Source organism: Paenibacillus sp. TSM33, assembly GCF_056099025.1.
On record NZ_JBLZXB010000010.1, the window covers coordinates 230,686 to 288,356 of the forward strand.

Here is a 57,671-nt window from a genome sequence, read left to right on the forward strand (position 1 = left end):
ATGGAAATGAAACATCGGGATAGAGAATGGTCTCGTGCAGTTGTTTTTCCATTGAAGAAAGATTCCTTTCTTATGACGATATTCCTATATAAATAAAAGATATACTTACACAAAATAAATAAAAGCGGTGATATTATTATACTCAGTTCAGTTTATTATTCAATTGTTCTGTGCACAGAGAATTGGTCAAACACATCTGAGAGGATCATTATGAAAATAAATAAAATGTCTCTACCCTTACATCCGTATTTATTGCTGTTCATCAGTATTTTGTCGGTTTCCATTTCTTCCATCATGATAAAATCCTCAGATACTCCAACCTCCGTGGCTGGGATGTATAGATTGTATATTTCGGTCATAATAATGCTTCCTTTTGTACCCTGGAAAATGCTCCGTACCTCAGATATGACCAAAAAAGATTGGGGTACCGTTTTCATGGCTGGTCTTTTTCTCGGGTTACATTTATTATTCTGGATGGAATCTTTGGTATATACCTCAGTTGCGAGCTCCATGGTCATCTTATCATTACAGCCTTTATTTGTAATGATTGGTTCATACTTTATGTTCAGAGAACGAGTAAACCTATTCACTATTTTTTGCTTGATTGCTGCTCTTATCGGTTCAATCATCATAGCTTGGGGAGACATAGGGACTTCGAAAGGGGCACTAATCGGGGATGGATTATCTCTATTAGGAACAATCTTGGTTTCGGCTTATATGATAGCAGGACAGAAGTTAAGCCACAAAATAAGTGCAAATTTTTATAGTGTGATTGTCTTTTTTCTTGGCGGCAGTGTCCTGCTAGTCTACAATTTGGTGAATCATTATTCCTTGATCGAATATGACTCTTCCGATTGGATGTATTTCGTATTACTTGCAGTAATCCCAACTATTTTCGGGCAATATATTTTTAATCTGCTGTTGAAATCAATGGGAGCAACTACGGTGTCAGTGGGCATTATTGGAGAGCCTGCTCTCGCCATCCTTCTTGCCTATGTATTTTTGGGAGAAATCATGTCTGCATTTCAATTCATAGGTGGAATCATGACTTTGTTCGGTATGGGGATGTATTTTTGGGCAAAATCGCTAAAGTTTGCGGTTGTAAAATATTAAAATTGTCTACGGATTATCGTGAAATTTAAGAAGATGAGGAGAATACTTACATGGCAACGATTGATGATTTTTTGAAACTTGATATTCGGGTTGGAACCATAATTAACGCTGAGTTTTTTGCAGAAGCCAAAGTACCTGCTATTAAACTTGAAATCGATTTTGGACAAGATATTGGAATAAAAAAATCGAGTGCACAAATTACAAAAAGATATGTGGCGGAAGAAATTATAGGAGAACAAATCATAGCTGTAGTCAACTTTCCTCCTCGACGGATAGCAGGCTTTAATTCAGAGGTATTAGTCCTTGGAGGTATCCCCGAGAAGGGGGACGTGGTTTTATTGAAACCAGGTATTAAACTACCTGATGGAACGCCCATCGGATAATAAATTGTTCCTGTTCCTCTGTGGCCTTTTCATGAAGAAGGGAATTGGATGCAAGTATAGAATAATACTTTAGAAACTACTAAATTTGGAGGTTGGTAGCATGTCTGTAGTAGCTCAATATCTTCAGGAATGGCTAAGGCACAGATCGGTGTTGCAAGAATTGGTTGAAGTCATTCCCGATGAGCATATTGATTTTAAACCTTGGGACAATGCGATGCCCATGGGTTCCCTAATCGTTCACATAGCCAGTTCTATGGAAATGTTCGTGAAAACTGTAAAAAATGGCACCTTCACTCCACCGACAAAAATAGACGAATATCACACAATAGCCGATGTACGCAACATAGTCGATCAATTGACGGAGGAAACAATCCGAGAATTAAAGCAATTAAATGCTCAACAGCTAGAAAAGGAGATTGAATTTAAAAACTTCCTTGGTACTGGGAACTTCTGGCTATCCATGGCGAAAGACCATGAGATTCACCATAAAGGTCAATTATTTACGTATGTACGAATGGTTGGAGTAGAAAATGTACCTTTTATGATTAAGCAACCACCTCAAAATAAAAATTAACGTTCGATGTATTATCTAACGAGCTCAACATCTCAAACAGTAACTTTATAAATATAATGAGACGGCAGCCATAAAAACGGCTGCCGTTTTCTCCATTAACGAGCAGTTTTATCCTAATGCCTCCCCATAAGCTTAGCTTACTCAGAGAGCGGGATATCTTCTTTTGATTGGGTATTTGAAGAAGGCTTTTTATTGAATGCCAATAACAATATCAGTCCGATGATACATATTACACCCACCCATTGGAAAAAACCAAAAGGCTCTTTTAACCAAAATACAGTTGTTAGAACAGCAGCTAGAGGTTCCAGACTACTTAGAAAGCTTGTTTCTTTTGGTGAAAGACTCTGTAAGCTTTCTATATAGAACCAAAATGCGATCATTGTGCCGAATATGATAACGAACGATAGATATAGATAGGTTTCTAGTGTCAAGCTTTGAAAGTCTATCTGCCAGGGTGGATGGATCAAGCTTAGTCCAAAACCGCCGATGACCATCGCCCAACCCACTATAACTAGGGAATCGTATTGCTTCAGCAGAGGTATTGCGTATAAGGTATAAAAAGCTAAGGCTATCGCTGATAAGATACCCCAAACGATTGCGGCCGTCGGAACGGATAGCTGAGAAATGGAACCGTTTGTTAGCAAGAAGAAACAACCCACTACAGCAAGGAAAATAGCTGATAAATCTTTTCGTGTGAAGACAGTGTGCTTTCGCAGAGTTAAATAGATGATAATCATTATAGGCGCTAAATACTGTAATAGTGTCGCAACAGCAGCATTACCACGTTGGATCGATGCCATATACGTATATTGAACCGATAGCATACCAACCAAACCGTAGACAATGAGTTGGAAAGCAGTCCTTCTATTTTTCCATACAGCCCATATTTGTGTACGGTCTTTTATTAAAAATTGAAGGGCCAAGAGTAAAACACCAGCTATGAGCAAACGTGTTGTTACAAGCCAATTTACATCGATTTGTTGAAAAAGTTTTTTTGCAACGGTCCCACTGATCCCCCAAAATATAGCTCCAGTGATAACGAGAAATAATCCTGTTTTTCTAGCTGGTTTATCCATGAATATTCTCCACCTTGAAATATAATAATAGTGTTATAATAGGTGAAAAATATTTTAAATTATACCTGAATTTGATGATAAAATATAAATATATTGAGGTCTTGATAATTTGCAAATAAAAAATTTCATGATTGGCCAAAACCTAAAAGAACTAACCGAGCATCGGACGGTCGTACTACCGATTGCATGCTATGAAACAACGATAAGCCAAAATATACATGGATATATCCCCCTGCATTGGCATGATGAAATTCAATTTGTTCTGGTTGTAAAAGGGGAGGCGATCTTCCAAATAAATGAGGATAAACGAATCGTACGACAAGGTGATGGGTTATTTATAAATAGTGGCTGCCTACATATGGCGGAAGATCAGAATGAATCGGGTTGCGTCTATGTCTGTTTGAATGTTTCTCCTCATTTCGTTTTATCACAAGAGCTTTATACACCTTACGTAGCTCCTTACATTCAAGCGACGAATTTACCTTATGTATACATAGATTCTGACGAGCTTTGGGGGAAAAACATCGTAGATGCTATGTTGAAGATTAATCAATGTATTCAACATAAATCTCCATACTATGAAATCGATATTACGATGTATTTAACATTAATTTGGAAAAACCTAGTCATGAATGGCTTTCCATTAGAATACGACCAGGTGGAAATGGTAAAGAGTCAACGGATCAAACAAATGTTAAACTGGATCTATTTGCATTATGCTGAAAAAGTCACATTAGATGATATTGCAAAAGCGGGTCAATTGAGTCGTTCGGAGTGCTGCCGATATTTCAAACGAATTTTAAAGGTAACTCCGTTGAATTATGTCATGGATTATCGGATTCAAAAAAGTTTAGGCTTATTGCAACAAGCAGAATCTAACGTTACAGAAGTTGCCTATAAGGTCGGATTCAACAGTACCAGCTATTTTATAGAAAGATTTAGAAAAGCGATGAATATGACACCATTAGCCTACAAAAAATCTAAACTGGATGATTGATAATTAGGGATTTGATACCCATGGATGAACGCTGCTGCGGAGTGTAGGAATTGGACTCGCTTAATAAATCAAACAGGACTTCAATTTGCTCAAAATCGTCTTCTGGTAATTTATTTTCACCATCTCCATAGACGCCACTCGCGGTCGGAGTGCTTTCCATCGCTGTTGTGCCTGGATTTTTTAATCTTACTAAAAAGGTTGGCATTGGGGCACAAAAGCGAACGCTATCGCTTGTACAGCACCATTCTCCACTTCGTTCCTGTTCAACTTGGCCGACTTCTTACAAATCTTACAAACAACCTTATCCTAAACGTTACAGGTAGGTCTGCAACAACGAGATATCATTCCGAGTCAAGTTTGATTCAAATGGCTTTAGTCCCGATCAAGGGTTTTGTGCAGTTCGTAGAGAATAGTCGTAACAAGAACAACAAATGAAGGTTAAACTAACGTGATACATTAGGTACAAGTAATCGATGAAAGAAGAGAGGGAGACCGAAATGAAGACAATCAAGTGCATGATGGACCACCTATACTGGGCGGACGGACGCATCTTACACGCCCTCGAGGAGAGTAAGACGAAGAACAAGGAGCTTCTGAAGCTGGTTCGACACGTTGCGGTCGCAGAACGAGTCTGGCTGGACCGATTGCAGGGCATGGGCAGCTCGCAATATTCGTTGTGGGAGGAAACGGAAGACCTGACGGCGATCAGGACGATGTTCGAGGAAAACGCCGAGCAATATCGCGTCTATATCGAAGGGCTCGAGGAATTCGAGTTGGATGAGATGATTGACTATGGGAACCAGAGCGGGGTTCCGTTCCGAACGTCTGTTCGGGACGTCTTGTTGCAGGTCCTCTTACATGGGCAATATCACCGGGGACAGATCAACCGGGCACTTCGGATCGAATCGGGAGAGCCTGCCCAAGTCGATTACATCACGTTCACGAGACTCTAACGGGGAACGATAGCTCAACTGGATTGAGGCTTATGCAGCAGGAAACCACGGGATACCGTGGTTTTTTTGTTGCCACTTCTTCCAGTATCTATAGTTTATAATGGAGATGTTATGAAAGAAGACCTGGGTAGAGGAGAGATAGATCATCACGGATTCAAACTTCATTGGCATGCTTCCCGACATCGAGGAGAGCAGACGTATATTTCAAGCTGCAGCCATCCTGGACGCTATCCTTATGCCGGAGTGGGAATACCGATATTATTCGTACAACGCCCATTGGGATGAGAATGAACAGATGGCATCGATGAGGGACGGCGAAGGGGATCACTATTTTGCGCTGTTTCAGCCAAACGGACTGATCATCAAAGGGTTTGACCAGCGGTTTAATCTGGTGCATGGGCCACATGATGTGCTGCAAGGCGTGCCTAACGAATTTGGGGGATTTCTAAGGGAACCAGCGTTTATTATGGATGAGACTACATTTTGCACATGGAAGTTGCAAGGCAGCCAGGCATGGTCCGCAAGTAAGGAACTGGATGCCGAAGCCTACGAACTTTTGCATGTTTTAAACGGCAAAGCGGATTATTATTATGTTTGGGCAACGGAGTATTACGAGATTTCACTGGACCGGTCGCTCGTACAGCGAATATTCGATATGGAGCCGTTGGATGGGAAAATGCTAAAAGGACTAAATGAGGAATTAGAATTAGCTGATCTTGAAGAGGACATCCAGGAAATAGGCTATCCGGTAAAAAGGGAAGATTGAAAAATAGCATGTACATAGACATTTCCTATTGAAAGTCGCTATTTAAGCGGCTTTTTTTATTATATCGGTGTCAGAAGAATATAAAATTCTAGACTGATGACGAATCATTAAGCTAACGGGCAGGATAGTTGCAACGACGATGTTATACTTGGATTAGTAATTAAGTTCACCATAGCTGCAGCCGTGCTTCCAGTATCTTAGTCATCTGTTCGACCATCTCTTCTGGCGTATACGGCATGGATTCGACGATCCACCACTCAATCAAACCCGTAACGGAAATGGATAAGAATTGCGCCATCACATCTTGATGGATACCCGTTTCCAGATTCATGTAGTTCACCACCACGGTAATATTTCCCTTAATGAACTGTGTCATACGATGTCTGAAAGTTGGAATGCCTTTGTTGGTCATCAACACACGGTAGATCGATGCATGCTCCTTCAGATACGTGAACGCACGAATCAGCAGCTCCCGGGATAGTTCAGTGGCTCCTCCTTCCTCCTGTAAACAGCTGTCAACAAGCATCATCAGATACGTTTCCACGCTCTGTTCCAGCAGGTCATATTTGTCTGTGAAATGCAAATAGATTGTTCCGCGGTTGACATTGGCCCGATCCGCAATCCCTTGAATGGTGATCTTCTCAAAATCCTGCCCCTCCAACAACTCGATGAACGCTTGCATAATCATTTGTCTTGATCGCTCGATGCGTCGATCCATGTTTTTCCCCTCTTTCTTGAACATATCCAGCTTTCGTTGTTCATTTCTCAACAAAAGCAGTTACGATTAGCCATTGCGCTTGCTTTAGTTCCAATGATACCTTGATTGTAGTACACAGGTGTTATATATTCAACATCTGTTAATTGCATGGGGAGGGGACTATATTGAACATACTTGTGTACGGTGCAGGTGTGCAGGGAAGCTATCTGGCACATGTCCTGGTAAAGGGCGGTCATGACGTGACTGTATTGGCAAGAGGAAAGCGAGCGGAGGAACTGGAAAAGGAGGGACTGGTCATTCGGCATTACCTTCAGCGCAAGACAACTGTCGATCGGGTTCGTGTAATTCGTAGACTGGAGTCAGGTGACGCGTATGACTTGATCTTCGTCATGATGAAATATTCAGACTTCGAGGCTGTGCTACCGATCCTCGCAGAAAACGTTAGCCGTCATATTGTAATGGTAGGCAATAATATGGATACCTACGCCATGCAGGACTATTTGAGTAAACATGGACAGTCGCCCAAACAGGTCGCTTTTGGATTCCAAGCTACCGCAGGTACACGTACCGACGGACGAGTCATTTGCATCCGTGGCGGCCACGGGCAGATGGTCATCGGGGGACTGAACAGCCCCATTCCGTTCCGTTCCCTGCTGGAGCAGGCATTCAAACGAACTAAGTACAAGCTCAACTATCATGATCAGATCGATGCCTGGCTAAAAAATCACATGGTGTTAGTCGTGCCCATGAACATGGTCATTCTGTTCCATGGCTTCCAAATGAAACAGGTTGTTCGTGACGAGAAGAGATTGCGTCAGTTGGTGGCGGCGATGGGGGAGGGCTTTCACGTACTGGATTCATTGGGGTACCCGCTGACCCCGGTGGGTCAAGCATCTTGGATTATCAGGTATCCACGCTTAGTTCGCTGGGCCCTAAAGCTTTTCTTCTTGCTCCCGATTAGTCGGTTGATTGATGGGACGGATGTGGAGCTTAATGCGTTGAATTACACATTCGCCGAGTTGAGGACCAGGTCGGATGTGCCTACGCCGAACTGGGATGCTTTGGAGGCGGAGCGGATTATCCAATCGTAGTTGCCGCGATTTGCTGCCCCGCCATAGGAGGAGGAATCGAATAGATACAAGAAGTTAATTAGAAAAAATTCGTGATGCTCAAAGAAAAGAACTAAGTATACCGATTCAAAGTCAGTCCCTAAAAACATGATTGAACTAACGGGATACGATAGTTCAATACAAACAAGAAGGCAGCCGATCAAAGTGATTGGCTGCCTTTGTTTAACTAATGGGCAGGATGGAGTGACTTTTGTATAGAAAATTAAAGACGAACGAATCAAGTTCGTACGCAAGATCTAGCGATGCGCTTTGAAGTGCCTGTTCGCACGATTTACCGGGACTTAGATCGGCTAAATATAGCTGTGCAAACGCCATAATATGAATTACTCCCCAAAGAAATTCCTGCATACATGCAAAATTCCCTCGGCGTAAGGATAAGGGGCAACGTTGTTGTGGCATGACTTTGCCTCTGCCGTTGCATTCTGGAGAAGATATCCATGGGCAACCATCTGAAGCATCTCGATGTCATTTCCACTGTCACCGAAAGCCAATGTTTTGGACAGGAGTACCTGACTATAATCCATCAGGAATTGCACAGCCGCTTTCTTTCCAGTTCCTGCGGGGATAAAATCGACATCATATGCGTGCTCCGGATCACCCGCCTTGGGATTGCAAATATTGATATTAATTCCGATCCCATGATTTGCAGCCAGATGCCTGATGATACGTATATCATATTGGGTTTTGACTGCTGATATCGGATAATAATAGTAGTTCATTTTGTATCGCGATTGACCCAATTGAGTCTGTTCGTGAAGAACAATGTTGAATGTTGATTTTAATTCGCTAATTAAATCTTCTACATCTCTTCGAGAGAATCCGGAGGCCCTTATGATCTTTGCCCATGAAGGAACAGCGACCAGTTGTCCGTCAGGCTCGACTTCCCACAACTCTGTGCCCAGATTGCTCGCTATAAAATGGGGGAGCTGCGTCATACCGGCTATATTCATTTTTGCTTGTATTTGCTGAACACTACTTCCGGTGACCCAAGCTATCTTTACCTGATGATTTCTGGCAAGCTGCTGGAGGTATTGTTCCAGTTCGTACACCATTTTGAGTTGTTCAGGCAAACATTCATGCGGGTAATACGTTTCGTCAAAATCAAACAATATCAGATATTCGGTTACAGCGGGGGTATATATGACTTTCATGAGTGTGGCCCCTCCTATAGTTTGTTAACGATATCATAGTTGCAGGGAACGTTCCCAGGTCAATACTTTAAATGAGGTGTTAATTTTGCCCACCATAATTGATATTTCACGTGTAAGTGGTCTCTCCAAGTCGACGGTATCACGTGTTTTAAATGACCATCCTCATGTATCTATTGAAAGCAGACAAAAAGTACAGAAAGCCATTACGGAGCTGGGATATGTCCGCAATACGCAGGGGGTTCAGTTGCGTTTACAGGCAAGCAATCATATCGGTGTGCTTGTCCCGGATGTGGAACATCCCTATTTCAGTCAGCTTGTTAGTGCATTAAGTCGATCTTTAGGCTCAATGGGGTATCAACTTGTCATCTATCAGACTGAATTATCCCGGGAGTATGAACGTGATGTGTATGCCCGATTGGCACGCCGAGAAATGGATGCCGTGGTCATTGCGCATTCCCATTTCTCAGAGAGAGAAATTAAAGAATATATAGGCTCTTACATTGGAATTATATGCAACGAAGCGATGGACGGAGAGTTTCTTGATGTCTTTCGATTGGATGAAGAAGATGCGGTCTTTCAAGCGACAGCATATTTGCTGTCCAAGGGGCGCCGTCATCTGTTTTTCTGTATGGATCACCTGACACAATTGCAAGAGAAAAGATGGAATGGGTTTCAACTGGCTCACCAACAATTCGGTCTTGCCTGTACGAAATCACAATGTTATACGGGTCTGATGACTATGGAAGATGGTTATGCCTTGGGAGAACAATTATTTACTTCTGATCAATTGCCGGATGGAGTGATAACAGGTAGTGACTTTGTAGCTACTGGTTTATTGAAAGCAGCAAAGCAGAGGGGGATATCTGTGCCTCAAGAGATGTCCCTCATCGGATTTGATAACCACCCTGTAGGATTAATGACTAATCCGGAACTGACCACATTAACCAATCGTATTCCTGATATGGTAAGGGATGTTACGGAATGTCTTGCCCAGCGATTGAAGGGGATGCGATCTGCTCCTATAACGAAAATTTACAAGACTTCGTTGATTATACGTAATTCTACTTAAAAAAAGTGAAGTGAAAGACAAAGAAAAAGAAGGATAGTGAAATCCTTCTATCGGTCAGAAATGATACATGTTTGAAGAGGAAATGAAGCGTTACTAGATCTCTCGTTGAGGTACTTGAATTTCTAGACAAAATGGAAGCATTTTTAAACAAGGAGATATTCAGTGGTTCTTTTACACTGAAGGAGAAAGAATGGAAAGCAGGTTCCAGATGAATTTACCGTCCTTCATGTTCCTAGTCAAATCTATGCGGTATTCGATATAGTCGTGAGACGATTTTTGTTGTATTTATCACAGAAATGATTCAACTAACGGTAAAGATACACTGTTGCGGCAAATGTCCCCCTCTTTCATTGAAGTAACGGGCGATCACTTCCCAAGACCGACAGGACCGGAAATTGTAGAATGAGCAAGGAACCAGGCACATCCGTCCGCTATATGCACCAGACGGAAAGTCAGGAGATAGGGGTGTTTCTCCAGATTTCCGTGATGGGGACATCCCTTTTTCGATAAATGCATAAAAACTAACGGACCGTTTAGTTCAATAGAAAAGCAGCAAGCTCAGACTAATAAAAATAAAGTCCGTGCCTGCCGCTTTTTGTATTGAGCCAGTCTTATAGTTATTATCCGAAGCCTGACGGTAAACGTTACCCAGCCATCCAGCATCCCACAGACGTTTCTTGCGAGCTGTTATTCTGAAAATAAAGCATCCGTTGCAACCGGCTGAAGGATAGGCAGTGGCTGAAGGGCAGTGGTCCGATCGAGATGAACAAACGCATTATAACGATCCGCCATGCTGGAAGGCACGTAATTGCCGAACCGCTCATGAGCAGGCTCATATACCACACCGATGGCACGGTGGCCAATGGTCGTATGCAGCATGGAAGATGCATCGGAGAGCATTATCATGCCATTTCGGCCGCCTCCCGCCTGGTGCATGTAATACTCCCAGCTTCCTGGCTGTCCGGGCGGGACGGTCATCTTCTCAACCGGAGATCCCCAAGCTCTTCCAGCCAGTACCTCGCCCTGATAGGTCCCGAAGCCAATGGCAAACACCCGATGTTCTGGATCCTCCCGCAGCAGCTGACCCACATTAACCATGCCATCCGCCATCATATCCGTTGCCCGCGCATCACCGATATGCGTATTATGCTCCCAGACAATGGCTTTTGCCGAGGCCCCGTAATAGGACATGATTCGCTTCAGGGATTCAACCATATGTTTGTCCCGTATATTCCAGGACTGTGGGCCGCCCCGGACCATCGTACGATAGTAGGCCTCCGAGCTGGAAGTGACGAGCATGTTCACCTCCGCATTCAGCTCTTCCTCACTTCCCGGATACGCCATGCGCCGGCTCTGCATCTGCTGTAGCAGCTCAACCACTTCTTTCTCACAGCTCTCCGAGAGCAGTCCTGCCGCAATGCCATAAGACTGATGGTCCCTGCTATATGGATCGAAACAGGCGTATGTCCTGCGGGCCTGCTTCAGTTGGGGAGAATGGGTCTCCTCCAAATAACCGATAATTGCTTCCATCGATTCCCATAACGAGTACATATCAATGCCATAAAATCCAACCTTCGAACGGGCACTGCCGCCGCCGTGATTCGCCTCATTGTACGCCTTGAGCCACTCCGCGAAATTACGAATGTCCGTATTCGCCCACATCCACGTAGGCCAGCGGGTAAAATCACCCAGTGCATCAGCTGCCGAGGAATCGGCCCCCTCCATCCCTTTAACATACCGGTTCACCCGATAAGCAGAGGGCCAGTCTCCTTCCACACCGATAATGTTAAAACCCTTGCTTGTAATGAGCTTCTTCGAAAGCTCGGCCCGAACTCGGTAGAAATCAGAAGTCCCATGGCTCGCCTCACCGAGCAGCACAATATCTGCATCTCCGATGGCCTGAACCATGCGGTCCAGATTCTCCATTCCATCCAATGGGATAAATAATGCATTCAGCTCTTTCAAATAAGCGTTTTGCTCTGGTGGATTATCATTCGAATTCATGAAGTTGTTCCCTCCTACAGACGGTATGAGTGAATTATTTCCGATTTATCCATTCATTAATCCAAAACATGGTGTTTGTTGGTATGAAGGATTCATTCCACGATTAGGTTGAAATCCTATATAAATCGGTTGAAAATGTTGATTTTACCAATGGACAAGGCTTTGTACAATAGAGTTGTAGCGCTTACATTTCCAAGGAGGTTGCGGCAAAATGAAGAGACTTCAGGTGATTGACAAGCAAATCAGGACCCCGAGATCGAAAAGGAGGCCGTGTTGATGAAATTTAAGGGAATATTGGCGGCATTTTTGTTTTTAACCACAGCGTCTGTGTTGTTTGGGGCGCATACGGCAGAGGCCCATGAACTATCCAATGACAAGCTGACGATTCAGACAGGCGAGCATGGCGAGATTTCATCTATTCGTATTAAAGGAGATGCGTTTCCGACTGAATATGTCATGAACGCAACGGTGACCCCTGAGCAGAACACGGCAGATCATCAGTGGCTAGGGGAGCTGATGTTCACGTACCGACTAGATGAAGGTAGCTGGACGAAGGCATGGACGAATAAGTCGGCAGACGCACGTAAGATTACGACCAGCGGCAACCGTGTTACGGTTACGTACGAGAATTCAAATAATGCAGAAGGCATACGCAATTTTAAAGTCATTGAAACCTATTCGGCGGAGTCGAATGGTTCGGTACTGTGGAACATACAGGTACAGAATACGAGTGGCAAAAAATTAGAGATTGGCGATTTTGGATTGCCGTTACCTTTTAATGAGCAGTGGACCTACGGTGATGCGATTTACGAAACGAGAGTCGTGACGCATTCCTTTGTCGGCAATAACAGCTCCTATATTACAGCTGGGCGCCCCAGCGGCATTGGTTCTTCCCTGTTATTGATCCCTGATTCCACAACAGGCGCTGGGTTTGAGTATCAGGATCATTGGCGAGATGAGGAGCATCCGGGCAGCAAGTGGGCCTGGAATCCGGCCAACGAAGGCAAATGGCTGGAGGGATTGAATGTATTTTATATTCATTCCAATGTCATCAAGTCCACCAACCGTGGATATTTACCCAACACGAGTCTAATCCTGAATCCCGGTCAAAGCAAAAACTATGGCTTCAAGTTTCTGGCGGTGAAGGACGAGCATGATGTAAAAGATACGTTGTATCAAGAAAACTTGGTGGATACTACGGTCGTACCGGGCATGATTGTACCTACAAACCAAAAGGCGAAGGTGGATCTGCGTACCAAGCAAACGATCAACAAGGTGACCTATCCAGACGGAACCGTTATTCCGCAGACGGATAGCAAGGCCGGAGGACACCACATTTATGAACTGAAATTTACTAAGCTGGGCCCGAATTTCATTACGGTGGAATACGGCAATGGCAGCAAAACGGTTTTACAATTCTATGCCATCGAGCCGATTGATCAGGCTTTGCAACGGCACGCTACCTTTATGGTAGACAAAACCCAGTGGAACGTACCAGGTGATTTACGTGATAAGGTATTTGACGATTGGATGATGCATACCAAATCCAAACGCAATATTTTTAACGGCTATTGGGGCTGGGGGGACGATTGGGGTCTGACCCACGGACAGTTCCTGGCTGAGAAAAACACGCTTTCTCCAGTCGCCAAAGAGGTGCGGGCTGTGGACGATTATTTGGAGACGGCGATCTGGACGAATTTGATGAATGGACATCATGAGGATTATTTAATTCATGATTTCCTGATGCCGGAGCCGAATGATACACCGACCTATCGGGGATATGCATACCCGCATGTATACAACACGTATTTCAGCATGTACAAAATTGCCAAGGAATACCCGGATCTCGTCACTTACAAGCATCCGAAGGAAACCTATTTGCTGCGGGCCTATAACATTTTCAAAGCATTGTATGAAGGACCCATTGCGTACAACTGGGAAACAGGTTTGATGGGCGAGCTGACCACGCCGGATATTATTCAGGCCCTGCATGATGAAGGCTACGATGATGAAGCGAATGATCTCAAGGAAAAAATGGATCGCAAATATAACAATTTTAAAAATACAAAGTATCCTTATGGTTCCGAATATAGCTACGACAATACAGGCGAAGAGGCTGTATATACGTTAGCCAAGCAGAATATAGATACAGAGGGAGAGAAAAGTAAAGCCCTGGAAATGATGGGTAAAATCAATGCCAAAACTCGTGCGTCTCGCGGTCATATGCCTGTATGGTACTACTATACCGATCCGGTGACGATTACCGGGGAGAACTGGTTTAACTTCCAGTACACGACTTCACTTGCGGGATATGCGATGGATGACTGGATTCGTCATCATGAGGACAATCATCGTGAGGAGCAACAACGGCTGTCCTATGCTGCCAAAATTGCCAATGTCGGAGCGATTAACTCCGGGCAAATCGGCTCGGACCCTGAGAACATCGGGGCGGTCGCATGGACGTATCAAGCGGAAAAAGGCAATAACGGAACAAACGGCACCGGCGGCGGTAAAAATGTCCCGCTCTTTAACGGCTGGCGCGGCATGAGCGGTGAGGCCGACCTCGGATTGTTCGGTGCACTTAAAACCTTAAGCGCGGATATCGCGGTTGATCCGATATTCGGATTGACGGGCTACGGTGCAGAGGTGAGTAAAAGCGGTAACGTGTATACGATCAAGCCGCTGGATGGATTGTTCAAACGGGTCAATTTGATCACGGAAAAGCTGTATATCGAGCTGGAAAAGGACCAGTATACAGAAGCCAAGCTGGCAACTTCCAAGGATTATGTATGGTTTCAATTGAAAAATCAAACGCCGGGCCAAGCTCATTCTACGTACGTTACATTTGATGGTTTAAAGAAAGGAACGTACCTGGTTAAAGTGGGGGGACAATCGCAAGGCAAGTTTAATGCGTATGCACCAACCAATAAGCTTAAATTGGAAATTGGTACAGCATCCTCCTATACGGTAGAGCTGACACCAACCACACCTGATCCCAACAAAGCACCTGTCGTTAATGCAGGTAAAGATTCCAAGGTGAAGCTACCGGATCAGATTATTTTGAAAGGTACGGCTACAGATGACGGGCTTCCGCAAGGAAAAGTGACAAGCGAGTGGAGTCTGGTTGAAGGACCACAGAACGCGAAGGTCACATTCAGCAGCAAAACATCACTACGTACGAAGGTGGATGTTTCCGAGCCAGGAACGTATATTTTCAAGCTGACAGCCAGTGATTCCCTGTTATCAGGAGAGGCTAAGGTAACTGTGATCGCTGAACCAGCGGCACCGTTACCAGAACGGCTTGCCGTTTACAAGTTTGACGAAACCAGCGGTGCTCTTGTTGCGGATTCATCGGATAGCGGCAATGATGCTACCGTTAAGGGGACCGTGGCATGGGCTGCGGGTAAAACAGGCAATGCTGTCAGCCTGAATGGCAAGGACAGCTATGTGCAGCTTCCGGCAGGAATTGTCAGTCGGGCACAGCAATTGACCGTATCCGGCTGGGTCAAGGCGAACAGCCTGAGTGATTATGTGCGGATTTTTGACTTCGGCTCCGGGACCAATGAATATATGTTCCTGACCCCTAAAGCCGGGAACCGGATGCTATTTGCCATTACGAATCAGGGTAACGGGCAAGGCCAGGAACAGACGATTGATGCCCCTGTATTGCCGACAGGCGTATGGAAGCATGTTGCGGTCACACTTTCGGGCTCCACAGGTATTTTGTACGTGGATGGAAAAGAAGTGGGACGCAATACCAACTTGACCCTGAATCCAACCAGTCTGGGACAGACGAAAAATAATTTTATCGGTAAGTCCCAGTACCCTGATCCATATTTCAATGGTCTGGTGGATGACTTCCGCATCTACAGCCGTGCTTTGAATGCAAGCGAGGTAGCAGGTCTGGCCTCCGGTACAGCACAAAGTCTGGTGGCAACTGAGGACATCACTGCGTTAAAAGAGGTGAATGTAACAACTCATGTGGGTGAAAAACCTGAACTGCCAAGCGTAGTGGAAGCTACGTATGGAGAAGGCTCTACGAAATGGGTAGCTGTGGAATGGGAGGATATAGCTCCTGCACAATATGCTGCTCCAGGTTCGTTTGAGTTGAAGGGCAAAGTAGAAGGGACAGAGTTAAAGGCAATTGCGAAGGTAACCGTGATTGAGGCAGGGGCTGTGGTTTCACCACCAACTCCGGTTAGCCCGGAGACTTCAGTAACTCCGTCAACTATGACATCCCCGGTTACATCTGCCTTGCCGCCTCGGCTTATCAAGCCAGCTAAATTAGCGGGAGTATCCTGAATGGGAGGCAACAACGCATAATCATGGCTAACCTTTCCCATCGTCACCTTCTTCCTACAAAGGGGGGAGTGGCGATGGGTATCCTTGCATTTGAGGTGCAAGGCTGCGAACAAATAGGTGAATGGGGGACGGAGTATGAGCAAGATTACATTTCTGGGTGCAGGCAGTACGGTATTTGCTAAAAACGTGCTTGGCGATTGTATGTTGACGCCTGCTTTGCAGGGCTTCGAACTGGCGTTGTTCGATATTGACCCCGTGAGGCTGAAGGATTCGGAAAATATTTTATCCAATTTGAAAAAAACAACGGGGAGTATCTGTGTGATCCGCTCTTATACTGACCGCAAGGAAGCATTGCGTGGAGCAGCCTATGTAGTAAATGCTATTCAGGTGGGCGGCTATGATCCGTGTACGATTACGGATTTTGAGATTCCCAAAAAATACGGTCTGCGCCAAACGATTGCCGATACGGTCGGCATTGGCGGCATTTTCCGCAATTTAAGAACAATTCCGGTGATGCTCGATTTTGCGGCAGACGTACGTGAGGTATGCCCGGATGCACTGTTCCTCAACTATACGAATCCGATGGCTGTGTTGACGAACGTGATGAACGTTCATGGCGGTGTCCGAACAGTAGGGCTATGTCATAGCGTACAGGCGTGTATACCCGAGTTGTTCAAAAGTCTTGGACTGGAGCAGGCAGGGGTAAAGGCGAAAATCGCAGGCATCAATCATATGGCGTGGCTGCTCGAAGTGAGCAAGGACGGAGTAGATTTGTATCCTGAGATTAAAAAACGGGCTGCCGCCAAGCAGCAGGAAAAGCATCCTGATATGGTGCGCTTTGAAATGATGCTGAAATTCGGCTATTACATTACAGAATCGTCCGAGCATAACGCAGAGTATCATCCGTATTTTATCAAACGAGCATATCCTGAGCTTATTGAACGCTTCAATATTCCTTTGGATGAATACCCGCGCCGCTGCGTGAGCCAGATTGAACGCTGGGAGACGATGCGTGAGGAACTTTTGGGCAATCAGGATCTGCGTCATGAACGGTCGAACGAATATGCTTCTTATATATTTGAGGCGATCGAAACCAATCAGCCTTTTGCCATTGGCGGTAATGTGATGAATACAGGTTTGATCACCAATCTGCCGAAGGAAGCCTGTGTAGAGGTACCTTGTTTGGTCAATCGTAATGGGGTTATACCGACCTTTGTCGGGGATTTGCCGCCCCAATGTGCTGCACTGAACCGAACGAATATCAACACCCAGCTGTTAACGATTGAAGCTGCGATTACGGGGAAAAAAGAACATATTTATCACGCCGCTATGCTGGACCCGCACACCTCAGCTGAGCTATCCATGGATGATATCGTTTCTCTGTGCGACGATCTGATTGCAGCGCACGGGACATGGCTTCCCGCTTATGTGTAAGGGAGGCCGATGAATGGGGGGCAGGGGGCGTCAAAAGTTCGCCGGGATTCCTACGATCCGTGGGAAGTTTATCGTATTGACACTGGTGCTGACCGTCATTCCGATGGTAGTGCTGACCTTTACCTTTTACCGGATCGCGGCCCATTCTCTTGGTGAAAAATCGGAAGCACTGGCAATGCAGTCCCGGCAAATGAGTGAAAACTACGTTAATGCGACACTCTCCGATTTGAATGATCTAACCAACTCCATTCTCAGCAATCCTGACGTGCAGTCCACACTGGAGACCAAGCCGCAAGATGATTATGAATACTTACGGAACGACGAAACACTTAGCATGGTCGTTCGTACGCAAACCCAGACCAAGCCGTATATCACGTCCTCTCTCATCTATGCCGCCAATGGCGGACTCAAGCATTCTCTCTATCAAGGGAATGTTTCGGTCCGTTTTGGCGGCCTTCCTACATTAGAGGAAGCACGTGTGTACTACCGCCGTCTGCTCGCTGAGCAACCTATGATGTGGATGGCTCATCCGCCGTTTGAATCAGGACGCGGGATGGCAGAGGATCGTGTATACGTCGGGAAGCTGCTGCGAAAAACGACTGGAGATTATGAACCGCTTGGATTTTTGCTGTTGGAAATCGACAAGGCCAGTCTGTTTCGGGGGCTTGCTTTTCATAAAACAGACAGCAATACCCAGATGTGGGTGCTGGATCAGGAAGGCGAGCCTATATACCGATTGCCGGAGCAAAGCGTTGCGGACCCAGTGTTATTACAACAAATCGCCAAATCTGCTGTGGATAGACCCGTGCTTACAAAGGACTGGAGAACATGGAACGGCCGCCAGACGATGATTTCCTACGGACCGTTAAACGAGGGACAATGGACGCTCCTGCAAAAAGTCGATCAGTCCGTGTTATTCGAGGACGCACGGCAAATTGGCGCCTGGACCATCTGGACCTTTTTGATTGCACTGGTGTTGGGTTGGATGCTGTCTTATCGGCTAAGTGATACAATTCGTCGCCCCTTGCTTCAATTGAGCCGATTAATGGCGGTGGATGGGAGTGTGACCACCACAGCCTTAGCCCAAGCTTTTGAAGCTCCTGCTTCCGTTGTATTTAACCCTAAGGATGAGGTAGGGCAGATCGGGGAGCGATTTCTTCATATGATGCAAAAAAATCATGAGCTGTACGGGCAAGTATACGAAGCGTTACTGTCGCGCAAACAGGCCGAGTTTCGCGCGCTTCAGGCGCAGATTAATCCGCATTTTTTGTACAACACACTGGAGTCACTGAAGGGAATGGCATTGGCTAATGGGCAGCGGGATATGGCAGAAGTGATCGGTGCCTTTGGTAAATGCTTTCGCATTTCGCTAAGTTATGGCCGAGAACAAATCAGTTTGGGACAGGAAGTCGAGCATGTAAGCGCCTATGTGAAGGTGCAGCAGTTCAGGTTTCGGAATTCGTTCGAGTGGATTTGCGAAGTCGAGGAGGATATTTGCGGATTTTATGTACCCAAGCTGATTCTTCAGCCGCTCGTTGAAAATGCGATTTACCACGGTTTAAAAGGGCGTACCGACCGCGGCTATATTATGTTATCCGGTGCGAGGGAAGGCGATGCTTTGCGTTTAACGGTCAGTGATGATGGGGGCGGTATTGGAGCCGAGCGTCTGGACGATATTCGGAAATCACTAGATGCCGAGCGGGGAAGTGCGATTGGCTTTGGGCTGCGCAATGTACATGAACGTCTTCGGCATTATGGTCCACAATATGGACTATCCGTGACCACCGAGCTGGGTCAGTACACCTCGGTTACCTTACTGGCACCTATTCGAACCGAATAAGAAAGGGGAGGATGGCATGTACCGGCTGCTGATTGTCGACGACGAGTATCATATTCGGGAAGGACTAAAGCTGATGGTGGCGGAAAGTAACCTGTCAGTGGAAGTCAGTGATGTGGCGGGGGACGGCGCGACGGCATTACGTTTGTATACGGAGCGGCGACCGGACGTGATTTTACTGGATATTAATTTACCGGATATGAGTGGGCTGGACATAGCCAAAACCATTCGGGAAAAGGATCAGCAGACCCCGCTGTTATTCCTGACAGGGTACGAATCTATGACGTATATTCGTCAGGCCGTTTCGCTTCAAGCGGTTGATTATTTACTCAAGCCGGTGACCAGCGAGGATTTTGAAGCAGCTCTGAGACGGGCTGAGGATCGCATTGCGCAATGGCGAAGAAGCGAGGAGGAAGCCATTCACCGTCACCGTTCATTGGAGCCATTGTATAGGGAGCATTTGCTGTTGGATCTGCTCCAGCAGCGGCGCCCCGCAGATGAGGTCGTTCAAGAGATGGACGGGCTGGGATTTTTCAACGAAACGAGCAGGCCGCCTTATACTGTGCTGTGCTGTGAGCTGGAGGAAGCCTCGCAGCAGGCAGGAACTGTTACTAGTGAGCCGCAGAGCTCCACGTATAGAAACAGTCATGTATTCGCCGAGTTGGCTTGGGAGGCTGCGGCAGCAGCAGGGACGAAGGCGCATGGTGCAGCGGTTTCCCGTAATCGACGTGTTGTGCTACTGGCGGCGGCATCTTACAGGGCAGCGGAGCAGACGGCTCGGCAGATTCGTCAGGCGGTGCAGGAACGATTGAACCAGGGAGTGTCCATCGGGGTTAGCCGTCCCGTACAACGGAAGGAGCAGCTTCCTGAAGCATATGAGGAAGCAGTACGTGCTGCGGAGCATCGGGGGTGGGTGGGATATAGCCAGATCATCCCCTTTGAGAGCATTCAGGCGGCTGAGCCGAACAGCACTCATTTGCTGGAGAAGGAACTGCTGATGATTACGGAAATTCGTGCCGGCAATGATGCTGCCGTACATGCGATTTTGCAGGAATGGTCTGGACAATTAGCGGGCTTGCCTGTCAATCAGGTGAAAATGATCGTCACCCAGCTTGTTCTGTTCGTTATGCGTATTGTTCAGAGCGATGCATCCGAAGGACAAACATCCATACAGCAGCAGGACCCATTATTGGAACTGTCCCGATTGCGGCACGGACCTGAGATGATTGATTATGTATCACGCTATTTTGTCCGGGTGGGTCGCCAAGTCCGGGAATCGCGCGAGAAGGGGATTCCACGCAAATTCCAACGGGCCAAGGAATGGATTCGTGAGCACCTTCAGGAGGATGGCGGATTGAACCGTCTTGCAGCGTACATGAATATGAGTCCCAAATATTTGAGTGCCCGTTTTAAGCAGGTTACAGGTGAAAGCTTCGCTGAGTACCAGACGCGTGTGCGCTTCGAGCGAGCCCGGGAATTGCTGTTGAACCCGAATCGCAAGGTAGCAGAGGTGGCGGAGGCTGTGGGCTTCGCAGATACGAACTATTTTAGTATTGCCTTTAAAAAGCATACCGGATTAACGCCAACGGAATTCCGCAAAACATTTTTGTAAACGCGCTGTTAAAAAAATCATACCAAAACAAAGAGAGTCTGGAGTCGTTAGGTGGTCGGCTTCGGGCTCTCGGCGCATAATAGGCTTGTAAGGAGAAACCAGTTCAGGAAGGGGCCGGTTGATTTGCGGAAACGAAGGTTACGGACATGGATGGCTCTGGTGATGACGGCGATGCTGACAGGACTGACGGCTTGTAGTGGTAACGCTGGCGAACCGGCTAATCCCAATGCGGTCGAACTCAAGTTTATGTACTGGGGGAGCAATGACGAGAAGCAGGCGATGGAGAAAATGATTCAAAGCTTTAATGCATCCCATCCGAACATTCGGGTGAAGGGCGAGCATGTCCCTGGTGACTACACCACGAAAATTAACACGTTAATGGCTGCCAACCAGCTTCCTGATATCGCCTACTTGGGTGATTCGCTCACGATGAAATGGGCAAGTGAAGGCAGACTCCTAGATTTAACCTCCTATTATGACGAATATCCCGAATTAAAAAACAAGCTCAAATCCTCCTATCTTTACAGCGAACCCGGCAAGTCTATCGGTAATTACACTGCACTGGAAGTGATGCAGCTATTTTATAACAAGGAGTTGTTTACAGAAGCAGGGGTACCCGTTCCTCCGGCTGATCCTGAAAAAGCGTGGACATGGGATGAATTTCTGGAGATTGCCAAAAAGCTGACCAAGGATCAGAACGGCAAGCATCCGGGAGACAGCGGATTTGATCCGAAAAATATTGTGCAATACGGCTTTGCCTTTGGCAACGACCGCAGCTCCTGGGGGCCGCTTTTAGCAAGCAACGGCGGAGGTTTAACCGACAAAACAGGCAAGAAGTATACTCTGAACCGCCCTGAGTCGGTGGAGGTGTTTCAGAAGCTGCAAGATCTGGTTTTCAAGGAGCATGTTTCTCCTGATTTGATCCAGCAGCAGGACATGCCGTCCAATACGATTCGGCTCCAGACTAAAAAGGTGGCTATGGTGGTAGACGGAACATGGTCCCTGCTCGATTTTTCGAACAACAAGCAGCTGCAATGGAGTATCGGCGTTTTGCCAAAGCTTAAAGAGCCCAAAACGATGATCGTTGCGGGGGCCACAGTTATTTTCCAGAGTACCAAGTACCCGAAAGAAGCGCTCGAATTTTATTTGTATCATAACAATCCCGAAAAGGTGGATCTGTTCAAGTCCGGTCTGTGGATGCCTATCGAAGAAAATTATTATACTGACGAGCAGGCCATCCAGTCGTGGACGAATAATGCCGCACATCCACCGGAATTTCAGCAGGCTGGCATTGAGTATGCCAGAGATTATGCGATCAAGCCGTCAACTTCGACCCTTCGCAACTGGCCTGATATTGGTTCCAAGCTGACCCCAGGGCTGGATCTGATCTGGACGAACAAGAAGACACCGCAGCAGGCGCTGGATGAACTGGAACCCATTATTCAGCCACTACTTCAAGGAGTGTATCCGGATGAATAATGCGGCAGGACAGCTGCGAAAGGAGAACGGCCCATGAAGCGACCAAAATCAGGAATGATGCGCATGGAGCGAAACTGGGGTCTGCTATTCGCGCTGCCTGCCATCCTGGGATTAATGATATTTACGATTGGACCGATTGTGGCCTCGTTCGTATTCAGCTTGACCGATTGGACGATTGGTGGACAGATGACCTTTATTGGATTGGATAATTACCGAACCATTTTGACCGAGGATACTACCTTTTCCCAATCCATGTTCGTGACCACGTATTATGCACTGGGCAGCGTACCTCTCGGCTTGGCAGCGGCTTTTATCATTGCGCTGTTATTAAATCAAAAGGTAAAGGGTTTGTCGGTGTTCCGCACGATTTATTATTTGCCTACCATTGTGCCGAGTATTGCCAACACGATGCTGTGGCTGTGGATGTTCAATCCTGATTTTGGTCTGTTGAATTCACTGCTGGAGAGTGTTGGCCTGCCGGGGAGCAAATGGATTTATGACGAGAACACTGCAATACCCTCGCTGATCATGATGAGCACCTGGGGGATCGGGAATACGGTCATTATCTTTTTGGCGGGACTTCAGTCGGTTCCCACTCATCTGTATGAAGCAGCTGAGGTAGACGGCGGCAATAGGTTTCACAAATTTTTTCATATTACGATTCCCTCGATGACACCAACCATCTTCTTCAATTTGGTTATGTCTTTAATCAGCACCTTTCAGGCATTCAATCAGGCGTATGTCATGACAAACGGGGGACCTAACAATTCAACCTTGTTCTATGTGTTCTACTTGTGGCGTACAGCCTTTACGGAGACGAAAATCGGCTACGCCTCAGCGCTAGCCTGGATCTTATTTTTCGTCATTATGGTCCTAACTGTTCTGATTTTCTCCACGTCCAAAAAGTGGGTTCACTATGAAGGGGGGGAACGTTCATGAATCAGGTTACTTCTTCTGTCAAACCTTCAGACACACCGCAATATCCACTTCCACAGCCTGAACGCTCCCGAAGTCCTGCTACCGCAGCCCGTTCCAAACCATTCCAAATCAGCCGCATCGTACTGTATATCGTTTTAATGATAGGCAGTGTTTTAATGTTGTTGCCATTTGTATGGCTCATTCGTAGCTCTCTGATGGGAACATCGCAAATTTTCGTATTCCCGCCAGAGTGGATACCCGCTCCTTTTCAATGGAGCAATTACCCAGAAGCGCTGACTTCGGTACCGTTCGGCAGGTATTTTCTGAATACGTTCATCATTGAGGTGTGTGTGCTGGCAGGAGTAATGATGACCTCGATTGTGTCGGCCTTTACTTTTGCCCGCCTGCGCTGGCCTGGACGTAATCTGATTTTTTCTCTGCTGATCGGGTCGATGATGCTGCCTTATGCGGTGACACTCATACCTACTTTCGTCATGTGGCGTGAGCTGGGCGGGCTGAATACATTTCTGCCGCTGATTGTTCCTGCATGGTTTGGTGGAGGGGCGTTCAACATCTTCCTGATGCGACAATTTATGCTGACGATTCCGCGCGATCTGGACGAAGCCGCTTATATGGATGGAGGTACACCGCTAACTGTATTATGGCGCGTCATTATTCCTTTATCTTCGCCTGCATTGATCGTGATCGGGATATTTACCTTTATTGATGTGTGGAACGACTTTTTGGGCCCGATTATTTATTTGAGTGACGAAAAGCATTTTACACTGGCGCTGGGGCTGGCGACTTTTCGGGGATTGAACAATACCAATTGGCCTTACCTGATGGCGGCATCGAGCACGATTTTAGCTCCGATCGTCCTGATATTTTTTATCGGACAACGCTATTTTATTGAAGGCATCACACTGACAGGGATTAAAGGCTAAAAGGAGGCTGATGTAGCTTTGGATAAACCCAACGGTTCAGCAAAACGGTTACAGGGTGTTCCAGGTAGACTGGCTCGGTTACGCTCGGAATTCCCGGCTCTAGGGATAGATGCACTACTTATTACACATGGACCCAATCGACGATATATGACCGGATTTACAGGCTCCGCCGGAATTGCGCTCGTTACGCAGGAAGAGGCTTTGTTGGTGACGGATTTCCGCTATATGTTGCAGGCAACAGATCAGGCAGCAGAATATTCAGTTATTCGGCATGAGGCACAAATCTTCCAGACCGTCGCTGACCTCACAAGTAAATTGGGTGTTCGTAGACTGGGTCTAGAGAGCCGGCATGTCTCACTTCAACAGTCAGGACAGCTTCAAGCCGCACTAGGATCGTTGGAATACGTGCCAACGGAGGATGTAATTGAACGGCTGCGTGACGTGAAGGACGAGGAAGAGATTCGCACCATCCGAGAAGCTGCGCGTATTACCGATGCCACCTTTACGGAAGTGCTGAATTATATTCAGCCTGGAGTTACAGAGCGGCGGATTGCGGCGGAACTGGAATATCAGCTCCGGCTCGCAGGCGCGGAATCAGCCGGTTTTGCGTTCATTGTCGCTTCAGGTGAACGCTCGGCACTGCCCCATGGATTGGCCAGCGACAAGGAAATTGGTCAGAATGAGTTTGTCACGATGGATTTTGGTGCCAATGTGCGCGGTTATCTGTCTGATATTACGCGTACCGTATTTGTTGGCAATCCGTCAGAACGGCACGAGGAACTGTATGCTATTGTGCTGGAAGCGAATATGACGACGATTGCAGGACTTCGCCCTGGCATGAGCGGTCGGGAGGGAGACAGTCTGGGGCGGAATGTGATTGCCTCCTATGGCTATGGAGAGCAGTTTGGTCACGGATTGGGTCACGGCTTTGGTTTGGAGATTCATGAGCAGGTGCGGCTGTCCCCTGAGAGCCAATCTGTACTTGTACCGGGACATGTCATTACCGTGGAACCGGGCATTTATATTCCGGACTTCGGCGGAGTACGGATTGAGGACGATGTACTGATCACAGATGACGGTGCCCAGGTACTGACTGCCTCGCCCAAGGAGCTGCTTTTGTTATAAAACGCAGTGGCACTAGCAGTGGCACTAGCACTATAGGTAACTATCCATATTTTGAAAATCATTCCAATAAACGAGATGGAGGGATCGAATGAACATGCATAAAAGACAAACCCAAATATGGCTGACCATGCTGGCAACTTCTCTCATTGTAGCTTTGACACCAGTTCTTCCGGTTCAACAGGCTTATGCCGAGGCGAAGTCGGATGTAAAAGTCATCGATATCTTTAGCCGGACGGTGAACGATTATGGTATAGATCTGGTCGATTGGCAAGGGTATCTGGCTAACCCATATGTGAAGCTAAAAGTGAAGCCGCCTGCAAATGCCGCTTTTCCGTTAACCGTTACGTTAAATGCGCAAGGCACGTCCCGACTGATGATGGATTTGCCAAGTACATTGTCGGCACAAGGAGCAAGCAAAACGCTGACTTTTGCCAATGCGCAGGAGGAAAAGGATTTCCGGCTGGCCATCCATCCTGACCGGATTGGAGGAAACGGTGAAATAGAGAACTATACACTGTCTATGTCCGTTGCCGGAAATGATGGTCACACGACCTCTCAGTCCATTCCGATTCGTGTGCTGGATCAGGACGATAATGAAGAACCCACAATCCCCCTCCATTTTGACTACAGATTCGATACGATCAGGCCTTATTTCAATGATGCAGCTACCAAAAAAGCCGCAGAGCTGGCAGTGAAGGACTGGTTCTATTTCTTTGATCTGGAGCCGTTTGATGTGGTTCCTGCCAACGCGGAAGTAAACCATCTGCCAGGAGATGATTGGCAAAATGAAATACAGGTGACGAATGACAAACCCTACAAAGGCATGTGGGTATTTATGAGAGGGCTAAACGGGCCGTATTCTACGGGCTTTCCGGCAGCCAACGGCAATTACCATACACGTAACGGTGTGACCGTCCCAGGGAACTTAAATCGTTCCTATAGTCTGATCCTGGATTTCTATGATGATGCTATTCCATTCACATCGGTGGACGATGAAGAATGGTATCAATCCGATCTGTCCAAGGTGACGGATGTGCATGGGCTGATCATGCACGAATTCGGTCATGCGATTGTATTCAGCGACACGTTCCCAGGCGTCAAGGCGCTGAAGGATGCGGCTGGCAATGACCCGGATATTTTGGCTTATCAGCACAGACCGGCTGCATTGGACGACAGCTATCATCTCTCTGGAGAGCTTGCAGAGGTCGATAGATTGAGCGGACAAAATGGAGGCTGGCGCCATCTATTCCCGACCCGGCGCTGGATGAACACGAAGCTTTCGCTGCTTGTAGCAGAAAAGGCAGGCTGGCCGCTACGTAAGGACCTGACTCCTTTCCTCGCGCCAGAAATCATGACAAAGCAACTGCCAGCACCCGTCAAAGGGAAAGCGTACACGGCCAAGCTGGAAGCCAAGGGAGGCGTTCCGTTTTACAATTGGACGGTGACTGGCGGTCAACTGCCCGCGGGCTTTACACTGGACCACTTTACAGGAACGATTAACGGAAAAGCAGACAGTGGAGTAGCCAACAAGACGTATACGTTCACCATACAGCTGCGGGATTATGACGAGCTGAGCAAGCCTGTCACACAAAGCTTTACGCTCAAGCTGTAATGAAGGGCAAACCGCCGGATTGTTTTCCATTCATATGGAAACGGTTGAAGGGAGGGAAAACGAATGAAACACGATGCGGCGGATCTGGTCATTGTAGGCGGTGGAATCATCGGTACAGCTATCGCTTATTATGCAGCTAAATCTGGTATGAAGGTCGTGCTGACTGAACGAGGGGAAATTGCTGGAGGTACTTCTTCCCGATGTGATGGAAATATATTGGCAATCGACAAAGAGCCCGGATTTGACAGTCGGATGTCACTGTTATCACAGAAACTGGTGGCAGAGCTGGCTATGGAGCTGGAAGATGAATTTGAGTACCGTGCGCCTGGAAGTATTCTGGTCTGTGAAAATGACCAGGAGATGGAGGCCGCAGAGCTATGGGTCACCCGCCAGCAGCAGGAAGGGCTTCCGTTTCGCATGCTGGATCAGCAGGATTTGCAAGAGGAGTGGCCGTATCTAGCCAAAGATTTGCCGGGCGGACTGGAGTGTGCGACAGATTCTACTGTAAATCCGGTGCAGATGACGTATGCACTGGCCAGGGCCGCGCGTCGGATGGGAGCCAGATTATTACCGCGCATGCCGATACAGTCGATTCTCCAGGACGAAAGGGGAAACGCCTGCGGAGTGGAGACGCCAAACGGCGTGATCCATGCTGATGCAGTAGTGTTGGCCGCAGGTGTATGGACACGCAGCATCGGTCATTCGCTAGGTTTGGACCTTCCGATTATACCGCGCAAAGGACATATACTGGTGTCTGCCCGAATGCCTTCGATCGGAAACCGCAAGGTGATGGAGTTCGGTTATCTGATGAGCAAGTTCGGAGGTCAGCGGAGTGTAGATGAGGTTTATGAAAAATACGGTGTAGCGCTGGTATTTGAGCCCACCGCATCCCAGAACATTTTGATTGGCAGCAGCCGTCAGTTTGTCGGTATGGATACAGGAGTTGATCAACAGGTGATTCGCTTAATCGCCCGCAGAGCCATTCGCTTCTTTCCTGCCTTGGCCAATGTGCCGCTGATGAGGGCGTATACGGGTTTGCGTCCATGGACCCCTGATCATTTGCCCATCATATCCGCAGTGGATGAAGTACCGGGGCTATTTATCGCTTCAGGTCATGAAGGAGATGGTATTAGCCTGGCGGCGGTTACGGGTAAACTGGTGACCGAAATGGTACGCGGCGAACCCACTTGTATTCCGGTAGAGCCGCTGCGATATGACCGATTTGGAGAGGCTTTTACCAGCCACGAGGTTCACGGGGAGGTAACTGGATGAGTGTATCGGGCAGAATTACTACGATTGATACCCATACGGGTGGAAATCCGACGCGGACAGTCATCCACGGTGCGCCTAAGCTGGTAGGTCACACCATGCTGGAAAAGATGACTTATATGGCAGCGCATCATGATGATTTTCGCCGTCTGCTGATGTTTGAGCCGCGTGGTCATGAGGTGATGTCAGGCTGCATTTTAACAGAACCTTGTCATCCAGCTGCAGATATTGGTGTGGTCTTTATAGAAACAGGCGGCTATTTGCCGATGTGTGGTCACGATACGATTGGCGTATGCACGGCACTGGTGGAAGGCGGCCTGATTGCTGCGGATAAAAAATCTATATTGCTGGACACTCCGGCAGGCCCGGTTCAAGTCCGGCTGGATGTAGATGGGGGCAAGGTGAGGCAAGTAACATTCACCAATATCCCTTCCTTTGTGTACCGTCCGGAAGTGGAGGTGCAGGTAGAAGGTATTGGTCAGGTTACACTGGATATTGCTTATGGAGGTAACTTTTACGGCATTATAGAAGCGGCTTCCATCGGTCTTGCACTGGAGCAGAGCAATGGGGCAAAAATTGTGCGAACAGCGGTACAGATTCGGGAGGCAGTGAATGCTGCTGTTGAGGTAGTACATCCTGGAAATCCGGTTATTCAAGGATTGACGCATATTGAATTTTTCGGGAAACCTGTGGCCTCACAGGCCGATTGTCGCAATGTTGTCGTCATTCCGCCGGGCGGTATCGATCGCTCCCCGTGTGGCACAGGAACCTCAGCCAAGGTAGCAGTGCTACACGCCAAGAGAAAGCTGGGCTTGCATGAGGCGTTTGTGCATGAAAGCATCACAGGCTCCATGTTTCGGGCTGAAATTGTGGGTGAGGCGCAGGTAGGTCCGTATCCGGCGGTGATTCCGCAAATTACAGGCTCGGCTTGGGTGACGGGACATCATCAATTTGTGCTGGACCCTGAGGACCCGCTGAGAGAAGGATTTTTGCTGTTGTGAGCATTTTGTATCCATCCCCAATGTTGAATAAGAAAATATAAAGATGGGAAAGGGTTGGTGAGCATATGGCACGTTTTGAAGGTGTATATGTGGCCTTGGTTACACCGTTCACGACAGAGCTGGAGGTCGACTATAAGCGTCTGACCGAGCTGTGCGAGCATCTGATTGCAAGCGGCATTAGCGGACTGGTGCCTACGGGATCGCTGGGAGAGTATGCTGCCTTGTCCCCAGAGGAACGGTCGCAGGTGGTGCATACGGTCATTGACGCTGCGGCGGGACGTGTTCCTGTTGTAGTCGGCTCGGCCGCTCCATCCACTAAACAGGCGGTGCATTGGGTGCAGCATGCCAAGGATGCCGGAGCAGCGGGTGTCATGGCGCTGCCGCCCATTAATTATAATCCGCTACCCCATGAGGTAACGGCTCATTATGAAGCATTGTCGAAGGTGGGCCTGCCGATCATTGCGTATAACAACCCCCATGATTATAAGGTTGACTTGACTCCAGATATTCTTGCAGATTTGTCGCGCATTGAAAATATCGTAGCAGTCAAGGAATTTTCTGGTGATGTACGGCGTATTCACGCTATTTTGGATCAGACAGAGCTGGAGGTCATGGTCGGAGTAGATAATCTGGCGATGGAGGGAGCATTGTTCGGCGCGACAGGCTGGATTTCGGGGGTACCTAATGCGTTACCAAAAGAAGGAGTAGAGCTGTTCCGGCTTGCGCAGGCGGGAAATTTGGCGGAAGCGTCCGCGTTGTACCGCAGGCTATTGCCGCTGTACCACTATGATGCCAGTCCACAATTGGTGCAGTCCATCAAATATATGATGGAGCTGGCTGGATTCCCGGTCGGTCCGACACGGCCGCCCAGACTTGCACTGCCGCAGGCGGATTATGACCAGATTCGCGAAGCTTTTGAGGTGGCGGTTCGTCCGAGCGGGGTTTCATCTTGAATGGGGGTGAAGACGATGGAGAGCCGAAACTGGATTGGCGGTGAGTGGCTAAGTCCCACTGGTGAAGTCATGGCGGTTCGTAATCCTTCGGCCTTGAAGGAGGAGGTGGGGGTTGTCCACTTTTCTAGTGAGGATGATATCACACAGGCCGGGGAAGCAGCACGACTGGCACAGGCAGGATGGGCAGCATTAAGTCCGGCAGCACGGGGAGCTTATTTGTTCAAAGCAGCCGGGTTGTTGGAGACAACCGCACTAGAATTGGCTGAGCTGGCCAGCAGAGAAATGGGCAAGCCGATTACCGAGATGCGCGGAGAGGTGATGCGAGGGGTTCATCTGCTTCGATATTATGCGGCAGAGGGTGTACGTACCATCGGTACAGTCATTCCTTCAAATGAGCTGGGCGTGCTCCAATACACGAAGCGCATCCCGCTGGGAGTAACGGCTGTCATAACGCCGTGGAATTTTCCAGTAGCGATTCCGCTGTGGAAAATCGCCCCTGCACTCTTGTGCGGCAATACAGTCATTTGGAAGCCTGCCGAACATGCTTCATTAACCGCAGTACGGATCGCTGAGCTATTTGAAGCGGTGCAGCTTCCGCCCGGCGTACTGAACCTCATCATTGGGCAGGGGAGTCGTATAGGCGATGCCCTACTGGAGCATCCAGCGCTGGAGGCAGTCAGCTTCACGGGTTCTACCGCTACAGGTTTGGGCATTGCTGAACGGTGCGCACGTCGGAACATCAAATACCAGACCGAGATGGGCGGCAAAAATGCTGCCGTGGTGCTGAAGGACGCGGATGTGTCGCAGGCGGTGGCGATGATTGCCAGTGGTGCCTTTCGGTCAGCCGGACAAAAATGCACGGCCACTAGCCGGGTGATTGTAGAACGGTCTGCCTATGAGACGTTCACAGAAGCTTTACGCCATGCGGTGGAAAAAATCCAGATCGCTCCAGCGCTTGACCCCGGTGCGTATCTGGGACCTGTGGCATCGAAGAGTCAGTACGAGAAAGTCATGTCCTATGTATCGCTAGCTCGCCGGGAAGCTGATATTTTGGCGGAAGGTGGAGCAGCTGCCGGGACAGATAACGGTTATTATGTGCGACCACTGCTGGCGGCTGGTCTGGATTCGTCCCACACCTTGATTCAGGAGGAGGTTTTTGGCCCAGTCATCAGTGTCATACAGGCGGACGACTTCGAGGATGCGATTCGGCTGTGCAATGATTCTATTTACGGATTAAGCGCTTCCCTGTTCACCCGCGATTTGCGGCTTGCTCATCGGTTTCTGGATGAAGCGGACGTGGGAATGGTACGGGTTAATCAGGAGACGGCGGGAGTTGAGTATCAGTCTCCGTTCGGTGGTCTGAAGCAGTCAAGCTCACATACCCGGGAACAGGGTCAGGCGGCGCTGGATTTTTATTCAGCGATTAAAACCTGTGCAATCAGCTATGCGTAAACGGCTGACGGAACGAAGTGATACGGTTGGGAACGCGTCAGATCATGTACTTGTATGTCGCTGTGAAGAAGTGAGTATTGCACAGATGGAGCAGGCTTGCCGCATGGGTGTGGATACTGTTCGCCAGCTTAAAATGGCTACGCGGGTGACCATGGGGGCATGCCAGGGCAGGGTATGCCGACAATTAGTGGAGTCATGGTTTTACAATCAGGTTCCTGCTGCCCGCCGGGAGGCGGAGCTGTTATCGCAAAGGCCACCAGTGCGTCCCGTAACGTTCGGGCAGCTGGCAGAGGGAGGTTCTTTATGAGCCGCATGCGTATTGTAAATCATCCTATTTTGGGACCAAAGCCGGAGCGGCGGCAGATATCTTTCTTTTTTGACGGTCGTCCCATGCAGGGATTGGCTGGAGAGCCATTGGCAGCAGCGCTGCTGGCCAGCGGTGTCCGTTTGCTGAGAAGGCATGAGGAATCCGGTACGGCCAGAGGCGTATACTGCGCTATTGGGCATTGTAACGAATGCCGCCTGACGGTTCATCCGTTGGGGACCGTCCGTTCCTGCCTGACCAAACTGGAGGAAGGTATGGTGGTGGAAACCGGACGGCAGCTTTCGAATGAAATCACAGGGAGAATTGTGACATGAATGAAATGGCGCATCTTATCGTCATTGGGGCGGGTCCCGCCGGATTATCCGCAGCGGTATCGGCTGCTGAGCAAGGATTGCCAGTCACGGTACTGGATGAGTTTACAGAGCCGGGTGGACGTATGCCCGGGCAATATCATGAGGAAGGCAGTCAAGGCTGGTGGGTTGGAAAACACGTTTCGGATGAGCTGATTACCCGTTGCGCGGAGCTTGGGGTGGACATTCGCTGCGGCGTTTCCGTACATGGTATGGAATATACGACAACGTGGGAAATTTCCACTTCCTGTGGATTGCTCACGGCTGAGTACGTATTGCTGGCGACTGGAGCGGCTGAGATTCCCGTTCCGCTGGATGGCTGGACGCTACCGGGTGTAATGTCCATCGGGGCTGCGCAGGTGATGACCAATGTTCATTACGTCAAGCCGGGAGAACGCGGCATTATTGTAGGCATGAACGTATTGTCGATGGCGATTGCCCGCGAGCTGTCCCTCGCCGGGGTGAAGGTGGCGGCAATTACACTGCCGTGCGCGGGTCCGCTGGCCGGTGCAGCGGCAGATCCGACAGCCTCCGCGAAGCTGCTGCTTCAGCTGTCGGGGTTGGCGCCTGCCGCCTGGATGCGCGCCGGCGGCAAGCTGGCAGCGACGATGCGGATGGAAAAACTCATCGCGCGCTGCTATCCCCACAGAGGCTTCCGTCTGTGGGATATCCCGATCCGTTTGCGGACAGCAGTGCAGTCCGTCAACGGGCAGGACCGGGTCGAATCCGTGACCCTGGTCCACGTTAAACCGGACGGCTCACCGATTGCTGGCAGCGAGCGCGTCGAACCCGCCGACTTCGTGGCTCTGAGCGGCGGCTTGTATCCGCTCGCCGAGCTGGCGGCGGTAGCCGGGTGCAAATTCGTGTACAGCCCTGAACTGGGCGGGCATGTTCCACTGCATGGTGAGCGAATGGAAACCTCGCTCAAAGGGCTGTACGTTGCCGGCAATATTACCGGCATCGAAAGCGGGCTGGTCGCCATGGCTCAAGGGCGATTAGCAGCCGCTTCCATGATCCAAGCTGCTGGACTTGGCGGAGCAGGCGGGGAACAACGGGTGCAGGAGGCGATCCGTGAGGTTCATTTTGCACGAAAACATACGCTGATTCAATTTCATCCCGGCATTACAGAAGCGAGAACACAGCTGTACCAGCAGTGGGAACATATCTCTTCTGGCAGTGGCGCGTAACGGCTCGTTATGTTGGATATGCGTTTTTTACCCCAAATTCGCCTTAAAGGAGGAACGGAAGATGACTCTTAAAGCAAAGGCCCATATGAAAGCAGCACCGTTCGCACTGAACGAGGTGGTATTGGCTGAAGGTCCCTTCAAACAGGCGATGGAGCTGAACCGATCTTATCTGTTGGAGCTGGAGCCTGATCGTCTGCTGGCGCGTTTTCGGGAATATGCCGGGCTTGCGCCCAAAGCGCCTCAATATGAAGGCTGGGAAGCGATGACTATTTCCGGTCATACGCTGGGACATTATTTGTCCGCTTGCTCCATGATGTTTGCTTCGACCAGCGATGAGCGTTTTAAGGAAATTGCACATTACATTACGGATGAACTGGATGTTTGCCAGACGGCGCATGGGGACGGATATGTATCTGGCATCCCGGGGGGAAAGGAACTTTTTGAAGAGGTATCTGCCGGAAATATTCGTTCGAAGGGCTTTGACCTGAACGGCGCCTGGGCTCCTTTGTATACACTACACAAGTTGTTCGCTGGCCTGCGTGATGCGTATCATTTGACAGACTGTGACAAGGCATTAGGTGTAGAGCGCAAACTGGCGGACTGGCTCGAAGGAATTTTGAAGCCGATGAGCGATGAGCAGCTGCAGCAGATGATGTTTTGCGAATATGGAGGCATGAATGAGGTGTTGGCGGATTTGTATGCGGATACCGGGGAAGAGCGCTACTTGCGGCTGGCTGAGTGCTTCTGGCACAAGCTGGTGCTGGACCCGCTTAGCTCACAGGAGGATTGCTTACAGGGAATTCATGCCAATACACAGATTCCGAAGCTAATCGGGCTTGCCAAGGAATATGAGCTCACGAATGACACGAAGCGTCGGAAGACGGTAGAATTTTTTTGGGAGCGGGTGGTGGATCATCATTCGTATGTTATTGGCGGCAATAGCTTTGGAGAATATTTTGGCGCGCCAGATGGCTTGAATGATCGCATCGGACCACATACGACTGAGACATGCAACACCTATAACATGCTCAAGCTGACTAATCATCTGTTCCAGTGGAATGTTTCTGCCAAGGAAGCGGACTTTTATGAGCGAGGTCTATTCAATCATATTTTGGCTTCGCAGGACCCGGTTCACGGGGGTGTTACGTATTTTCTGTCACTGGCCATGGGCGGGCACAAGCATTTTGAAAGTAAATTTGATGATTTTACTTGCTGTGTGGGCACAGGAATGGAAAACCATGCGAGCTACGGCAGCGGCATATATTTTCACGATCATGATAAGCTGTATGTTAATCAGTTCATTGCTTCCACGCTGGCATGGAAGGACACAGGTGTTACACTAAAACAAACGACGTCCTATCCAGACACGGACCATACCACGCTCCAAATTCAATGTGATCAACCTGCACCCTTTATGCTGCTCATCCGCTATCCTTATTGGGCTGAAAAAGGGATCACTATCTGTGTAAACGGCAAGGAACAGTCAGTTAAATCAGAACCGGGTAGCTTTGTCTCTATCGCTAGAACCTGGCTTGATGGTGATGTTGTAGAGGTGACAATTCCGATGTCGCTGAGACTGGAGCAGATGCCAGATAATCCGGATCGGGCGGCTGTCATGTATGGACCGCTGGTGCTGGCAGGGAATCTGGGACCCTTAGAAGATCCTAAAGCCATAGAGTTCCTCTATACCCCGGTATTCATTCCTCCAACAGAAGAACTGGATGATTGGATAAAGCTTGTGGAGGGCAAAACGAATACCTTCCGTACCTTGAATACAGGACATCCCCGAGATGTGGAACTATCTCCGCTGTATAAAATGCATGATCGCACGTATTCAGTCTATTGGGACATTTTTACGAAGGAAGCGTGGCAGGAGGCGGAAAAGGAATACACAGCAGCACGCGAAAAACTGGCGATTCTGGAGCAGTGCACGATTGACTTTGCCCAACCCGGAGAAATGCAGCCGGAGCGGGATCACAACTTCCAAGGAGATGCTTCGACTCGCACCGGATATGTGAATAACCGACCTTACCGGAATGCAGGAATTGACGGCTGGTTCTCTTTCGATTTGAAGACAAATCCGGTTGCTCCGATGCTGCTGGTTATCACCTACACGGCTACACTGGAAATGCCAAACTGTGATTTTGATATTTGGATTAACGGTCATCTGCTTGAGCATTTCAGTGAAGGCTTTGATGAGGCTGACAAGTTTTACAACGTGAATGCCGCTATTCCGGCTGCATATCTGGAGGGTAAGGATATAGCCACAGTGACCTTCAAAGCCAAGCCTGGGCATCGTATCCGCAGATTGTTTGGGCTGAGGATGGTCAACAAGGACGTGTATGAGCAGCTACATCAAGCTGGGGGTCCAGGTGTCCATGAATAATTTTTTGAGCTGTTTCGTGAAAAAAAAGTAACGTTTGATTTTTAAACAGTAATGATTTAGAATGTAAGAAATATTGGATGATGCTGGAACAATCCATAGGATATGAACTGATATATTCATAGTTTTTGCGCGTGAAGCACACGGGCTGTTTCTTCCTTCAGAGGGGAGAGGCAGCCCTTTTTTGTTGAGATTTTGCGGAAAATATAGGTTAAATAAGGAGGCTATTCTATGATTTAGAGCGGGAGATTTCTCATAGGAAATGATTTTTAGAGTGGTTATAGTAGTTATTTTTCTTATAGATTTTGTAATTGGGAAACCCTATAATGTATAAGTTGTATCCAGTATTTTCCGAAAGTGGGGATGCGATAAGTTTATGAGATTAGAGTTGATATACATAGTTTATAAGTCTAAGCAGACAAAGGGGATCGAGAGATGAGTATGAAAAAATGGTTGTTGAGTTTGACCGCAGTCACGTTGCTATGTGGCGCGATAAGTACGATTCCAACGGCGGAGGCGGCAAGTAGCACCAAACCCATTGAAGTCTTATTAAATGCAAAAAAAATACAGTTCCCAGACGCTAAACCTTTTCAGGATAGTAACGATTATGTAATGGTTCCAATCCGGTTTGTATCCGAGGCATTGGGTGCTAAGGTGGGCTGGGAGAAAACAGGCGGCCAATTAGCCGTGTCGATAAAAAATGATGCACATGCCGTTAATATGACAGTGGGGCAAAACACCGCTACCGTGGATGGGCAGACCAAAACGTATGAAACGAAGATTATCTTGAAGCAAAATCGTACTTTTGTGCCACTGCGGTTAGTGAGTGAGGGTTTGGGACAGACGGTAGAATGGGATAAGGTCAGCCGCTGGGTCTGGATTGGGAAGAAGGAAATCGCCGCATTGGAGGATACAGGGCATCAGGCGGTGAGTATTGAGCCGTATAAAAAGGCGATTGGGACAACACCAGGGCTTTTAAAAAATGTTATTGGTCAGCCTTACAACAAAGTGGTAATTTTTAAACAATACGATTTGCCTGTCAAGATGCTGCGCGACATTTATTCAATTGAGCCTTACACAACCTCTAAGGGTGTATCCTACCTACAGATGAGAGTGAAAACGAACTCTAGTGCAGGAGGAGTTTTTTTCCTAACAAAGAATAAAGACGCACGTCTTCGTCCAGCACTAGAACAAATGACGAAAGACAACGGGGATGGTACGAAAATGGTTTATTATCCGATCTATTCATCTGCTGATGAGCTTTACTTAGGCATTAAAAACTATAAATCTTTTAAGTTGAAAGACGTTGAGTACATTGGTTTTGACCTCGCATCGAAGGACTATATTCCGATGATGGTTAATCCTTGGAAAGGTAATTAACCATATGAGTAATACCAAACGCATTTTAGCCGTATTTCTGGTGGGGGTACTGTTACTATTGCAGCTCCCACCTTTTTATTTCCCCACCGAGAAGGCGGCAGCCGATACGGAAATCACACCTTTGTCATATTATGCGGACAAAAATGATCGCTATTTTGTTGGCTTGATGTATTTCGACATGTGGAAGAACACAGCTGGGGAATGGGTGACTCAAAAGAAGCAGCCTGGAAAAGGAATGCAGGGGGAAGCGACCTTCACCTACAAGTTTCAGTTTCCAGGCCGTAAAATCAAGAACGTTACTGCTCGCTTATATACGATAGCTGATTATATGAGTCATGGTGACTATTTTATAAAATCTCGGTCTGATAATTATGAGGAATATGCGAGACATATGAGTAAGGGCACAAAAGATTCAGATATCCATCCCTTTCAGAAACAGGGAATCGGTTCAGACACTACTATTATCCCAATCACTGTGAATATGAAACTTGATCCGGTAGATCAGGCTCGCAACATCAAGGAAGAGAGCTGTCCTACCTGTGCCAAAGAAGTAGAGGCCTGGCGTATATACCAACCCATCCTATTCAAAATTGAACTAGAGAGCGCACTCATCGTCAAGCATTTTACAACTGATGGAAAGTCGCTTAACAACGTATTTACACCAATAGAAAATGAGCTAAAACCTGATCAATCGTATGATTTCACCCCGCCAACCAACCCGAAATATGAGTATGTGGGTTACAAGAAGAGCACGACAGGTAAACCGCCAAGCGGAGATATTTTGCCGGGAATTGTACCCGGGTTTACCTATGACGGTTCTTTTGAGCAGTTTACCGCTTACTTGTATTACAAAGAAGCTCAGGGCTGTCCTAAGGCTGGAGAAAGCCAAGAGGGAGTGCCTTCAGATTGCCAAGATCATGAACAGCCAACAAAAGGTGTTGTCTGCTCACGTCCCGTTCCAGGTTTACGCCTGGAAACCGCCGAACTGGACCCAGTAGTATCTGCAGTAATCAAAGCGGACCAGCGTGGTCGGGAACGATTTGACGTATCCAAAGGTATTCCTACCTCTGAAAGCCTGTACGGTCATGTACAAGCCAAGAGATACCTTTTTCAACATAAGTTTGTGAACATGACGGGTCAGTGTACATATACGGTGAACGTAAAACGGGAATATCGGTTGACCTGGCGGCCTAAGAAAAAATCTCGGCGGAATGAGACTGTGAAGCGAACTTATACTTACCAAATCGTCCGTCCGTACTCTTATTGGAAGATAGACAATTTGGAGGTATATGGCATCAAAGAGGCTACGCTTCGAAATTATGCGTTACCCAATGAAGCAATCACCCTGCGTCCGCAATCTTATACTCCCCCTTCTTATATTGCGGCGACCCAGGGCAACTTTTATCCGCCCCCTGCACCAGGCACAGTGGACGGAGGTAGTCGCAACAAAAACGGCGGCAGCAGCAAGCCCAGTGTGCCTGATGATCGCAGTGTACTGAAATCTAAGGCAGAGGAGGCAGTTAAGGAAATCGAAGTGGAGAACGATACTTTGACCTTTGAAAACAAGATCATTATGAATCCAGAGCGCGTCAAGGTAAATGGCCCTAAACCAGGTGTGATTCCCTCTTCCGGAGCGATTGGGGCCGATGTACTGTACAGTCCGAATCATATGATTGATAAGCATAAGATCAATAAGCCTAACACGCCCAGCAGTGGTGACATCATTTACGCTATTCTCAAAGGAAAGATCAATGGAGGTGCGGATAAAACGTTGCCGATACAGGGAGTCAATACGGTGACTGTCCACACTCCCGTAGTGAATCTGTCTAAAGTATCGGATGATGCTGCTCATAATCAGAAAACCCAACCTACGAAGGGGCGATCGGCACTTATCTTGGAGCGTCCTTTCCGGGTGACGATTTCGACAGCAGGTCCGCATTTGAATATTCCCGGCTATGGTGATCGGGAGTATGCCAAATATGTACGAACCAAGCAGGTGCGCTTTCCGTTCGATGTGTACAACAAAGGAAAGACGCATTTTTATCCGCGAGGTACCTGGATCGACATTCCGGTGCTGCAGCTGGACACAGATTTTTATTTGCCTGTATGGGTCGATGAAGGCAATTATACAGTTGAGTTCCGCACCATTTCCGAAAATGCACCGGATGGATTTACCGAACAGCGCCATGCCAATACGGATATCGCCCATCATGTTGCCAATGATGTGGTGAATATTGAGGTCATCGGACGGATGTATGATTTTCATATCACGGATATTGCAGATTACCATTGGGAGCGTGTATTTCGGCAGCAAAAAGGAAGCCCAATGCATAGCGGCCTGTCCTATTGGACAGGGCTTGGCAATATTGACGGGGAGCCCAGAGGGAACCCGGAGCCATTCACTTTGCCCGTCCGCCCCGGCAGTCACCCACTTGAAGGTTACGCAAATGTGGCGGTCAAGACAGGCTATCATTTCAAGTTTGACCTCAAAACCAAAGGCAATATGTTCAGCACCCAGGATGGAATTCGCATTACCCCTTCATTTTATTGGGTGAGCAAAGATGGGCGACAGCGGGAAGAGGTGGATTTGTATACACATGCAGGCAGCCGAAAATTTATCCGTGTAGGATCGGCAGAGGACCGGGAAAAGCGATATGTTATTTTGAATGAACGGCTACGCAATGTCCCTATGGAGGAATTGCAGGATACAGCAGCCTACCAATATCAACATGGACTGAGTGAAGCAGAGCGAAGTCAGTTAACGCTGGAACGTTATATGGCGCTGTATGTCCAGCGTATTACACGCAGCAAGACCTGGGTTGGACGCTACGACTGGCTGGTGTTGCCTGCGGCTGTGCGTACCTTGATCGGTCCAAAGACAGACCTGCCGGAGGGGGTTGATGCCGATCGTGCGAATGCGGCGATTCAGCGCTGGTATGGCGAGTATAGTCTGCCTGCTGATGTGTATGCCATCACCAAAGGGACGGATTTGCGCGAGGTCAGTCACCGTCAGGAGCTAAACGAGCATACAGATATCTTCAAGAAGACAGGCTTTATAGTGGTTCGTTTTAATTTGGAATCACTCCGTCAGGGGGACACCAAGCATCCACATTTGCAATATATCAATGGCCCGCTTTTGAACCAATGGCAACTGGAGGGATATCGCAGAGAGATAAAGGACCCATACGGACACACCTTTCATTTACAGGATGGAGATGTCGTGTTTTATCATGCAGACCAGTCCAGCCGGGATGATTTCCATTCATTTGTCCCTCATTAGTCGGGAGACATACAAATTAAGGATAACCTAAACCTATATAAAATGAACAAAACGAGCAAGCCTGCTTTCACATTCAGGCTTGCTCGTTTTGTATGGATGTTATTGTGCTGGCACGGGAATTGTCATTTCAAGTTCCTTGATGTATGTTTTATCTCCGTTTTTAAATTTGCCATCCGCTCCCTTACCTTGACCTATAATACTCCAATTAGTGGGATTGACTGTAAACGTATATGGTTTGATCGTCACAAATTTGGGTCTGCTGCCTATAGCGTTGTATAGTTCATCAATATGATATTTCGTTCTAGGCTTGCTATTTGAGAAGCCGACTTTCCGTTGCTGAAGTGTTTTCCCCTTATCATCTACGATGTCATAATACATCATGGATGGAGCGTATTTTCCTGTCTGCTTGGAAGACGCAGGTACTTCACCTTCGCTGTTCAGCACTAGACGGGTCGTATAAGAAGTAATATCCAGCTGTTTGACCGTATAACTGAATGGCCCGCTCTTTTTTGTTTTATTCGGCTTGACACTCACCACATTGCTGTCTTTTTTAACAGGAACTTTTAATTCAAAAGGTTTGCTGATTCTAGTAACCTCTACCTGGACGGTTAATTCAAATTCGTCAGGAAGTGAACCCAACTGGTTGTATTCGGCTTCTACAGCGTTCTTTTGAGATACTTTATCTCCAAACATGGAATGGCTGCTTTTCAGTTTGTTCCCGTTTATCAAAATCTCAGGAGTCTTGATATAACCCTTCTTTTGGTCTTTTTCAGAAACCATGTGCTTTTTGAGGTTTACACTAGCTTTAGGATCTACTGGAACATATGGGCTCATGACTCCCTCAGGTAAATTCTTGCCTTCACGTTCGATGGAGAAGGACAAGCGTGTGCCATCATAAAACACATCGCTAAGCTTCAGTGTAACCCCGTCCTGCGTTAGGCTCAGATTGGAAGAAGCGGCTTGCGCAGATTTCGCGTCACTAGTGGCTGCTGCAATGGGGGATATGTTTTTTGGTATGGCTGCTCCTGTTCCTATTATTGCGAAAGCCGAAGTTGTAAGTAATACCCGTTTTAGGAATGTTAATTTTAAGTTTGTTTGTTGCATTAGACACATGTTCCTTTCGTAGAAATTGGTGTTATGTGAAATTCTGTATGAATCATTTGTAATTAGTTATTCAGAGGAATCTTCATTTCGAGTTCCTTGATGTACGTTTTATCTCCTCTTTTAAGCTTTCCATCAGCTCCCTTGCCTTCACCAACAATGCTCCAATCAGCCGGCTTGACGGTCAAGGTGAATGGCTTAATCGTCACGTATTTCGTACCCGGCTTAAGAGCATCATACAGCTCATCCACATGGTATTCTGTCCTAGGCTTGCTGTGGAAATAACCGAATTGGCGCTGCTTAAGCATGTTGCCCTGATCATCTACAATGTCGTAATACATCATTGTTGGCGCATACTCTCCCGTTTGCTCCGGAGAAGCAGGCACTTCACCTTTACTGTCCAGCACCAGACGAGTCGTTGTTGAGGTGGATTTCAGCTCCTTCACGGTATAGCTGAAGTTGCCGCTGGTTTTTGTCTCATTCGGCTGGACAGTAATCATGGTGTTGTCTATTTTCACCGGAACCTTGAATTCATAGGGCTCGTCAACACCCGTCATCGAAGTTTTGATCGTCAACTCAAACTCGTCCGGTAGGGAGTTCAACTGCATGAATTCCCCTACGACTGAATTCTTTTTTTCCGGATCATCACCATACGAGTTTAGGTGAGAGTCTATTTTTTTTCCATTAATCAAGACTTCGGGGAAGTATTTAAAGTACCCCTTAAGCTGATCCTTCTCAGGCACTTTATGCTTCTTTAACCATTCCTTATCGTTACTTTCAGTTTTGACATCTGTAGGCAGATAGGGACTCACAGAGCCTTCCGGCATATTCTCGCCTTGACGTTCAATAGAGAAGGACAGGCGTGTACCGTCATACAGAACATCGCTTAATGTCAACGTAATTCCGTTATGAGTCACACTTTCATTAGGATGACTGAGAATGCCCTTATCTACAGCAGTCTGAATTTCATCCGAGCTCAATCCATAAAAAATACTGCCAATTCCGGGAATTTGCTTGAGTGTGGCCGCCATCGTGGGTGATACAAACCCGGCGCCTACCACTCCTGCCCCTAATATGCCAACTACGGATGCCGCCAGGACAGCCCGTTTTGCAAACTTTGGTTTTGTCGTCTTTCGTTGTATGGCTCTTTTTTCAATCTCCTTCATAATTTGACCACTCATACTGCCTCTGGGCATGACGGATTCATGGATCCAATCCTCCAACGGGTCCATTTCACGCTCATAAGGTGGTGTTGGATGTTTGTCCATTAACTAGTCCTCCTTTGCTTCTGTGGTCCAGCAGCTTGCGCCGAAGCCGCTCATATTTTTTGCGGATGGTTGCCGACTTCAAACCCATAATGTTGCTAATCTCCTCAAAGCTGTATTGCTCAACAGCCTTCAGTAGCAGAATATGACGCTCTTCCGGTGTAAGATAAGTCAGGAGTTCTTCAATTACGCTTTTATAAGGTGATACTTGGACGATTGGATCTTGTTCCTTGACTTGTTGAACCAGTCTGAGCCAGCGGCTGTGCTTCTTTTTGATGTTCATTAAGTGATGGTAGGCCACTTTGTATAGCCATGCCGAGAAGCTGGTTTGTCTGCTGTATTGATGAAGATTCTCATAGGCTCTGATGAAAATGTCCTGAACAGCGTCCTCTGTTGCTTCATGATTCTTCAAAATATAGAAGCAGTAGGTGTACATCTGACGCTCGAATTGCCGAATAATGATTTCATAAGCCTGCTGTTCACCAGCCTTGACGCGCTCTACGGCCAGCTCAATCTGGCTGTGTTTATCCTGTTGATCCCCGGGGATGGTTGCCTGCAAGAGCTCACCTCCTTGTATTTATGTCTATATAACAATCGCAACGGGGCGTTTTGTGACATCATTTTTGTGAAACCTTGATAGGTATGTATGTTTGATCACAGTTTGTCCATTTTATCATTTTATGATATTCGGATATTCTCACTTCAACTAACATGGTCGACTCACAAAATGGACCGTTTTAAACGGGCTAACGGGGTCATTTCAATAGAAACGGGCAACAACACGGATTTGTGTAGAGAAATACTCGGATATTTAAACGCGTTTGGAGGAACAGCAAAACTATAATAATAAGGAATTTAAATTATGTAAGCGCAATCATTTTCTGTATTTGCTTGTCATCACAATACAATTGAGGAGGACGAATTGGATGGCTCAAAGGAAAGGCGCATGGCAAAAGGGAACCTTGACCGCTGCGTTGGCAGCAATGCTGGCGATGACGGGCACGACTGGAGGAGTGGCTGCGGAAGACTTATCCGAACCCACGCTGCAGGCAGAATCAGCAATCGCAGTAGAACAAAACCGTAGTGGCAGCATTCAGCTGGAAAAGCTGGATCGCGGACTGGTAGCTGCGGCGACGCAAGAGGGTGTATTTTTAAGCTGGCGGTTATTGGCCCAGGAAGTGAATGGCTACAGTTCAACAGGGCTGACAGGAGCGGACTTTAACGTATACCGTGATGGCAAGAAAATCGCGACGGTGACGGACAGCACCAATTATCTGGATAAGGAAGGAAACGGAAATGCGGTGTACAGGGTCGCTTCAGTCGTTAAAGGGAAAGAAAAGGATCGCAGTGCCAAAGTGAAGCCATGGCAGCAGGGTTATTATGAGCTTCCTCTGCAAAAGCCTGCTGATGGCATAACACCCGCAGGTGAATCCTATACTTATTCGGCCAACGATATGAGTGTGGGGGATGTGGACGGAGATGGCCAATATGAATTTTTTGTAAAATGGGACCCATCCAACTCTAAAGATGTATCTCAGAAGGGGTATACCGGAAATACGTATGTCGATGCGTATACGTTCGAGGGCAAGCTGCTGTATCGGATTGACCTCGGTGTGAATATTCGCTCAGGTGCGCATTATACACAGATGATGGTGTATGATTTTGACGGCGATGGCAAAGCCGAGCTGATGTTCAAGACGGCTCCGGGGACCAAGACGATTACTTTTGACAAAAAGGGCAAGCCCAAAAAAGAAAAATATATTACCCTGCCCCGTGAGGATCGCAAAGCTGGAATTACACATAAAGATGATTATCGTTTGAGCCGCACGGATTATTATGAGCATGTAGTGAATATGTTTATGAACTGGACGAAGCATGAAGAAGTGGTTAAGGGGCAGTGGCCTCCTACGCTGGAGGAGTGCTTTGGAATTGCTCCAAAGTATAGCTATCCGTTATCCCGAAAGGATGCGGAAAGCCTGACGGATTACTTTATGGATGTGTATGCTCCTGCGCGGAGCGACAAAAACAAGCTGAGAGAATATGAAGGCTTCATTGTGGATGGACCGGAGTATTTGACCATTTTCAAAGGAAAAACGGGGACTGAGCTGGAGACGATTCGCTATGAGCCAGAGCGCCATGATGACGGTCTTATGTGGGGTGACTACGCTATGGCCCGGATTGAACCTGCTAACCGTGTGGACCGTTTTCTGGCAGGGGTAGCATACCTGGACGGACGTAAACCATACGCCGTATTTGCACGCGGCTATTATACGCGTTCCACCTTGGTCACTTACACATGGGATGGTCGTCATCTCCAAAAACATTGGATGGTGGACAGTGGTTGGGCACCGATGACCAATCCGTTTAATGATAGCCCGCATGGACGGGATGGAACGGACCCGAAATTCGGCACTTTGACCACACAAGGAGCGCATTCGCTGAGTGCCGCAGATGTGGATGGAGACGGCAAAGACGAAATTGTATATGGCTCCGCCACGATCGACCATGATGGCAGCCTGTTGTACAGCTCATTTGATGTTATGCCTCCTGAAAGCGCAATTCCGGGCCAAACCGCCAGATTGGGACACGGTGACACGCTGCATGTGACCGATATTGACCCTGATCGGCCAGGAAAGGAAATCTTTATGGTGCATGAAGGCGGCACCTATGCCCCTTATGGTTATTCGTTGCGGGATGCCAAAACGGGTGAAGTCATCTACGGTGGATATTCCGGTAAGGATACAGGTCGGGGGATGGTCGGTGACATAGACCCGAATCAGCGAGGACTGGAGACTTGGGCCATAGGCTTGTGGACCGCTGCGGGTAAGCAATTGGATACCAAGATGCCGGGTACCAATATGAGTATCAAATGGGCGGCTGATATGACCACACAAATCGTGAACGGGGCAATCGACGTAACCCCAACCATTGAAGATTGGAAACGAGGCACATTACTAACCGCAACAGGTACCAAAACGAACAATTATACCAAGGGAACGCCATCGTTGGTCGCTGACATTTTCGGAGATTGGCGCGAGGAAATGCTTGTCCGTACAGCGGATAGCTCGGCGATCCGTATCTATTTGAGCACCGAGCCAACAACTCATAAATTGTACACGTTGATGCATGATCCGCAGTATCGTGCGGATGTGGCGCGTCAAAATACCGGCTATAACCAGCCGTCCTACACAAGCTTTTACTTTGCATCCGATATGGATTGGGCGAACGTGCCGATTCCCAAGCTTTACACACCAAGAGCCTTGATGAATGAAGAGAGCAGTGACGAAGCGGATGAGGTAGAGGCAACGGAGGTAGATGAAAAAGAAGTCGATGAAACGAAAGTTGAAGAAACGAATATCAGTGAAACGAAAGTTGATGGGACGGAGGTAGAAGCGAAGAAAATAGACGAAGAGCCAGCAGCCCCAGTAGTTCCTGTAGTTCCAGCAGAGGATCTATAAACGATTAGCCGGAGACTAAAACTGTATCACCCCATCCATTAGTTAATAGACCTAGAAAAATGGCAAGCCTCTAAATCATCAGAGGCTTGCCATTTTGTATTCTTAAAGTTTAAGAGTATAGACAATTCTATCCATGGTTGGTGTTTCTGGTTTTTAGAACATCTCTAAAATAGCAAATTTGCTGAAAGCAGCGGAGAGAAACGGAACGATTGCGAAAAAGCGTCAGCGGTCGCCTTTGTATCCGGATTTTTACCACTAAACTATTCAATAAAATCCAGATACAACAGCGATTGGAGCAACGTTCCGTTCGCGGAGCGTCGCCAGAACCCCTCTTTTACTTTTCTATTTGTAAAGCCGGAGTTGATTCTCTAAATATCGGCTCTGTTCTGATATGCGTAATCTGATAAGGTCTGGAAGGATCTTTGACCCGCGCCAATAGCATCTCAGCCGCCGTAATCCCCATTTCATTGTTGTAGATATGCACGGTGGATAAATGAGGCTCTACAATCCGGGATTCAGGAGCGTTATCAAACCCAAACACAGCAATATCTTCAGGAATTTTCAAGTTTTTGTTTTTGAGCGCTTTCATGACACTGACGGCGATAAAGTCATTGGCGCATACGAACGCAGATGGAAGCACGCTCATGCCCTCCAATTGTTTATCCATCCAATCTGATTCGGAGAAAAAATTTCGGTCCTGATCAACGATGCAGTAAGATAAATCCACACTTTGGCCTGCTTCGATTAAAGCACGGTTATATCCAACCCACCGCTCGTTGAAGCTTTTGCAGTGCTTATAATCCCCAACAAAACCGATCCGCATAAATCCACGATCAATCAGGCTTTTGGTAACAGAATAAACGCTATGTTCATTTTCCATCAACAATAAATCCGCTTTCAAATCAGGACAAAAAATGTCCAACGAACAATCAATAAAGATTGTAGGCAGTCCCAAACTCGTAACGAGCTCACTATACTGTGGATCAAACATTTCAATACAAATGATTCCGTCAACCTTGGAGGCTTCAAAATTATTAGGCAGTGTTCCCGCTTGGGTTTCGTTTTCCCGCACAATATGAATCGACAAATTATACCCTTCTGCACTTATTCTTTTTTCCAGCCCACTGATCAGAAAGGAGCCAAAATGCGAGCTGTTCGGCAGATTGCATGTGAACAGGGCAATGTTACCTTGGTTCTTAGGGATGATACTGTCTGTTTCCACATAGGCAAATTGTTTATATTTGAGCTCGATCGCTTTTTTAATGACCTTGTTCCGAGTATCAACCGGGATGCTGTCGCTACCGTTAATCGCTTTGGATGCGGTGTTTCGGGAGATTCCCAAAGCATCAGCAATGTCTTGAATGGTGACTTTATCTTTCTTCATAGACAGGTTCCACCTTCACTTAATAAATGGATTGCCTGAGAGGTACGGTTGCCTCTGCCAGCTTTCCGTTCAAAACCTAAATTGTATCCTAAATGTATAATAGTTCGCATAAAATAGCAATGTTAACATTACAAATGAATAAATTATTTTTACATTTGTGAAGTTTGCTTAATAGACTGTATTTATCTTTATTAGATCGAAAAATGAACTGAAATTCAAATCTATATAAGCTGGATAAAAAATGATCATTGTACAAGAGAGGGGAGATTAGGGCCGTATAAGTGAAGCGGTCATTGTTAATGGGGAACTTTCATATTTGGATTATAGAGTGTGGTTATTTTATTTTTTGTTACAAAAGCTCAGAATGACAATATTATTTTGTTCAAATGTAAATAAATTATTTTACAAAAGTTGTTGACGAATGATAATTCGATTTGGTAAATTGAAGATGAAAATTGTAAGCCTTTTCAATCTTGTTATACAGACGGCTATTACAGATGGGGGGAATGCAAATGGCAAACTTGGCTAAGGCAGCTCAGAGACATGCTGCACTGGGGGAGCAAAGGTCCATTCGCAGCAAGCTAGACTATATTCGCAAAAACTATTTTCTTTACGTACTGCTGGCGCCTGCACTGATTCTTACGATTCTTTTTAAGTATGTTCCGATGTATGGGGCCATTATTGCATTCAAGGATTTTAGCCCGCTTAAAGGGATATGGGGAAGTGACTGGGTTGGACTAAAATACTTCATTAAATTTTTAGACTCGCCCAATTTTACGGATATTTTCTTCAATACGCTGAAACTGAGCTTCTATGGACTTGTACTCGGGTTTCCTGTACCGATCCTGTTGGCGATTATGCTAAATCAAATCCGCAAGGCGGGATTGAAAAAGAATATCCAGCTTGTGTTGTACGCCCCTAATTTTATTTCGGTCGTTGTCATTGTGGGAATGCTGTTTATTTTCTTGTCTCCGACAGGGCCCCTGAATCAAATCATTGCGTCGGTGACCGGCAACCCTGTGATCTTTATGACAGAGCCTGAATATTTCCGCTGGATTTATATTCTGTCTGGAATTTGGCAGGGGGCGGGGTGGTCTTCAATCATTTATGTAGCTGCGCTCGCTAATGTTGATCCCGAGCTGCATAATGCAGCAAGTCTGGACGGAGCCAACCTGCTTCAGCGCATATGGCATATTGATTTGCCGACGATTAAACCGATTATGGCGATTGTTTTTATCCTGGCAGCAGGAGGAATTATGTCGATTGGGTTTGAGAAAGCGTATCTTATGCAGACATCCATGAATTTGCCTACTTCTGAAATTATTCCTACCTACGTGTATAAAGTCGGCTTGCAATCCGGCAATTATGCCTACTCTGCGGCGGTTGGGCTGTTCAATTCGGTGATTAATGTGGTTTTGCTGCTGACCGTTAACTTTATCGTCAAGAAGCTCAATGAGGGAGAAGGGCTTTATTAGGAAAGGAGCCTCTTTATGCATGTCAAACATTCCAATCTGGACCGCTTCATCCTAGGTGTGAATTACATTGTGCTCACTTTAGCTGTTTTGATTATTGTAGTTCCCTTGGGTTATATCGTGATTGCTTCGTTTATGGACCCGACCGTTTTGTTAAGCAAAGGGCTATCCTTCCGTATTTCGGATTGGAGTGTGGAGGGATATCGGAAAATTTTGTCCAACCCGGCGATGCTCCGTGGGTTTGCCAATTCGGTGTTCTATTCTTCATGCTTTGCCTTGATCTCTGTGACGGTTTCGATTTGTGCCGGCTATGCCTTATCGGTGAACAGCCTGGTAGGGCGGAATTTCTTTATGACATTGTTTATCATCACCATGTTTTTCAGTGGAGGTCTGATTCCAACCTATTTGTTGGTCAAAAATTTAGGGATGCTGGATACCGTATGGGCTATTCTTCTTCCCGGTGCAATCAATGTGTGGGATCTGATTTTGGCGCGAACGTTCTTTAAAGGTGTGCCTAATGAATTAAAAGAGGCCGCCAACGTGGACGGAGCCTCGGACTGGACGATATTCTTCAGGATTGTCCTGCCGCTGTCCAAACCCATTATTTTTGTCATTGCGCTATATGCCTTTGTCGGTCAGTGGAATTCTTATTTTGATGCCATGATTTATCTGGATAATGCACAGCTGCATCCGCTTCAATTGGTGTTGAGATCGATCCTGATCCAAAACCAGACGATGCCCGGCATGATTAGTGATCAATTAGCAATGGCAGAACTGAAACGTCTTTCGGAAATGATCAAATATTCATCGATTGTCATCTCCAGTCTTCCACTACTTGTGATGTATCCCTTTTTCCAAAAGTATTTTGAAAAGGGCGTTATGGTCGGCTCTTTAAAATAACAGATGCCGCACACTTCATTTGCTATATGTGCTTTTTACCATTATCCGATGGAGGTCATCCAGATGAAAACAGTCAAAACTGCCTCATTTGCCGCACTGGCGGCGATCTTAGTTCTTTCCGGCTGTGGTAGCAGCAATTCCTCTAATGAAAGCGATGCAACAGATGTGAATGGAAAAGTGACACTCAACTTTTTAACCCAAAGCTCACCACTTGCTCCGGCAGATCCGAACGACAAGCTGATTAACAAACGGCTGGAAGAAAAAACGGGCATTCATATTCGTTGGAAGAACTTTACCAGTGACCAGTTTGTAGAAAAAAGGAATCTGGCCATTGCCAGCGGCGATTTGCCGGATGCAGTGTTCGACGCGGGCTACTCGGATTATGACTTGCTCAAGCTAGCCAAAGACGGTGTCATTATTCCAGTGGAGGATTTGATTGAACAGCATATGCCGAATTTTAAAAAGGTGCTGGAGCAATCGCCGGAATATAAAGCGATGTTGACTGCGCCGGATGGACATATTTATTCCTTTCCGTGGATTGAAGAATTGGGTACAGGAAAAGAAGCGATCCAGTCCGTGGATGATTTGCCGTGGATTAATGTGGAGTGGCTGAACAAGCTGGGCTTGTCCATGCCAACAACGACCGAAGAGCTGAAGCAGGTCCTAATTGCCTTTAAAACAAAGGACCCCAACGGCAACGGGCAGGCGGATGAGATTCCATTATCGTTTATAGATAAGCCCGGCGGCGAGGATTTGGCCTTTTTATACGGGTCCTTTGGGCTGGGAGAGAACTGGGATCACACAGTGGTGACGAACGATGGGAAAGTCGTATTTACAGCAGCGGATAACGGATATAAGGAAGCAGTCAAATATATTCATGATTTATACAAGGAAGGGCTGGTGGACATAGAGTCCTCCCAGCAGGATTGGAACACTTATCTGGCCAAAGGGAAGGATCACCGCTATGGTCTGTACTTTACATGGGATAAGGCCAATATTACAGGCCCAAATAAAAAATACGATCTCATGCCGCCGCTGGCTGGCCCGGATGGACATGTGAATGTCACACGAACGAATGGCATCGGCTTCGACCGCGGGCGCATGGTGATCACCAGTGCTAATAAGAAGCTGGAAGCGACCGCCAAGTGGATTGACCAGCTGTATGATCCGATCCAGTCCATACAGAACAACTGGGGAACTTACGGGGATACCAAACAGAAAAATATCTTTAAGTATGATGAGGCAAAGGGAATGTTGAAGCATCTGCCGCTGGAAGGCTCGGCTCCGGTAGAAATCAGACAAAAGACGAACATTGGCGGACCGTTAGCTGTGTTGGATGAATACTACGGAAAATACACAACGCAGCCAGAAGATGCGACATGGCGATTGGGTTTGCTCAAAAAGGTGATGGTTCCCCATATGCAAGCAGATCATAATTATCCTAAAGTATTTTTCTCTATCGATGAGCTGGATCGTTTGTCGACTATTGAAACCGATCTATTCGCCTATGTTCTCCGTAAACGTACGGAATGGTACCAGAATGGCAAGGTCGAAGAGGAGTGGCCGGAATATTTGCAGGAACTGAACAGTCTGGGATTACAGGAATGGTTGCAAATCAAACAAGCGGGCTATGACAGAAACGCAAGTAAATGATTCTTTTTGAGGGAGATGGAGTATATGAACGTGATTAGGCAAGAGAAATACCGCCCATCCTATCACTTTTCACCAAAAAGCGGATGGATGAATGATCCGAACGGAATGGTTTATTATGAAGGGCGCTATCATTTGTTTTATCAGCATCATCCATTTGGCACCACATGGGGTCCTATGCATTGGGGGCATGCCGTCAGTACTGATTTGGTGAACTGGAAGGAGCAGCCGATTGCTTTGGAACCGGATGAGCAGGGTACGATTTTTTCTGGGTCCGCTGTGGTGGATGAACAGGATACGTCCGGATTTTTTGGAGGCAAGCCGGGTTTGGTAGCTATTTTCACTCATCATCATTCGTTTCCGGACATGGATCAGACACGGCAGTACCAGAGCCTTGCGTATAGTACAGATTCAGGTGAAAGCTGGATTAAATATGCGGGCAACCCGGTACTGGAGGATGAGCATTGCGTTGATTTTCGGGACCCGAAAGTGTTTTGGCATAAGTCTACAGAGCAGTGGGTGATGGTGCTGGCCTGCGGTCAGACGATTCGAATCTATCATTCTCCGAATCTGAAGGAATGGACGTTTGCCAGTGAATTTGGACACGGTATTGGTAGTCATGATGCGGTGTGGGAGTGCCCGGATTTATTTCCGCTATATATTGATGAGAAGCGCGAACAGGTGAAGTGGGTCATGCTTGTAAGTATTGGTGATGTTCCAGAGATTCGGGAAGGGTCCAGAACACAGTATTTTACAGGTGAATTTGATGGGACGACATTTGTGGCAGATGCGGAAAGTGAAAAAGTCCGCTGGCTCGATTATGGCAGAGATAACTACGCAGGTGTATGCTGGTCGAATATTCCGGCAGAGGACGGACGACGCCTGTTTATGGGCTGGATGAGCAACTGGAGATATGCCAATCAGACACCGACGGAACGCTGGAGAGGTGCCATGTCCATTCCGCGAGAACTCGCGCTGGAAACGAGAAAGGGCACAGTTATACTTATTCAGCGCCCTGTTCGGGAACTGGAGCGATTAAGAACTCCTGTCCTGTCACTCACAGAGCCATCTTGGGAGGAGGTGCGGAACGCATTGTCTGCCTTGCAACTGGATTGCTATGAACTTGTGGCTGAATTTGCAACCACCGGGGACTTTGGCTTTAAGGTGCGGGTATCGGATGAACAAGAAACACTCGTCGGTTACACTTCCGCCACGCAGGAGGTATACGTGGACCGGACACGGTCAGGTCGCTCGGATTTTCATGAAGACTTTGCAGGCAAACATGGAGCCTCATTAACAGTCTTACCGGATCGCATGGACATCCGTATCTATGTAGATCGCTCGTCGATCGAAGCGTTTTTCGATCGTGGACAGGTAGCCATTACCGATTTAATATTTCCTGATGCAGAAGCCAAGGGTCTTGAAATATGCTCAGCGGAAGAGCAGGTAACTTTATTTTCACTGGAGCTTTATGCGCTGAAATGAGATTTTCTTCATAATCCGTACTGGAAGGTAGGAAATTGGCGATGAGGATAGAGCTCACAAACACCCGCACGAATTTGACGAACTGGCAGATTAAAGGGCAGGGACACATAGAAAATAACATCCAGGGACTTTTGCTGAGGTCAGAGCCACAGGAAAATGTGATGGCTATGTCTGGAACTACATCGCAGGATTTTAATTTTGAAGCGGATGTGATGGTCACAGACATACAGGCAGACGCTACCCTAGTATTCCGTTCCAGTGAGGATGGATGGTCTTCCTATATGCTTCAAATCGTGCCGTCCGCCGGATTATTGCGGTTGCGCGATGCTGCCGGTGATCTCGAAAGACTGAAAGAGGAACGGCCAGTAAAATTACAAAAAGGAGATATTTATCATTTCAAGGTGAAGGTGGAAGGCTCTCATCTTAAAGTGTACTGGGATGAAGGGTATAGCCCGATTATAGATGTGGTTGATACGACGTATGCATCAGGATATTTGGGACTGAATGTCTGGAATGGGTCGGCATTATTTCAGAACATTCAAGTCAGTGATATGGATACGAATGTAGATGAACCGCTCTTGATCCGTGGAAAATGGCAACCGGACCTCAAAGGGCAAAAAGCTGAGGGAACAAGTTCTGAAGGAGCATTGAAAATATTTAGTACGACAGCTGCCGACCTGGTCATGGAAGGCAGTGTGACGCTGAATCCTTCTGAACCGGGAATGGAAGCAGGACTATTTTTCAGAGGGAATCCGAAGGGAACAGAGGGATATGTTGCTTCTGTGCAAGGTGAGGGTCAGCAGGTTCGAGTACATCTGAGAAAGGCGAATGGAGCGTTGGTTACAAGCTCGGTCATGGCATATCCGAATACATCGAGCAGTAAATATAGTCTGGAAATCATCGCACACGGAGAGCGGATTTGCGTGTTTGTAGATGGCTACACGCCTGCGGCGATTGACATTGTGGATAACAGTTATTCCAGTGGTTTTATAGGTATGAAGGCAACTGGCGGAACGGCCTATTTTCAGGATTTCTACCTTTCCTCTGTCTCGAATTACTATACAGAAAAATATCGCCCGCAATATCATTATTCCCCTGCCAGAGGTTCGGCAAGCGATCCCAACGGACTAGTATATTTCGAGGGGGAATATCATCTATTCCATCAGGATGGTGGACAATGGGCACATGCGGTCAGTCTGGATTTGCTGCATTGGAAAAGGCTTCCCTTTGCATTAAAGTGGAATGATTTGGGCCATATCTGGTCCGGCTCGGTTGTAGCTGATCTCACCAATACTTCCGGCTTGTTCAGCGACTATGGCGGGAAAGGGCTGATTGCTTATTACACCTCCTATAATCCCGATCAGCCCAAAGGAAACCAAAGAATTGGCCTTGCTTACAGCACAGACCGAGGACGGACATGGCAATACTCAGAAGAACGTCCGATTGTAATTGAGAATCCGGGCCAAAATGAAAACGATCCTGGCAACTGGGATTTTCGTGATCCGAAAGTGGTATGGGATGAAGCGCATCAGCGCTGGATTATGGTCGTGTCGGGAGGTGACCATATCCGCTTCTTTACCTCCGCTAACCTATTAGATTGGAGCTGGACGGATAATTTTGGCTATGGCGATTATATACGGGGTGGCGTATGGGAGTGTCCTGATTTATTCCCGCTTCCGGTAGACGAGGGCAACACCTCTAAGTGGGTGCTGATGATTAGCACTGGAGCCAGCACGAACACTCAAGGCTCGGATGCGGAATATTTTATCGGTGAACTGACGTCTGATGGCAAATTTCAAAATGATCTTCCGCCGGGAAAGGTGTTGAGAACCGATTGGGGCAAGGAATTCTATGCCTCGATGTCCTTCTCCAATATGCCCGGCGGGCGGCGTATCATGCTGGCATGGATGACGAATTGGGACTACCCGTTCAGCTTTCCGACTTCGCCCTGGAAGGGGCAGTTCAGCATCCCGAGAGAGTTATCGCTAAAAACAACCCGTGAGGGCATCCGCTTAATACAGCATCCTATATCCGAACTGACTTCGCTGCGTTCCCATTTATGTTCACTAGACCATGAGCGTATCGCGGAATCTTCTCCGAATATACTGGAAGGCTTGAAAGCGGGTGCCTATGAGATTGAAGCGGAGTTCGAATTCCCTTCCGTTGGGATGGCATCGACTTTTGGGTTTTACGTACGGGCAGGCGGTGAACAAAGAACGACAATCGGCTATAAAACAGATGTACAACAGATGTTTGTAAACCGTGCTGATTCAGGGCTTGCCGATTTCTCTCCCCTGTTTTCAACGTTTCATGAAGCATTGCTGGCACCCGTCGGGAATCGGATTCAAATGCGTATATTTGTGGATGAATCCTCAGTTGAGGTGTTTGGTAATCATGGGGAAGTCGTATTTTCTGATCTCATTTTTCCAGATTCGGCGCGTAGAGGGATGAGCTTCTATACCCAAGGTGGTGAAGTAAAAGTTGTTTCTCTTCATGTGTATGCGCTACGCAATAGCTGGAGGGTTACAGAGGCTTCACCCATCAGACTGATGATGGATTACACTCAGCTGGAGTTTGCGGAAGGACAGTCGAAACGTCTGTATGCGAGTGTGGAGGACCATTCCGGGAGAAAAGGACATTTGCTGAATTGGGAATCCAGCAATCCCGCAGTCGTCAAGGTGATCGTGTCAAATGAGGGTAGCGCGATCGTTGAGGCACTTTCCCTTGGAGAAGCCGTTGTTACAGCCTCCCTCCCGGGAGATACGGTAAGAGCAAGTACCTCTGTTACCGTACACGGCGGTATGTTTTATACCAACCTTTCAGGTTGGAAGCCGGATGTCTCTGCATCCCGCTGGATGGTGACGGCAGATGGTATGCGCGGAAGCTATATCAGCGATGCGAATTATATGGCTTCTGAGCAGGCGGAAGATTTTACGTATGAGGCTGATATGAAGCTGAATGGAAATGGGAGCGCTGGTTCCATGATTTTCCGTGCCAATGCTGACGGATCGAGTGGCTATTATTTGAATTTGGACCCGAACATGACATCCATTCGTCTTTTTTATAAAAAAGAGGGGCGATTCGAGGAGCAGCAAGTGCTGGCCAAGGTTCCAAGATTTGTACTGCCGGGAGTAACCTATCACATCAAAATCCAAGCAGAAGGATTACGCCTTCGTATAGAGATAGATGATGAACAGGTGATTGACTTGGAAGATGGTACGTTTGCCGAAGGGCATTTTGGTATCAATGTATTTGGAGGGCAGGCTTTTTACCAACATGTAAGCGTCAAGGAAAGTTAACTTGAATTTGTGGTTCAGAAGGAGAGCTGTATTTTACAAGCTCTCTTTTTTGCGTCTTTTTTAGCCGGAGCCTGTAATTTGCTGGTTAAACGAAAACCCTCAGGAGGGTATAATAAAATATAGTGCATATAAAGTGCGTATATATGGTGCTACAGCAGGTTTTGATTGATATAACCATTAGACGCTGATCTGGAAGGACGGCTAAGGGCCATTGGAGGAATACTTGTGGGCATGATGTTCGCTTTTCTAAAAAAATATCGGGTTCCAGCCATCGCGGCGCTTGTGATGATGCTGCTGGAACTGGCGGTAGAGTTATCGCAGCCGTTTTTAATCTCCAAAATCATAGATGAGGGCATTCGACAGCAGGATTTGCCCGTCGTCTGGTTATGGGGCGGTGTACTGGTGGGCAGTGTCGTTATCGCTTTTATGGCCGGGATATCTAGCTCCTTTTTTGCTTCACATGCAAGTCAGGGTTTTGGCTATGATGTGCGGGAAAAGCTGTATCAAAAGGTGCAATCCTTTTCTTATCCGGTGTTCAAACGGTTTGCTACTTCGTCGCTGATTACGCGCTTGACGGGAGATGTCACGCAAGTACAAGATACGGTATTTATGAGCTTGCGATTTATGACACGAGTTCCGTTGGTGGTGATCGGCAGTATTGTGATGGCTTTGGTTGTCCATTTTAGGCTTGGGCTGTTACTGGCGGTTATGGCCCCAGTGCTGTTCATATTTGTGCTGGTAATGATGCGGAGGACTGTCACTTTGTTTAAAAGTGTCCAGCGACGCTTGGATGACGTTAATGGAGTAATTCAGGAGAATCTGACAGGCATTCGGCTTATCCGGGTTTTTGTGCGGATGCAGCATGAAATTGAACGTTTTG

44 protein-coding genes (2 of these 44 only partly in view) are annotated in these 57,671 nt (G+C 47.3%); 34 read left to right on the plus strand and 10 right to left on the minus strand.

All coding sequences use genetic code 11. The features are described from left to right. Nucleotides 1-52, minus strand: the beginning of a protein-coding gene (locus tag ACN6NF_RS04975; protein WP_474315678.1) for an AraC family transcriptional regulator. 848 nt of this gene lie to the left of the window's left edge; 52 of the gene's 900 nt are visible here — the first part of the coding sequence; its start codon is at nucleotides 50-52; its stop codon lies beyond the left edge, outside the window. A gap of 158 nt (nucleotides 53-210) precedes the next feature. Here ACN6NF_RS04975 and ACN6NF_RS04980 point away from each other — a divergent pair, with 158 nt between their 5' ends. The 3 genes from ACN6NF_RS04980 to ACN6NF_RS04990 all read left to right on the plus strand — a co-directional run bounded on the left by ACN6NF_RS04980 (nucleotide 211) and on the right by ACN6NF_RS04990 (nucleotide 2,070). Continuing rightward, nucleotides 211-1,113: a DMT family transporter gene (locus tag ACN6NF_RS04980; RefSeq protein WP_474315679.1), complete on the plus strand. Its 903-nt coding sequence runs from the start codon at nucleotides 211-213 to the stop codon at nucleotides 1,111-1,113. Between the two features lie 50 nt (nucleotides 1,114-1,163). Then, nucleotides 1,164-1,496 (plus strand): chaperone CsaA, encoded by a 333-nt coding sequence (csaA, locus tag ACN6NF_RS04985; RefSeq protein ID WP_474315680.1) that lies wholly within the window; start codon nucleotides 1,164-1,166, stop codon nucleotides 1,494-1,496. 100 nt (nucleotides 1,497-1,596) lie between these two features. After that, complete coding sequence (locus ACN6NF_RS04990; protein WP_474315681.1) at nucleotides 1,597-2,070, plus strand: DinB family protein; 474 nt, start codon at nucleotides 1,597-1,599, stop codon at nucleotides 2,068-2,070. Nucleotides 2,071-2,207: 137 nt separating this feature from the next. On the opposite strand, the gene ACN6NF_RS04995 is transcribed toward ACN6NF_RS04990, so the two are convergent. After that, the gene (locus tag ACN6NF_RS04995; protein WP_474315682.1) at nucleotides 2,208-3,146 is read right to left on the minus strand and encodes a DMT family transporter; all 939 of its coding nucleotides are present in this window, start codon (nucleotides 3,144-3,146) and stop codon (nucleotides 2,208-2,210) included. Between the two features lie 109 nt (nucleotides 3,147-3,255). Here ACN6NF_RS04995 and ACN6NF_RS05000 point away from each other — a divergent pair, with 109 nt between their 5' ends. Beyond that, nucleotides 3,256-4,143, plus strand: a complete 888-nt coding sequence (locus ACN6NF_RS05000) for an AraC family transcriptional regulator (RefSeq protein ID WP_474315684.1) — start codon at nucleotides 3,256-3,258, stop codon at nucleotides 4,141-4,143. Here the strand turns inward: ACN6NF_RS05000 and ACN6NF_RS05005 are convergent. Then, the gene (locus ACN6NF_RS05005) at nucleotides 4,127-4,303 is read right to left on the minus strand and encodes a hypothetical protein (protein ID WP_474315687.1); all 177 of its coding nucleotides are present in this window, start codon (nucleotides 4,301-4,303) and stop codon (nucleotides 4,127-4,129) included. The genes ACN6NF_RS05000 and ACN6NF_RS05005 overlap by 17 nt on opposite strands. A 337-nt stretch (nucleotides 4,304-4,640) precedes the next feature. On the opposite strand from ACN6NF_RS05005, the gene ACN6NF_RS05010 reads away from it, so the two are divergent. Both ACN6NF_RS05010 and ACN6NF_RS05015 read left to right on the plus strand, forming a co-directional pair. Further along, nucleotides 4,641-5,096 (plus strand): DinB family protein, encoded by a 456-nt coding sequence (locus ACN6NF_RS05010; protein WP_474315689.1) that lies wholly within the window; start codon nucleotides 4,641-4,643, stop codon nucleotides 5,094-5,096. Nucleotides 5,097-5,265: 169 nt separating this feature from the next. After that, the gene (locus tag ACN6NF_RS05015; RefSeq protein ID WP_474315690.1) at nucleotides 5,266-5,862 is read left to right on the plus strand and encodes a hypothetical protein; all 597 of its coding nucleotides are present in this window, start codon (nucleotides 5,266-5,268) and stop codon (nucleotides 5,860-5,862) included. Between the two features lie 166 nt (nucleotides 5,863-6,028). Here the strand turns inward: ACN6NF_RS05015 and ACN6NF_RS05020 are convergent, their stop codons facing one another. Continuing rightward, complete coding sequence (locus tag ACN6NF_RS05020; protein WP_474315692.1) at nucleotides 6,029-6,580, minus strand: TetR/AcrR family transcriptional regulator; 552 nt, start codon at nucleotides 6,578-6,580, stop codon at nucleotides 6,029-6,031. 164 nt (nucleotides 6,581-6,744) lie between these two features. Between ACN6NF_RS05020 and ACN6NF_RS05025 the strand changes: the two genes are divergently transcribed. After that, complete coding sequence (locus tag ACN6NF_RS05025; RefSeq protein ID WP_474315693.1) at nucleotides 6,745-7,671, plus strand: ketopantoate reductase family protein; 927 nt, start codon at nucleotides 6,745-6,747, stop codon at nucleotides 7,669-7,671. A gap of 362 nt (nucleotides 7,672-8,033) precedes the next feature. On the opposite strand, the gene ACN6NF_RS05030 is transcribed toward ACN6NF_RS05025, so the two are convergent. Beyond that, nucleotides 8,034-8,861: an HAD-IIB family hydrolase gene (locus ACN6NF_RS05030; protein WP_474315694.1), complete on the minus strand. Its 828-nt coding sequence runs from the start codon at nucleotides 8,859-8,861 to the stop codon at nucleotides 8,034-8,036. A 76-nt stretch (nucleotides 8,862-8,937) separates the two neighbouring features. Between ACN6NF_RS05030 and ACN6NF_RS05035 the strand changes: the two genes are divergently transcribed. Then, complete coding sequence (locus ACN6NF_RS05035) at nucleotides 8,938-9,930, plus strand: LacI family DNA-binding transcriptional regulator (protein ID WP_474315696.1); 993 nt, start codon at nucleotides 8,938-8,940, stop codon at nucleotides 9,928-9,930. Nucleotides 9,931-10,617: 687 nt separating this feature from the next. On the opposite strand, the gene ACN6NF_RS05040 is transcribed toward ACN6NF_RS05035, so the two are convergent. Continuing rightward, on the minus strand, nucleotides 10,618-11,934 hold the full coding sequence (locus ACN6NF_RS05040) for an erythromycin esterase family protein (RefSeq protein WP_474315699.1): 1,317 nt from the start codon (nucleotides 11,932-11,934) through the stop codon (nucleotides 10,618-10,620). A gap of 276 nt (nucleotides 11,935-12,210) precedes the next feature. Here ACN6NF_RS05040 and ACN6NF_RS05045 point away from each other — a divergent pair, with 276 nt between their 5' ends. The 19 genes from ACN6NF_RS05045 (at nucleotide 12,211) to ACN6NF_RS05135 (ending at nucleotide 40,777) form a co-directional block, all read left to right on the plus strand. Next, on the plus strand, nucleotides 12,211-16,236 hold the full coding sequence (locus tag ACN6NF_RS05045; protein WP_474315700.1) for a DUF5695 domain-containing protein: 4,026 nt from the start codon (nucleotides 12,211-12,213) through the stop codon (nucleotides 16,234-16,236). A 135-nt stretch (nucleotides 16,237-16,371) separates the two neighbouring features. Next, on the plus strand, nucleotides 16,372-17,670 hold the full coding sequence (gene melA, locus ACN6NF_RS05050; protein WP_474315703.1) for an alpha-galactosidase: 1,299 nt from the start codon (nucleotides 16,372-16,374) through the stop codon (nucleotides 17,668-17,670). Nucleotides 17,671-17,683: 13 nt separating this feature from the next. Then, nucleotides 17,684-19,510: a sensor histidine kinase gene (locus ACN6NF_RS05055; protein ID WP_474315706.1), complete on the plus strand. Its 1,827-nt coding sequence runs from the start codon at nucleotides 17,684-17,686 to the stop codon at nucleotides 19,508-19,510. Nucleotides 19,511-19,526: 16 nt separating this feature from the next. Next, the gene (locus tag ACN6NF_RS05060) at nucleotides 19,527-21,119 is read left to right on the plus strand and encodes a response regulator (protein WP_474315709.1); all 1,593 of its coding nucleotides are present in this window, start codon (nucleotides 19,527-19,529) and stop codon (nucleotides 21,117-21,119) included. Between the two features lie 123 nt (nucleotides 21,120-21,242). Continuing rightward, the gene (locus ACN6NF_RS05065; RefSeq protein WP_474315711.1) at nucleotides 21,243-22,598 is read left to right on the plus strand and encodes an ABC transporter substrate-binding protein; all 1,356 of its coding nucleotides are present in this window, start codon (nucleotides 21,243-21,245) and stop codon (nucleotides 22,596-22,598) included. Nucleotides 22,599-22,631: 33 nt separating this feature from the next. After that, nucleotides 22,632-23,537 (plus strand): carbohydrate ABC transporter permease, encoded by a 906-nt coding sequence (locus ACN6NF_RS05070; RefSeq protein ID WP_107734117.1) that lies wholly within the window; start codon nucleotides 22,632-22,634, stop codon nucleotides 23,535-23,537. Beyond that, nucleotides 23,534-24,460 (plus strand): carbohydrate ABC transporter permease, encoded by a 927-nt coding sequence (locus tag ACN6NF_RS05075; RefSeq protein WP_474315715.1) that lies wholly within the window; start codon nucleotides 23,534-23,536, stop codon nucleotides 24,458-24,460. The genes ACN6NF_RS05070 and ACN6NF_RS05075 overlap by 4 nt, the downstream gene beginning before the upstream one ends. 18 nt (nucleotides 24,461-24,478) lie before the next feature. After that, nucleotides 24,479-25,585 carry a M24 family metallopeptidase gene (locus tag ACN6NF_RS05080; RefSeq protein WP_474315717.1) on the plus strand — a complete coding sequence of 369 codons (1,107 nt, stop codon included), beginning with the start codon at nucleotides 24,479-24,481 and terminating at the stop codon, nucleotides 25,583-25,585. 88 nt (nucleotides 25,586-25,673) lie between these two features. Continuing rightward, on the plus strand, nucleotides 25,674-27,197 hold the full coding sequence (locus ACN6NF_RS05085; RefSeq protein WP_474315720.1) for an Ig domain-containing protein: 1,524 nt from the start codon (nucleotides 25,674-25,676) through the stop codon (nucleotides 27,195-27,197). Nucleotides 27,198-27,260: 63 nt separating this feature from the next. Beyond that, a complete protein-coding gene (locus ACN6NF_RS05090) occupies nucleotides 27,261-28,469 on the plus strand; it encodes an NAD(P)/FAD-dependent oxidoreductase (protein WP_474315723.1) in 1,209 nt (402 codons plus the stop codon). Beyond that, complete coding sequence (locus ACN6NF_RS05095; protein ID WP_474315726.1) at nucleotides 28,466-29,467, plus strand: proline racemase family protein; 1,002 nt, start codon at nucleotides 28,466-28,468, stop codon at nucleotides 29,465-29,467. Before ACN6NF_RS05090 ends, ACN6NF_RS05095 begins: the two co-directional genes overlap by 4 nt. A gap of 65 nt (nucleotides 29,468-29,532) precedes the next feature. Continuing rightward, nucleotides 29,533-30,420, plus strand: coding sequence for a dihydrodipicolinate synthase family protein (locus ACN6NF_RS05100; protein WP_474315728.1), 888 nt, complete (start codon nucleotides 29,533-29,535; stop codon nucleotides 30,418-30,420). A 15-nt stretch (nucleotides 30,421-30,435) separates the two neighbouring features. Then, nucleotides 30,436-31,872 carry an aldehyde dehydrogenase family protein gene (locus ACN6NF_RS05105; RefSeq protein WP_474315732.1) on the plus strand — a complete coding sequence of 479 codons (1,437 nt, stop codon included), beginning with the start codon at nucleotides 30,436-30,438 and terminating at the stop codon, nucleotides 31,870-31,872. Further along, nucleotides 31,853-32,179, plus strand: a complete 327-nt coding sequence (locus ACN6NF_RS05110; RefSeq protein WP_474315735.1) for a (2Fe-2S)-binding protein — start codon at nucleotides 31,853-31,855, stop codon at nucleotides 32,177-32,179. The genes ACN6NF_RS05105 and ACN6NF_RS05110 overlap by 20 nt, the downstream gene beginning before the upstream one ends. Next, nucleotides 32,176-32,511, plus strand: coding sequence for a (2Fe-2S)-binding protein (locus tag ACN6NF_RS05115; protein WP_474315738.1), 336 nt, complete (start codon nucleotides 32,176-32,178; stop codon nucleotides 32,509-32,511). Before ACN6NF_RS05110 ends, ACN6NF_RS05115 begins: the two co-directional genes overlap by 4 nt. After that, nucleotides 32,508-33,734 carry an NAD(P)/FAD-dependent oxidoreductase gene (locus ACN6NF_RS05120; protein ID WP_474315740.1) on the plus strand — a complete coding sequence of 409 codons (1,227 nt, stop codon included), beginning with the start codon at nucleotides 32,508-32,510 and terminating at the stop codon, nucleotides 33,732-33,734. The genes ACN6NF_RS05115 and ACN6NF_RS05120 overlap by 4 nt, the downstream gene beginning before the upstream one ends. A 61-nt stretch (nucleotides 33,735-33,795) precedes the next feature. Further along, nucleotides 33,796-36,120 (plus strand): glycoside hydrolase family 127 protein, encoded by a 2,325-nt coding sequence (locus ACN6NF_RS05125; RefSeq protein ID WP_474315742.1) that lies wholly within the window; start codon nucleotides 33,796-33,798, stop codon nucleotides 36,118-36,120. Nucleotides 36,121-36,552: 432 nt separating this feature from the next. Then, complete coding sequence (locus tag ACN6NF_RS05130; RefSeq protein WP_474315745.1) at nucleotides 36,553-37,497, plus strand: copper amine oxidase N-terminal domain-containing protein; 945 nt, start codon at nucleotides 36,553-36,555, stop codon at nucleotides 37,495-37,497. Nucleotides 37,498-37,501: 4 nt separating this feature from the next. Next, nucleotides 37,502-40,777 (plus strand): DUF5704 domain-containing protein, encoded by a 3,276-nt coding sequence (locus ACN6NF_RS05135; protein ID WP_474315747.1) that lies wholly within the window; start codon nucleotides 37,502-37,504, stop codon nucleotides 40,775-40,777. 99 nt (nucleotides 40,778-40,876) lie between these two features. Here ACN6NF_RS05135 and ACN6NF_RS05140 read toward each other — a convergent pair whose 3' ends face one another. From ACN6NF_RS05140 to ACN6NF_RS05150, 3 genes are all read right to left on the minus strand, one after another. Further along, nucleotides 40,877-41,881: a DUF5643 domain-containing protein gene (locus ACN6NF_RS05140; RefSeq protein WP_257126738.1), complete on the minus strand. Its 1,005-nt coding sequence runs from the start codon at nucleotides 41,879-41,881 to the stop codon at nucleotides 40,877-40,879. A gap of 62 nt (nucleotides 41,882-41,943) precedes the next feature. After that, complete coding sequence (locus ACN6NF_RS05145) at nucleotides 41,944-43,146, minus strand: DUF4179 domain-containing protein (protein WP_474315751.1); 1,203 nt, start codon at nucleotides 43,144-43,146, stop codon at nucleotides 41,944-41,946. Further along, on the minus strand, nucleotides 43,118-43,702 hold the full coding sequence (locus ACN6NF_RS05150; RefSeq protein WP_474315753.1) for an RNA polymerase sigma factor: 585 nt from the start codon (nucleotides 43,700-43,702) through the stop codon (nucleotides 43,118-43,120). The genes ACN6NF_RS05145 and ACN6NF_RS05150 overlap by 29 nt, the downstream gene beginning before the upstream one ends. 367 nt (nucleotides 43,703-44,069) lie before the next feature. Here ACN6NF_RS05150 and ACN6NF_RS05155 point away from each other — a divergent pair, with 367 nt between their 5' ends. Further along, complete coding sequence (locus tag ACN6NF_RS05155; RefSeq protein WP_474315755.1) at nucleotides 44,070-46,601, plus strand: rhamnogalacturonan lyase; 2,532 nt, start codon at nucleotides 44,070-44,072, stop codon at nucleotides 46,599-46,601. Nucleotides 46,602-46,935: 334 nt separating this feature from the next. Here ACN6NF_RS05155 and ACN6NF_RS05160 read toward each other — a convergent pair whose 3' ends face one another. Beyond that, on the minus strand, nucleotides 46,936-47,985 hold the full coding sequence (locus ACN6NF_RS05160) for a substrate-binding domain-containing protein (RefSeq protein WP_474315757.1): 1,050 nt from the start codon (nucleotides 47,983-47,985) through the stop codon (nucleotides 46,936-46,938). A 512-nt stretch (nucleotides 47,986-48,497) separates the two neighbouring features. On the opposite strand from ACN6NF_RS05160, the gene ACN6NF_RS05165 reads away from it, so the two are divergent. The 6 genes from ACN6NF_RS05165 to ACN6NF_RS05190 form a co-directional block, all read left to right on the plus strand. After that, nucleotides 48,498-49,460 (plus strand): ABC transporter permease, encoded by a 963-nt coding sequence (locus tag ACN6NF_RS05165; RefSeq protein WP_474315759.1) that lies wholly within the window; start codon nucleotides 48,498-48,500, stop codon nucleotides 49,458-49,460. 15 nt (nucleotides 49,461-49,475) lie between these two features. Continuing rightward, on the plus strand, nucleotides 49,476-50,357 hold the full coding sequence (locus tag ACN6NF_RS05170) for a carbohydrate ABC transporter permease (protein WP_013369666.1): 882 nt from the start codon (nucleotides 49,476-49,478) through the stop codon (nucleotides 50,355-50,357). Nucleotides 50,358-50,420: 63 nt separating this feature from the next. Then, a complete protein-coding gene (locus ACN6NF_RS05175; protein WP_474315763.1) occupies nucleotides 50,421-52,010 on the plus strand; it encodes an ABC transporter substrate-binding protein in 1,590 nt (529 codons plus the stop codon). 24 nt (nucleotides 52,011-52,034) lie between these two features. Then, the gene (locus ACN6NF_RS05180; RefSeq protein ID WP_474315765.1) at nucleotides 52,035-53,492 is read left to right on the plus strand and encodes a glycoside hydrolase family 32 protein; all 1,458 of its coding nucleotides are present in this window, start codon (nucleotides 52,035-52,037) and stop codon (nucleotides 53,490-53,492) included. A gap of 41 nt (nucleotides 53,493-53,533) precedes the next feature. Beyond that, on the plus strand, nucleotides 53,534-56,791 hold the full coding sequence (locus tag ACN6NF_RS05185; RefSeq protein WP_474315768.1) for a GH32 C-terminal domain-containing protein: 3,258 nt from the start codon (nucleotides 53,534-53,536) through the stop codon (nucleotides 56,789-56,791). A 231-nt stretch (nucleotides 56,792-57,022) separates the two neighbouring features. Beyond that, nucleotides 57,023-57,671 carry the start of an ABC transporter ATP-binding protein gene (locus tag ACN6NF_RS05190; RefSeq protein ID WP_474317510.1) on the plus strand. The gene runs 1,088 nt beyond the window's last position, so the window shows 649 of its 1,737 coding nt (coding positions 1-649); it begins with the start codon at nucleotides 57,023-57,025; the stop codon falls past the right edge of the window.

What these genes read in the sequence shown, in the direction of transcription:
- ACN6NF_RS05070 (WP_107734117.1), top strand. Translation starts at nt 22,632, where the DNA reads ATGAAGCGACCAAAATCAGGAATGATGCGCATGGAGCGAAACTGGGGT.
- ACN6NF_RS04990 (WP_474315681.1), top strand. Translation starts at nt 1,597, where the DNA reads ATGTCTGTAGTAGCTCAATATCTTCAGGAATGGCTAAGGCACAGATCG.
- csaA (WP_474315680.1), top strand. Translation starts at nt 1,164, where the DNA reads ATGGCAACGATTGATGATTTTTTGAAACTTGATATTCGGGTTGGAACC.
- ACN6NF_RS05125 (WP_474315742.1), top strand. Translation starts at nt 33,796, where the DNA reads ATGACTCTTAAAGCAAAGGCCCATATGAAAGCAGCACCGTTCGCACTG.
- ACN6NF_RS05155 (WP_474315755.1), top strand. Translation starts at nt 44,070, where the DNA reads ATGGCTCAAAGGAAAGGCGCATGGCAAAAGGGAACCTTGACCGCTGCG.
- ACN6NF_RS05020 (WP_474315692.1), bottom strand. Translation starts at nt 6,580, where the DNA reads ATGGATCGACGCATCGAGCGATCAAGACAAATGATTATGCAAGCGTTC.
- ACN6NF_RS05120 (WP_474315740.1), top strand. Translation starts at nt 32,508, where the DNA reads ATGAATGAAATGGCGCATCTTATCGTCATTGGGGCGGGTCCCGCCGGA.
- ACN6NF_RS05055 (WP_474315706.1), top strand. Translation starts at nt 17,684, where the DNA reads ATGGGGGGCAGGGGGCGTCAAAAGTTCGCCGGGATTCCTACGATCCGT.
- ACN6NF_RS05075 (WP_474315715.1), top strand. Translation starts at nt 23,534, where the DNA reads ATGAATCAGGTTACTTCTTCTGTCAAACCTTCAGACACACCGCAATAT.
- ACN6NF_RS05100 (WP_474315728.1), top strand. Translation starts at nt 29,533, where the DNA reads ATGGCACGTTTTGAAGGTGTATATGTGGCCTTGGTTACACCGTTCACG.
- ACN6NF_RS05175 (WP_474315763.1), top strand. Translation starts at nt 50,421, where the DNA reads ATGAAAACAGTCAAAACTGCCTCATTTGCCGCACTGGCGGCGATCTTA.
- ACN6NF_RS05115 (WP_474315738.1), top strand. Translation starts at nt 32,176, where the DNA reads ATGAGCCGCATGCGTATTGTAAATCATCCTATTTTGGGACCAAAGCCG.
- ACN6NF_RS05105 (WP_474315732.1), top strand. Translation starts at nt 30,436, where the DNA reads ATGGAGAGCCGAAACTGGATTGGCGGTGAGTGGCTAAGTCCCACTGGT.
- ACN6NF_RS05165 (WP_474315759.1), top strand. Translation starts at nt 48,498, where the DNA reads ATGGCAAACTTGGCTAAGGCAGCTCAGAGACATGCTGCACTGGGGGAG.
- ACN6NF_RS05170 (WP_013369666.1), top strand. Translation starts at nt 49,476, where the DNA reads ATGCATGTCAAACATTCCAATCTGGACCGCTTCATCCTAGGTGTGAAT.
- ACN6NF_RS05180 (WP_474315765.1), top strand. Translation starts at nt 52,035, where the DNA reads ATGAACGTGATTAGGCAAGAGAAATACCGCCCATCCTATCACTTTTCA.
- ACN6NF_RS05045 (WP_474315700.1), top strand. Translation starts at nt 12,211, where the DNA reads ATGAAATTTAAGGGAATATTGGCGGCATTTTTGTTTTTAACCACAGCG.
- ACN6NF_RS04980 (WP_474315679.1), top strand. Translation starts at nt 211, where the DNA reads ATGAAAATAAATAAAATGTCTCTACCCTTACATCCGTATTTATTGCTG.
- ACN6NF_RS05095 (WP_474315726.1), top strand. Translation starts at nt 28,466, where the DNA reads ATGAGTGTATCGGGCAGAATTACTACGATTGATACCCATACGGGTGGA.
- ACN6NF_RS05005 (WP_474315687.1), bottom strand. Translation starts at nt 4,303, where the DNA reads ATGGAAAGCACTCCGACCGCGAGTGGCGTCTATGGAGATGGTGAAAAT.
- melA (WP_474315703.1), top strand. Translation starts at nt 16,372, where the DNA reads ATGAGCAAGATTACATTTCTGGGTGCAGGCAGTACGGTATTTGCTAAA.
- ACN6NF_RS05135 (WP_474315747.1), top strand. Translation starts at nt 37,502, where the DNA reads ATGAGTAATACCAAACGCATTTTAGCCGTATTTCTGGTGGGGGTACTG.
- ACN6NF_RS05130 (WP_474315745.1), top strand. Translation starts at nt 36,553, where the DNA reads ATGAGTATGAAAAAATGGTTGTTGAGTTTGACCGCAGTCACGTTGCTA.
- ACN6NF_RS05085 (WP_474315720.1), top strand. Translation starts at nt 25,674, where the DNA reads ATGAACATGCATAAAAGACAAACCCAAATATGGCTGACCATGCTGGCA.
- ACN6NF_RS05010 (WP_474315689.1), top strand. Translation starts at nt 4,641, where the DNA reads ATGAAGACAATCAAGTGCATGATGGACCACCTATACTGGGCGGACGGA.
- ACN6NF_RS05030 (WP_474315694.1), bottom strand. Translation starts at nt 8,861, where the DNA reads ATGAAAGTCATATATACCCCCGCTGTAACCGAATATCTGATATTGTTT.
- ACN6NF_RS05015 (WP_474315690.1), top strand. Translation starts at nt 5,266, where the DNA reads ATGCTTCCCGACATCGAGGAGAGCAGACGTATATTTCAAGCTGCAGCC.
- ACN6NF_RS05185 (WP_474315768.1), top strand. Translation starts at nt 53,534, where the DNA reads ATGAGGATAGAGCTCACAAACACCCGCACGAATTTGACGAACTGGCAG.
- ACN6NF_RS05140 (WP_257126738.1), bottom strand. Translation starts at nt 41,881, where the DNA reads ATGCAACAAACAAACTTAAAATTAACATTCCTAAAACGGGTATTACTT.
- ACN6NF_RS05060 (WP_474315709.1), top strand. Translation starts at nt 19,527, where the DNA reads ATGTACCGGCTGCTGATTGTCGACGACGAGTATCATATTCGGGAAGGA.
- ACN6NF_RS05160 (WP_474315757.1), bottom strand. Translation starts at nt 47,985, where the DNA reads ATGAAGAAAGATAAAGTCACCATTCAAGACATTGCTGATGCTTTGGGA.
- ACN6NF_RS05040 (WP_474315699.1), bottom strand. Translation starts at nt 11,934, where the DNA reads ATGAATTCGAATGATAATCCACCAGAGCAAAACGCTTATTTGAAAGAG.
- ACN6NF_RS04995 (WP_474315682.1), bottom strand. Translation starts at nt 3,146, where the DNA reads ATGGATAAACCAGCTAGAAAAACAGGATTATTTCTCGTTATCACTGGA.
- ACN6NF_RS05090 (WP_474315723.1), top strand. Translation starts at nt 27,261, where the DNA reads ATGAAACACGATGCGGCGGATCTGGTCATTGTAGGCGGTGGAATCATC.
- ACN6NF_RS05145 (WP_474315751.1), bottom strand. Translation starts at nt 43,146, where the DNA reads ATGGACAAACATCCAACACCACCTTATGAGCGTGAAATGGACCCGTTG.